Source organism: Paracoccus sp. PAMC 22219, assembly GCF_000787695.1.
In the GTDB taxonomy this organism is placed as follows: Bacteria; Pseudomonadota; Alphaproteobacteria; order Rhodobacterales; family Rhodobacteraceae; genus Paracoccus.
This window is the reverse complement of record NZ_BBPH01000142.1, coordinates 1-44,825: the sequence shown is the minus strand read 5'-3', so window position 1 is coordinate 44,825 and position 44,825 is coordinate 1. Positions and strand designations below refer to the sequence as shown.

The 44,825-nt window shown below is 68.0% G+C and carries 41 protein-coding genes; 28 read left to right on the top strand and 13 right to left on the bottom strand.

The features are described from left to right. Positions 1–546, bottom strand: a 546-nt coding sequence (locus tag TY51_RS20425; RefSeq protein ID WP_373960718.1) for a calcium-binding protein, incomplete at its 3' end; no start/stop codon positions are given. A gap of 191 nt (positions 547–737) precedes the next feature. Continuing rightward, positions 738–1,916: a glycosyltransferase gene (locus TY51_RS15355; protein ID WP_052650314.1), complete on the bottom strand. Its 1,179-nt coding sequence runs from the start codon at positions 1,914–1,916 to the stop codon at positions 738–740. Positions 1,917–2,094: 178 nt separating this feature from the next. Between TY51_RS15355 and TY51_RS15350 the strand changes: the two genes are divergently transcribed. Further along, complete coding sequence (locus TY51_RS15350; RefSeq protein ID WP_197054789.1) at positions 2,095–3,363, top strand: glycosyltransferase family 4 protein; 1,269 nt, start codon at positions 2,095–2,097, stop codon at positions 3,361–3,363. Between the two features lie 61 nt (positions 3,364–3,424). On the opposite strand, the gene TY51_RS15345 is transcribed toward TY51_RS15350, so the two are convergent. Next, a complete protein-coding gene (locus tag TY51_RS15345) occupies positions 3,425–4,105 on the bottom strand; it encodes a sugar transferase (protein ID WP_042250997.1) in 681 nt (226 codons plus the stop codon). A 393-nt stretch (positions 4,106–4,498) separates the two neighbouring features. Then, the gene (locus TY51_RS15340; protein WP_042250995.1) at positions 4,499–5,338 is read right to left on the bottom strand and encodes a glycosyltransferase family 2 protein; all 840 of its coding nucleotides are present in this window, start codon (positions 5,336–5,338) and stop codon (positions 4,499–4,501) included. 116 nt (positions 5,339–5,454) lie between these two features. Here TY51_RS15340 and TY51_RS15335 point away from each other — a divergent pair, with 116 nt between their 5' ends. From TY51_RS15335 to TY51_RS15310, 6 genes are all read left to right on the top strand, one after another. Continuing rightward, the gene (locus tag TY51_RS15335) at positions 5,455–6,114 is read left to right on the top strand and encodes a 4'-phosphopantetheinyl transferase (protein ID WP_052650312.1); all 660 of its coding nucleotides are present in this window, start codon (positions 5,455–5,457) and stop codon (positions 6,112–6,114) included. A 347-nt stretch (positions 6,115–6,461) separates the two neighbouring features. After that, on the top strand, positions 6,462–8,258 hold the full coding sequence (locus TY51_RS15330; RefSeq protein ID WP_156118061.1) for a heme peroxidase family protein: 1,797 nt from the start codon (positions 6,462–6,464) through the stop codon (positions 8,256–8,258). 128 nt (positions 8,259–8,386) lie between these two features. Then, entirely contained in the window at positions 8,387–9,496 is a 1,110-nt protein-coding gene (locus TY51_RS15325) for a sensor histidine kinase (protein ID WP_052650311.1), read from the top strand. Positions 9,497–9,545: 49 nt separating this feature from the next. After that, positions 9,546–11,132 carry an FAD-NAD(P)-binding protein gene (locus TY51_RS15320; RefSeq protein WP_052650308.1) on the top strand — a complete coding sequence of 529 codons (1,587 nt, stop codon included), beginning with the start codon at positions 9,546–9,548 and terminating at the stop codon, positions 11,130–11,132. A gap of 90 nt (positions 11,133–11,222) precedes the next feature. After that, positions 11,223–11,648: a CopG family transcriptional regulator gene (locus TY51_RS15315; RefSeq protein ID WP_042250990.1), complete on the top strand. Its 426-nt coding sequence runs from the start codon at positions 11,223–11,225 to the stop codon at positions 11,646–11,648. Continuing rightward, positions 11,645–12,700 carry a PHB depolymerase family esterase gene (locus TY51_RS15310; protein WP_081995118.1) on the top strand — a complete coding sequence of 352 codons (1,056 nt, stop codon included), beginning with the start codon at positions 11,645–11,647 and terminating at the stop codon, positions 12,698–12,700. The genes TY51_RS15315 and TY51_RS15310 overlap by 4 nt, the downstream gene beginning before the upstream one ends. Before the next feature lie 36 nt (positions 12,701–12,736). Here TY51_RS15310 and TY51_RS24095 read toward each other — a convergent pair whose 3' ends face one another. Both TY51_RS24095 and TY51_RS15300 read right to left on the bottom strand, forming a co-directional pair. Further along, complete coding sequence (locus tag TY51_RS24095) at positions 12,737–13,471, bottom strand: ferritin-like domain-containing protein (protein ID WP_255351426.1); 735 nt, start codon at positions 13,469–13,471, stop codon at positions 12,737–12,739. Between the two features lie 19 nt (positions 13,472–13,490). Then, on the bottom strand, positions 13,491–14,081 hold the full coding sequence (locus TY51_RS15300; protein ID WP_042250986.1) for a phosphatase PAP2 family protein: 591 nt from the start codon (positions 14,079–14,081) through the stop codon (positions 13,491–13,493). Between the two features lie 206 nt (positions 14,082–14,287). Between TY51_RS15300 and TY51_RS15295 the strand changes: the two genes are divergently transcribed. Beyond that, complete coding sequence (locus TY51_RS15295) at positions 14,288–16,696, top strand: AI-2E family transporter (protein WP_052650306.1); 2,409 nt, start codon at positions 14,288–14,290, stop codon at positions 16,694–16,696. On the opposite strand, the gene TY51_RS15290 is transcribed toward TY51_RS15295, so the two are convergent. The 5 genes from TY51_RS15290 to TY51_RS15275 form a co-directional block, all read right to left on the bottom strand. Next, positions 16,678–17,844, bottom strand: a complete 1,167-nt coding sequence (locus TY51_RS15290; RefSeq protein WP_231559086.1) for a glycosyltransferase — start codon at positions 17,842–17,844, stop codon at positions 16,678–16,680. The two genes, TY51_RS15295 and TY51_RS15290, sit on opposite strands and share 19 nt — an antisense overlap. Further along, positions 17,841–18,593 (bottom strand): glycosyl transferase, encoded by a 753-nt coding sequence (locus TY51_RS15285; protein WP_231559085.1) that lies wholly within the window; start codon positions 18,591–18,593, stop codon positions 17,841–17,843. Before TY51_RS15285 ends, TY51_RS15290 begins: the two co-directional genes overlap by 4 nt. A gap of 211 nt (positions 18,594–18,804) precedes the next feature. Continuing rightward, positions 18,805–19,029, bottom strand: coding sequence for a hypothetical protein (locus tag TY51_RS23600; RefSeq protein WP_231559084.1), 225 nt, complete (start codon positions 19,027–19,029; stop codon positions 18,805–18,807). After that, complete coding sequence (locus TY51_RS15280; RefSeq protein ID WP_231559083.1) at positions 18,957–19,964, bottom strand: glycosyltransferase; 1,008 nt, start codon at positions 19,962–19,964, stop codon at positions 18,957–18,959. The genes TY51_RS23600 and TY51_RS15280 overlap by 73 nt, the downstream gene beginning before the upstream one ends. After that, positions 19,957–21,975, bottom strand: a complete 2,019-nt coding sequence (locus TY51_RS15275; RefSeq protein ID WP_042250984.1) for an HAD-IIB family hydrolase — start codon at positions 21,973–21,975, stop codon at positions 19,957–19,959. Before TY51_RS15275 ends, TY51_RS15280 begins: the two co-directional genes overlap by 8 nt. 321 nt (positions 21,976–22,296) lie before the next feature. On the opposite strand from TY51_RS15275, the gene TY51_RS15270 reads away from it, so the two are divergent. The 19 genes from TY51_RS15270 (at position 22,297) to TY51_RS15185 (ending at position 41,513) form a co-directional block, all read left to right on the top strand. Then, on the top strand, positions 22,297–22,542 hold the full coding sequence (locus TY51_RS15270) for a DUF2282 domain-containing protein (protein ID WP_373960719.1): 246 nt from the start codon (positions 22,297–22,299) through the stop codon (positions 22,540–22,542). A 56-nt stretch (positions 22,543–22,598) separates the two neighbouring features. Continuing rightward, positions 22,599–23,444 carry a DUF692 domain-containing protein gene (locus TY51_RS15265; protein WP_042250981.1) on the top strand — a complete coding sequence of 282 codons (846 nt, stop codon included), beginning with the start codon at positions 22,599–22,601 and terminating at the stop codon, positions 23,442–23,444. Beyond that, complete coding sequence (locus TY51_RS15260; protein ID WP_042251005.1) at positions 23,434–24,180, top strand: DUF2063 domain-containing protein; 747 nt, start codon at positions 23,434–23,436, stop codon at positions 24,178–24,180. The genes TY51_RS15265 and TY51_RS15260 overlap by 11 nt, the downstream gene beginning before the upstream one ends. After that, the gene (locus TY51_RS15255) at positions 24,177–24,581 is read left to right on the top strand and encodes a DoxX family protein (protein ID WP_042250980.1); all 405 of its coding nucleotides are present in this window, start codon (positions 24,177–24,179) and stop codon (positions 24,579–24,581) included. Before TY51_RS15260 ends, TY51_RS15255 begins: the two co-directional genes overlap by 4 nt. A gap of 68 nt (positions 24,582–24,649) precedes the next feature. Then, positions 24,650–25,195 (top strand): sigma-70 family RNA polymerase sigma factor, encoded by a 546-nt coding sequence (locus TY51_RS15250; RefSeq protein ID WP_042250977.1) that lies wholly within the window; start codon positions 24,650–24,652, stop codon positions 25,193–25,195. Then, on the top strand, positions 25,192–25,620 hold the full coding sequence (locus TY51_RS15245; RefSeq protein ID WP_052650302.1) for an NrsF family protein: 429 nt from the start codon (positions 25,192–25,194) through the stop codon (positions 25,618–25,620). Before TY51_RS15250 ends, TY51_RS15245 begins: the two co-directional genes overlap by 4 nt. A gap of 17 nt (positions 25,621–25,637) precedes the next feature. Beyond that, positions 25,638–25,835: an NrsF family protein gene (locus tag TY51_RS24600; RefSeq protein ID WP_052650300.1), complete on the top strand. Its 198-nt coding sequence runs from the start codon at positions 25,638–25,640 to the stop codon at positions 25,833–25,835. 255 nt (positions 25,836–26,090) lie between these two features. Next, positions 26,091–27,917, top strand: a complete 1,827-nt coding sequence (locus TY51_RS15240; RefSeq protein ID WP_042250976.1) for an ATP-binding protein — start codon at positions 26,091–26,093, stop codon at positions 27,915–27,917. After that, complete coding sequence (locus tag TY51_RS15235; protein WP_042250973.1) at positions 27,914–29,269, top strand: sigma-54 dependent transcriptional regulator; 1,356 nt, start codon at positions 27,914–27,916, stop codon at positions 29,267–29,269. Before TY51_RS15240 ends, TY51_RS15235 begins: the two co-directional genes overlap by 4 nt. A gap of 182 nt (positions 29,270–29,451) precedes the next feature. After that, positions 29,452–30,426, top strand: a complete 975-nt coding sequence (locus tag TY51_RS15230) for a tripartite tricarboxylate transporter substrate-binding protein (RefSeq protein WP_042250972.1) — start codon at positions 29,452–29,454, stop codon at positions 30,424–30,426. Positions 30,427–30,503: 77 nt separating this feature from the next. Next, a complete protein-coding gene (locus TY51_RS15225) occupies positions 30,504–30,965 on the top strand; it encodes a tripartite tricarboxylate transporter TctB family protein (RefSeq protein ID WP_042250971.1) in 462 nt (153 codons plus the stop codon). 12 nt (positions 30,966–30,977) lie between these two features. Beyond that, complete coding sequence (locus tag TY51_RS15220; RefSeq protein WP_042250968.1) at positions 30,978–32,486, top strand: tripartite tricarboxylate transporter permease; 1,509 nt, start codon at positions 30,978–30,980, stop codon at positions 32,484–32,486. 23 nt (positions 32,487–32,509) lie between these two features. Continuing rightward, positions 32,510–33,472, top strand: a complete 963-nt coding sequence (locus TY51_RS15215) for a tripartite tricarboxylate transporter substrate binding protein (protein WP_081995113.1) — start codon at positions 32,510–32,512, stop codon at positions 33,470–33,472. Positions 33,473–33,772: 300 nt separating this feature from the next. Then, entirely contained in the window at positions 33,773–34,522 is a 750-nt protein-coding gene (locus TY51_RS15210) for a FadR/GntR family transcriptional regulator (protein ID WP_042251000.1), read from the top strand. A 22-nt stretch (positions 34,523–34,544) separates the two neighbouring features. Then, positions 34,545–36,053: an ABC transporter substrate-binding protein gene (locus tag TY51_RS15205; protein ID WP_042250965.1), complete on the top strand. Its 1,509-nt coding sequence runs from the start codon at positions 34,545–34,547 to the stop codon at positions 36,051–36,053. 54 nt (positions 36,054–36,107) lie between these two features. Then, a complete protein-coding gene (locus TY51_RS15200; protein ID WP_042250963.1) occupies positions 36,108–37,055 on the top strand; it encodes an ABC transporter permease in 948 nt (315 codons plus the stop codon). Further along, complete coding sequence (locus tag TY51_RS15195; RefSeq protein ID WP_231559082.1) at positions 37,052–37,852, top strand: ABC transporter permease; 801 nt, start codon at positions 37,052–37,054, stop codon at positions 37,850–37,852. Before TY51_RS15200 ends, TY51_RS15195 begins: the two co-directional genes overlap by 4 nt. 75 nt (positions 37,853–37,927) lie before the next feature. Continuing rightward, complete coding sequence (locus TY51_RS15190) at positions 37,928–39,709, top strand: gamma-glutamyltransferase family protein (RefSeq protein ID WP_042250960.1); 1,782 nt, start codon at positions 37,928–37,930, stop codon at positions 39,707–39,709. Between the two features lies 1 nt (position 39,710). Next, a complete protein-coding gene (locus TY51_RS15185; protein WP_197054788.1) occupies positions 39,711–41,513 on the top strand; it encodes an ABC transporter ATP-binding protein in 1,803 nt (600 codons plus the stop codon). Here TY51_RS15185 and TY51_RS15180 read toward each other — a convergent pair. Then, on the bottom strand, positions 41,510–42,076 hold the full coding sequence (locus TY51_RS15180) for a pyridoxamine 5'-phosphate oxidase family protein (protein WP_042250957.1): 567 nt from the start codon (positions 42,074–42,076) through the stop codon (positions 41,510–41,512). The genes TY51_RS15185 and TY51_RS15180 overlap by 4 nt on opposite strands. Then, on the bottom strand, positions 42,073–43,032 hold the full coding sequence (locus tag TY51_RS15175) for an acetamidase/formamidase family protein (RefSeq protein WP_042250955.1): 960 nt from the start codon (positions 43,030–43,032) through the stop codon (positions 42,073–42,075). The genes TY51_RS15180 and TY51_RS15175 overlap by 4 nt, the downstream gene beginning before the upstream one ends. A gap of 131 nt (positions 43,033–43,163) precedes the next feature. On the opposite strand from TY51_RS15175, the gene TY51_RS15170 reads away from it, so the two are divergent. Further along, positions 43,164–44,825 (top strand): methyl-accepting chemotaxis protein (locus tag TY51_RS15170; RefSeq protein ID WP_052650298.1); only part of this gene is annotated, 1,662 nt, incomplete at its 3' end.

The following is a 44,825-nucleotide window of genomic DNA, read 5'->3' as shown; positions in this document are numbered from 1 at the left end:
CCCGTTGATCAGGTCATTGCCGGTGCTGGAATGAATGAAGTCATTGCCCGCCCCGCCGTTGATCGTATCGTTGCCGGCACCTCCGTGCAGCACGTCGTCAAAGCGCGATCCCATGATCCGGTCATTGCCTGCACCGGTGAAGATCGAGACGCCATGTCCCGGCTTGCCGCCGCCCACCGCGTTCAACGTGGCATTCGCGGCAGACACGATGTCGTTGCCCGCGGTACCATAGATCCGTTCGATGCCGGTGAACTGCACGCGCTCGTTTCCGATTTGGGCCACCCCGTCCTCGGTCGAGCGGAACGTGATACGGGCACCCACGTTCCCTTCCAGGAACAGTCTGTCACCACCGGGATTGCCCGGCGTATAGGGATTGGCATCAAAGCGTTCACTGCCGGTTCCGCCGTGATAGACGTCGTTGCCCATGCCCGGACGCCAGTAGAAGGTGTCCATTCCGCCCAAGCCCCAGAAAACGTCCGACTGCCGGGTACCCCGCATGGCATCGTCGCCATTCGTTCCTCTGATAATCGGCATGCCTGATCCCATCCATGTTGCCCGGCTTTGGCAGCATTATGCTATCAAGGATGAAGCATTATTATCACCAACTGAAAAAGTTCCTCATCGACGGCGGGAAATTGCATTTGGTGCTTTAATTTAGGCGGAACCTCGCATTTGTGCGAGCATGATACTGAGTTTTTGTGGTTGGCAGCAATTTTTTGCTTGTGATTCGCGGCGCGCTAATTGCGGCTTTCGCCGATCCGATCAAGCAGCAGGCGCGCATTCCTTTGGTGGTCGAATGACGCCAGCGCGGTAAGGCGTGCCGCACGGCCGATCTGCTTAGCAAATTCAGGGTCGGAGTGCATTCGCAACAGCCGATCCGCGATCGCGTCGACATCGCCCTGCGGCACCAGAAACCCATCGATCTCGTCGCGAATCATGTCCCCGGTTCCGCCGATTTGCGAACAGATGACAGGCAGGCCACAGGCCATCGCCTCCATCACCGTGACCGGTGCTGCCTCGCCCTGTCCGATCGACGAAAGAGCAAGCGCGTCGACGTCCCGCAACAGGGCCAGCACGCGCAACTCGTCCAGCGAACCCAGAAGTTGGACCTGATCCTGCAGGCCCAGCCTGTCGATTTCGGCCAGGATCGCGTCCCGTTCGGGCCCGTCGCCCGCGATGCGATAGGCGATGGTGACGCCCTGTTGCCGCAACCGGGCCATCGCCTGCAGGAAGAACCGATGCCCCTTCATGTGGTTCAGCCGCGCCACTGTCGCCACGGTGAAATCCCGACCGGGCGGACGATCCGACGGGGTGAATTGGGCGCAGTCGACGCCCATCCAGACCACCGGGTTCGGGGTGTCCGGGCTGACTTCGGCGATCTGCTGTGCCAAGGGCCGGGTCACGGCCGCCACAAAGCTGGCGCGGGCCATCTTGGCGGCATGGTCGGTGCCATAGACCGGCAGGTCGCCGTGCAGGGTCAGGCTGTAGGTCAGCCCGCCCAGGATCGCCGCCAGCGCACCAAGATGCGCGGCATTGGCGCAGGAATGGATATGCAGGTGCCTCACGTCGTGGTCGCGCGCGTCCTGCACCAGGTCCGCCGCCGACGGGATCAGCGCCAGCAGCCGCAGCCTGCCCGCCACCGACGTCTGCGACAGCCCTGCCAGATAGGACAGGGCGCGCGCCGTGCGCACCGGATGCGCCAGCAGGCGCAGCGCGGGACCGATGCGGGGCGGAAACAGATAGGTCGTGCGCGCTGTTGCCTGTTCGGCAAAGGCGTGGGGACAGGACCCCGGGGGCGGACGCCGGGTCGAATACAGGCGGACGGGCGTGCCCGCATCCTCGATCGCGCCGATCTCTCGCCAGAAGAACGCATGGGTCTGCGATGGAAATTCGGGAACCACATAGCCCAGTGCCAAGATCGCGTCCTCCCTGTGCCCGCGCGATGCCGCTTGCGGCTATCCATAGCGCGGGGCTGTAAAAAATCGGTGCAATCTTTCGATCAGGCCGATGGTCTAGGCCGTCCGAGTCGGCTAGTGTTTCCCTGTTGTCGGCCATCGCCCCGGCGCGTTCAAGATCTAGCGAAAAGGCATATGGATGTCCCTGTCTCGACCACGGGTCCTGGTGATCGCCGAAGCGGCCAACCCGGAATGGGTCTCGGTTCCGCTGGTTGGCTGGTCGCTGGCCGCGGCGCTGCATCGCCAGACCGACGTGCATATCGTCACCCAGATCCGCAACCGTGATGCGTTCCTGCGCGCCGGCATGGTCGAGGGGCAGGACTTCACCGCCATCGACAGCGAGGCCGTCGCCGCCCCCATGTATCGCATGGCCGAGGTTCTTCGCATGGGCAAGGGCCGCGGCTGGACCACCGTGACGGCCATCGCGGCGCTGAGCTATCCCTATTTCGAGCGGCTGGTTTGGAAACAGTTCGGCGACGATATCCGCGCCAAACGGTTTGACATCGTTCACCGTGTGACGCCGCTGTCACCCACCACGGCGTCGACCCTGGCGCCAAAGGTCGCGAAGGCGGGTGTGCCTTTCGTGCTGGGGCCGCTGAACGGCGGCGTGCCGTGGCCCAAAGGGTTCGATGCCGAACGGCGGCGCGAACGCGAGTGGCTGTCCTATGTCCGCGGCGTCTACAAGCTGAACCCGCAACTGCGCCGGACCCATGCCGCCGCGGCGCTGATCATCGCCGGATCACGGCACACCGCCAGCGAGATCCCGGCGCGGTTCCAGGACAAGGTCGCCTGGCTGCCCGAAAACGCCATTGACCCCGCGCGCTTCAATCTGGTCGCGCCGCAGGACACGACGCTGCCGCTGCGCGCCTGCTTTGTCGGTCGGCTGGTCCCCTACAAGGGGTCGCATATCCTGCTGGATGCGATCGCGCCTTTTGCCCGGTCGGGGCAGATGGTGCTGGACATCGTCGGAGAGGGGCCGATGCTGCCCGAACTGATGGCACAGGCCGACAGCCTTGGCATCGCCGACAAGGTGACGTTCCACGGCCACCTTCCCCATCAGCAGGTCCAGCAGATCCTGGCGGCGGCGAACCTGCTGACCTTCCCCTCGATCCGCGAATTCGGCGGCGGAGTGGTGCTGGAGGCAATGGCACTGGGCGTCGTGCCGATGGTCGTCGACTATGCCGGACCCGGAGAGCTGGTGACTGCCGAGACGGGCTTTGCCATCCCCCTGGGGACCCGCCAGCAGATCGCGGCGCGGATGGAACAGGCGCTGACCGGGGTGCTGCGCGACCCGTCGCACCTGACCACGATGGCCGCGGCGGCGCGCCAGCTGGTGCAGGATCACTATACCTGGGACGCCAAGGCCGCCCGGATCATCGACATGTACCGGGACCTACTGACGCGCTGACACAAAGGCCCACCATCCGGTCAGGATGGCGGGGCCACTTCTTGTCACGGATCAGTGTTGTTCAGCAGCCGGTGCAGCGGGCGACGACCTGGAAGGTGCGGGCGATCGTGGACACGTCCAGCGCCAGGCTGATCTCACGAGAGTAGCGTTCGTCGAACACGGCGCGGGTCGCAAAGGTCGAACCGTTGCGGACCGACACCTGCCACAGACCGGTCAGGCCGGGACGGTGCGCCGCGTAATAGACGCCCGGGTACAGGACACGCTGTTCGGGCATCATCGGACGGGGACCGACCAGGCTCATGTGGCCCAGGATCACGTTGATCAGCTGCGGCAACTCATCCAGAGAGCTTTTGCGCAGGAACGCACCGATCTTGGTCACGCGTGGGTCGTTGCGCAGCTTCTGGTCGGCATCCCATTCCGCACGCGCGGCGGGGTTGGCGGCCAGATGCGCCTCCAGCAGCAGGTCTGCCTGGGGCTTCATCGTGCGGAACTTGTACAGACGGAACGACTGCCAGCCGCGGCCAAGGCGCTTCTGGGTATAGAACGGCGATCCGCCATCCAGCATGACCGCCAGCGCAACCACGATCATGACCGGGATCAGGAACGGCAGGGCAAGCAGGATCAGGGTCAGGTCAAGCAGACGCTTGCCGCCGTTATCATACACTTTGGGAAGTTCGATCCCGGCGACCGGGTTGGTGGCCTGCGAGGAGCCGAGCTCGTGGCCGTCGTTCGACTGTAGCATCTGCGTATCTCCGCACTCGTGACAAAAAAATCGATAAACTTTTAACTAACGGGCCCGGCGAACCTTCGCGTAGGCCATGGGCTGCTTCTATCCAACAGACCAATATAGATACAAGTTGTACAAAAAGATGGTCTGCACCGTCGGTTTCGCCTTTTGATTTATGCTTTCGCGCGCTCTTGCACGCTAGGGTTGTTAAATGTCGGAGGTCGTGGTCGCTACCCGCATCAAACAGCCAAATTTTCGGGAAGTTCCGCCAAGGCGATCGAAATCTGGACTGAAAAGTCAAATTCCGGATCAATTCAATTTGATGTATTAACCATGCTATAAGAAAGCATTTTTCAGGACCCTCGGACAGACCCTGGATTCCTGCAACCGGAAGATGACAAAGAGGTCCTAGCGGCCCCGGTCCCAGCCTTGCGACGGACGGCGCAGGCGCACAGCGACCGTCACCGCGGCATAGACCGCAAAACCCACCGGATCGGTCAGCCCGATTCGCAGCATCCGGCCCAGTGAGGGTCGGTCCCCCGACGCATTGTGCTGCAGGTCAGGAAACTCCTCTGCCAGCTGCGCGGTCCCGGCATCCTGACGCCGGCGCACGCGGATCAGGCGGCGGAATCCTTCGGTGATGGGCCAGGCATAGGAAACCTCAACCCGCGATCGTTCGGCGGGGGCAAAGTTCAGCCGCGCAAACCCGTCATCAGAGATGATGGACGGGAACTGGTCCCACCGCGCACGCCCCTGTTCGTTCATCGCAAACAGTCCCGCACCGGTCACCCCGGTCGCCACAAACGGCAACCGCTGCCAGAACCGGGCATAGGCCCTGGAGAGCAGGTTCCGGGCCGGCGGCACCGTCAATCTAGCGCCCGCATAGCGTGCCCCCGGGCCCGACAAAGCGTCGTGCAAGGCCAGGATCATCCCCGGTCCGACCACGACATCCGCGTCCAGATAGATCCGCATACCGCCGTTGGCCGCCGCATCGCCCAGGTTCAGCGCGGCGATCTTGTTGCCGATGGCTGTTTCCAGGACGACGACCTGCCAGCCCGCCGCCGTCAGACCGGGAACCGCATCGCGGGCCAGTTGTGCGGTGGCGTCGGTGCAGCCGTTCGCGATCACGACGATCTGATGCGACACGCCCGGCACAAGACGCTGGTCGCGCAATGCGCGCAGACAGGCTCCGATGCCGGCGGCCTCCTGGTGGGCGGGCAGAATGACGCTGATGCCGTCCGTGTCCATCGCTGCCGTCCGTTCCCTGATCGCTGCATGCATCTTATCGCCCGTGGGTTGCGTGCTGGCAATGCCAAGGCGACGCGCCCATTGCCCATGTGCGATCCGCCAGCTTAGATCGGGCGATGACCACAAGGGACGACATCAGTCTGACGCAGGCGATCCGGGCGATGCTGCCGCAGGGGGTCGGTCTGGCGCTGTGCGACATCGACGCCCCCCACCCGCCGCTGTGGCAGGGAGAGGAAGAGGCGATCCGGCGTGCGATCCCTGCCCGCATCCGCGAATTCACGGCGGGCCGGGCGGCGGCGCGGCTGGCGATGGCGGATGCGGGCCTGCCACCGGGCTTGGTCACGACCGCCCAAGGCCGGGCACCGGAATGGCCCGCCGGACTGTCAGGCAGCATCACCCATACCGACCGGGTCGCGGCGGCCATCGTGGCGCGGCGACAGGATTGGCCCGGCGTCGGGCTGGATCTGGAGGACGCACGGCCGATGGATCACGACACGGCAGACCTGATCCGCCACCCGATGGATCAGGTTGAACCATCCCTGCCCGCGGCGCTGGCGGCGACCTTGATCTTCAGCGCCAAGGAGGCCGCGTTCAAGGCCCAGTTCCCGCTGACCGGCCTGTGGATCGACTATCGCGAGGTCGCGCTGCGAGTTGTCGGTGACAGGTTCAGCGTGAACGTCCGCGGGGTCCCGCTGACGGGCCGGTGGCGTCTCGCGCAGGGATTGTTCGGGACCACCGTGCTGATCGGCCCCGATCAGGCTGTCGCCCTGCGCTGAGCGGGGTGGCTTTTCAGAGCATCACGGCCCCTTGTCCGGGCAGCAGCCGGCGCCAATGGCACATGGTGAAGGGCGCCCATGTTTCTGAAGTATATTCTTGTCTTTATTTAATCTTACACCAATCATGGTGCGAAATTATTACCGTCGTAAATCCTATACAAATTAAGCGAGCGGAAACGGTTTCTAAAAACAGACGTAAACTAATTACAAAAATAAAACATTAATCAATTGAAATTGAATTTGACCGTGATATAAAATCACCGCGCAATGCCTTATTCCAATGTCGGCATTGCGTGTTCCGATTTCGGCATCTTCTTCCACCCGCATCACGCTTCAGGAGGACTCGCATGCTATTTTCCCTTGGTCACGGTCAGCACGTCGTTCAGGAGAAGGAGGCCGCGCGCAGCGATGCAGCCCCGCTCAGCGCCGTCGCCCCCGACATGAAGATGGCGCCCGCCGCCACACCCCCGTCGCAGTTGCACCGTGCCCCCGCATGGGCCGGCGACGACATCCGCGACGGCGACGCCGAGATGGTGTCGGCGCACGCACCCACCGTCGAGGTGGGCAAGTTCCGATACTATTTCGAACAGGCAGAGCCGCTGCCCGAACGCCCCGACATGCCCGCCCTGCTGGACGCGCTTGCCGACAGCATGGTCGAGGCGAACCCGGTCGCCCCGGACCAGAATTCGTCAATTCCCCCGGTCTTTACCTATCTGGGGCAGTTCATAGACCACGATCTGACGGCCAATACCGACCGCGAAAGCGACATCTCGACCATCGAAGGGAACATCGCGCCGAAACCGCGCGCCGAGGTCGCGGCCAACCTGTTCAACCTGCGCGATGGCTCTCTGGGTCTGGACAGCCTGTACGGCGACGCGACGGGACAGGGGCCGTTCGCGACCCGGCTGGCGCAACTGATGCGCTTTCCGGGCAATCGCGCCAAGATGCGGCTGGCCCTGCCCGCCGCCGCCGGGGGGCGGGTGCCGCTGCCTGTTGCGGACAGCGCGACTGACCTGCTGCGCTTGGGGTTCCTGCTGCGCAACGGGCTGCTGACGCTGGCGGAACTGCAGGCGCTGGACGACGACCTGCGCCGGGTGTTCCTAGAAGCCGACGGCACGCCGCGCAACGCCCGCGCGATCATCGGCGATTCCCGCAACGACGAGAACCTGATCGTGGCGCAGCTGCAGGTGCTGTTCCTGCGCCTGCACAACAAGCTGGCCGATGCCACGCAATCGCGCAGCTTCCGCACCGCGCAGCGGCTGACGCGGTGGCATTATCAGTGGCTGGTGATCAACCAGTACCTGCCCACCGTCTGCGACCCTGCCGTGGTGGCGGAAATCGTCGATCTTGGCGCGCCGCTCTACACCGCGTTCCATGACCGCCACAACGGCGCGGGCCCCAAGATGCCCATGCCGATGGAGTTTTCGGTTGCGGCCTTCCGGTTCGGCCATTCGATGATCCGGTCCGGCTATGACCACAACCGGTTCTTCGGCACGCCGGTGGACGGCACGCCGGGCGTTCAACCCTTTGCCGCGATGAACGACCTGTTCGCCTTTACCGGCGACGGGCGGATGAGAGGCCTCGGGCTGGAACAGCTGCCGCAGAACTGGGTGATCGAATGGGACCGCTGGATCCGGATCGATCCGGCCCGACCCGGCCGGTCGGCGCGCAAGATCGACACTGAACTGGCACCACCGCTGTTCGATCTGGTGAACCAGCCGGACGGGGTGTTCCGCAACCTGGCCCGGCGCAACCTGCGGCGCGGCTATCGCCTCAGCCTGCCGACGGCCCAGTCCTGCATCGCGGCGGTGCAGGCGACGGGGTACAAGTGCTTTGACACGCTGACGGCCGAACAGATCGCCTCGGGCAGCGATGCGCGGCGGCAGGCGGTGGCGGCAGGCGGCTTCGACACGCACACGCCCTTGTGGTTCTACATCCTCAAGGAGGCCGAGGTGCTGGGTCAGGGTGAACATCTGGGCCCGCTTGGCAGCCACCTGGTCGCCAACACCCTGGTCGGGCTGATCGTGAACGACCTTGAAAGCTACTGGAACGCCTCGGGCGGCCGCTGGTCGCCCGAGGATTTCAACCCGACCTCTCCGATCCGCTCGATCGAGGATGTCGTCCGCTTCTGCGGCATGCTCTAGCCTCCGCGTCCTGCGGCGGACCCGGTCCGCCGCAGGACGCACGCCGGAATCGCGCCGGTCGTCAAAGATCAGTCGCTTCTGCCATGGCTCATCGGATTATACTTGCTAAGGTGCAGGGGGTCCGGCACATGGCCCGATCGCACCGGGACATGACGGGACATGACGTGACGAACGCCGCAGCGCCTGACCGCCGGACGCTGTCCGACAAGCTGATGCAGGGGCTGGGCGCGGCCCTGCTGGCGCAAAGATCGCTGCGCTATCAGGTGGTGTTCGCCCTGTCGGCCATCGTGCTGTCGACGGCGCTGCGCTTTGCGCTGGACGATGCGCTGCCGCCGGGCTTTCCGTTCCTGACCTTCTTTCCCGCGGTCATGCTGACGCTGGTCTTCTCGTCGTTGCGGTCGGGGCTGGTCGTCGGGGCGGTCTGCGGGATCGTCGCGTGGTATTTCTTCATCGAACCGGTGCGCAGCCTGGCCGTCACGCCGGGGGCCGTGGTCGCGCTGGTCCTCTATGTCCTGATCATCGCCACCGACGTGGTCTTCATCACCGCCGCCGGCCGGGCGCTGGAACAGCGGCTGTCGGCCGAACAGCGCGCCAATGCGCTGGCGACATCGCGCAGCCTGATGTTCTCGGAACTGCAGCACCGGATCTCGAACAATCTGTCGACGGTCGCGGCGCTGCTGCGCCTGCAGTCGCAGCAGGTCGCGGACGAAACCGCGCGCCAGGCGCTGGTCGCGTCGCAGACCCGCATCCGGTCCATCTCGCTGCTGCAGCGGCGTCTGCATTCGCCGGACCTGCAGACGCTGGATGCCGCCGAATACCTGCGCGAGGTGCTGCAGGACGTGGTGCAGGTGTCGGGCGCCGGCAATGTCGACCTGGACTTCAGCGCCGACAGCCTGCCCCTGCCGCATGACACCGCGGTGCCGTTGGGCCTGATTGCCAGCGAGCTGGTGATGAACGCCATCGAACACGGCGCCCATGACGGGTGCGACACGCGCATCGTCGTCGGGCTGACCGTCGGCGCGCGCGGTTCCGACGGCCGGATCCCTGCCGCCCTGCGCATCGCCGATCACGGGCCGGGCCTGCCCGAGGGGTTCGATCTGGCCGCATCCGACAGCCTGGGGCTGATCGTCGCACGACAGTTCGCGGTGGCGCTGAACGGCACGCTGTCACTGGTGCGCGGCAATGGCGGTGGTACGGTGGCACGGCTGGATTTCCTGATCGACCCGACCAGCATTTGATGCCGGAACACCCGTTCGCGGGCGGCGTTCCCCCTCCATGGACACACACATGACAGCCAGGACCATCGCGATCATCGGCACCGGGCCCACGGGCATCTATACGTTGCTGCACCTGCTGGACACGGGCCTGCCGCTGGCGGTCACGCTGTACGAAAAGGGCCCCCGCGCCGGGATCGGCATGCCCTATTCCCCCGAGGTGTCAAACCGGTCGATGCTGGCCAACATCGCCAGCATCGAGATTCCGCCCATCGCCACCACCTATCTGGACTGGCTGCAGGATCAGCCGGACGCGCGGCTGACCTCCTATGGGCTGGACCCGCAGGATCTGGACGACCGCCAGTTCACGCCGCGCCTGCTGCTGGGCGAGTATTTCCGCGACCAACTGCTATCGCTGGTCGATCGGGCGCGGGCGCAGGGCCACCGCATCGACATCCGCGAAGGAACCGAGGTTCTGGACATCCTGTCGGACGATCCGGGCCTGATCGTGACCACGGCGGACGGGCGCGACGGCCCCTTCGACCGGGTGATCGTCGCCACCGGGCACGCGTTCCCCGACGAGGACGAGGCCACCCGCAGCTATTTCCCCAGCCCCTGGTCCGGCCTGATCGAGGCCGACATCCCCGCCGTAAGGGTGGGCATCATGGGCACCTCGCTCAGTTCCATCGACGCGGCGATGGCGGTGGTGAACCAGCATGGCCGGTTCCGCCGCCGGGGCGAGGAGCTGAGCTTTGACCTGGACCCGGCATCCGCCGATCTGCGCATCGTGATGATGTCGCGGTCGGGCGTCCTGCCCGAGGCCGATTTCTATTGCCCCATCCCTTATGAGCCGCTGACCATCGCCACCGCCCCGGCGCTGGCGGCCTGCCTATCCACCCCCGCGCCGCTGGATGCCGCATTCGATCTGGTCCGGGCCGAGATCATGCAGGCCGACCCGGCCTTTGCGCTGAAGATCGGGCTGGGCGGGCTGGACGCCGACAGCTTTGCCGACGCCTATTTCGCGGCACGTGAGGCCGCCGACCCCTTTAAATGGGCCCGAGCCAATTTGGACGAGGTCGAGCATAACAAGGCGCACAAGATCACCGTCGCCTGGCGCTATGCCCTGCTGCGCATGCACGAACAGGTCGAGGAGATCGTGCCCGACCTGTCGGACGATGACCGCGACCGCTTTGACAAGGGGCTGAAGAAGGTGTTCGTCGACAACTATGCCGCGGTCCCATCGGAATCGATCCGCCGCGTGCTGGCGCTGCGCGATGCCGGCATCCTGTCGATCATGCCCCTGGGCGAGGATTACGACATGACCCGCGACGGCGCCGACACCGTCATTGTCCATGACGACCGGACCGAACGCTTTGGCGTCTTCATCGACGCGCGGGGCCAGAAACCCCTCAGCACCGAGGACCTACCCTTCCCGACGCTGCGCCGTGCGCTGCTGGACGCGGATCAGGAGATCCCCGAAGTCGCGCAGGATTACAGCCTGCTGGGTGCAGGCGCGTATGGCGGCCGGCTGTGCCTGGCGGCGATCCCCTACCTGATGCACGACCGTCCCTTTGTCCAAGGCATCACCGCCTGCGCCGACATCGCCGAGGCGATTGCGCGGGGCATGGCCACCGGACGCCGCCGCCGGCTGGTGTCGTAAACAGGGGGCATTCGCCCGCGAATGACAAAGATCAGGTCGCAATCCTTCCTGATGACATCCATATGGATGGTAACAGGAAGGATACGAACCATGGCGACCGCCTCTCCGGCCCGCACGGCCGATACCGAAAAGATCACCATCAACCTGGGCTTCGTCGATCTGGGACGGATTGACCTGCTGGTGCGCGAGGGCTTTTACGCCAGCCGCAGCGACCTGATCCGCACCGCGATCCGTGCGCAGCTGGACCGTCACGACGCCTCGGTGGCCCCGGCCATCGTGCGCGACGATTTCGTGATGGGGCTGCGCGATCTGTCCCGCACCGAACTGGAGGGGCTGCAAAGCGCCAACCAGATGCTGGACCTGCGGGTGATCGGGCTTGCCCGTTTTGCCCGCGACATTCCCCCGGACCTGATCACCGCCACGATCCGCTCGATCGAGGTTCTGGGCACCATCCAGGCGGAAGCCGGGGTCAAGGCGGCGCTGGACGCCTGCCGATTGAACAAAGGAACACGATGATGACCGAACAGACGCCGATGAACATGGCCCGTATCACCGAACTGATGCGGTCGGGCGACCTGGCCCAAGCCACGCAGTTGATCCAGTCGGAACTGGGCGGTGGCGCGATGCCGCGCATGCCGACGGGCGGCCTGTCGATGCCGCAGATGCCCAAGATGCCGCAGATGCCGACGGGCTTTCCCACCGGCACGACCGCACGCGGCGGCGCGCCCGTCGACCTTCCCGACGGTGCCAGTTGGACCACGCACCAGCATCAGGCCGCAGGGCAGTCGCGCGAATACCGCCTGTACCTGCCCGCATCGCTGGACGGGCGTCCGGCGGCGGGGCTGCTGCTGCTGCTGCACGGCTGCACGCAGGACCCGGACGATTTCGCCCGCGGCACCGGCATCATGGCGGCGGCGGAACGTCACCGGGTGATCGTCGTGGCCCCCGCGCAGACCGCACAGGCCAACATGAACCGCTGCTGGAACTGGTTCGAGGCCCGCCACACCGCCCGCGACGGGGGCGAGGCCGCGTTCCTGGTCGACCTGACCCGCAGCGTCGCCCATGACCATGCCGTGGCCCCCGACCAGCGCTTTGCCGCCGGGCTGTCGGCCGGTGGGGCGATGGCGGTGATCCTGGGCGCGGTCTTTGCCGATGATTTCGGGGCGGTCGCCTGCCATTCGGGCCTGCCGAACGGCGCGGCCACCGACATGGGGGGTGCGTTCCAGGCGATGTCGCAGGGCGGGTCGGATCGCGGTCAGGGCGTCGGCTGCCGGCTGTTCGTCGTGCATGGGACGACGGACAAGACCGTATCGCCGCGCAATGCCGACGCCGTGCTGGACCAGGCGCTGCGCCGGCAACCCGGCCTGACCCGGCGCGCGGCGGATGCAAAGCTGAACGATCGCGCCGTCCATATCGGGCGCTATCGCGACGATGCGGGCAGCCTGCGGATCGAAACGTGGCGCGTCGATGGCTTGGCGCATGCCTGGTCCGGTGGCGAGCCGACCGGCAGCTATACGGCACCGGGGCCGCAGGCCACCGATGCGATGATGGCGTTCTTTCTGGGATGACGAAAAGGGCCCCCGGTTTGCGGGGGCCCCTTAAAATCAGGCAGCGTGGTCGTCGTATTCGGCGGCCGCGTCATTGACCGAATCCTCGGCCAGCTCGGTCAGCTTGGTGTCGGCCGCGCTTTCCTGTGCCAGGATCGTGTCCAGATGGGTCTTGGCCTCGTCCATGCCCAAGGCCTCGGCAAAGGCGCTCATCGAGCCATAGCGGGTGATCTCGTAGTGCTCGACCGCCTGACAGCTGAAGATGATCGCGGCATCGGCGGCAATGCTGTCACCGAAATCCTCCAGTAGGCTTTCGCCCTCCTCAAGGATGCCGTCGATGGCGTCGCATTTCACGGCCTTGGCACGCTTGCCCAGCAGCTCGAAGATCGCCTCCAGCGTCTCGATCTGGCCCGCAGTCTCCTCGCGATGCGCGGTCAGGGCGGCGATCAGGTCGGGATGGTCCGCGGCCTTGATCATCTTGGGCAGCGTCTTGTAGATCTTCTTTTCGGCGTAATACATGTCCGCCAGCGCATGCTCGAACAGGTCGGCAAGACCCTTGTCGGATGCGGCGGGCTTTGCCGCCTTGGCCTTGGATTTGGCGGCGACGGTCTGAGACCGCTTGGTGCGGGCCTCGGCGGTGGGCTTGGCGGTCTTCTGACCTGCCGCGCGGGCGGATTTCTTGGTCGCGGATTTGGTCTTGGTGTCGTCAGTGGCGGTTGCATGATGTCTCTCCCCTAAGCCCGGCACGATCGCGGGGCTGTATCCTGGCCACTGAACGGCGGCCCGGATCACATGTTCCGTTGACATAAGTTCAGTCGCGGACAGCCCGGTCCCAAAGCCTGCGCACGACCAGCGCCGACAGCAGTCCAAGCACCGCGCCGGCGGCGACATCGGCGGGATAGTGCTTGCCGCGCGGCACCTGGATGCCCGAGACCAGCGCCGCCACGCCCAGTGCCGGCACGGCCATCTGCGGCAGGTCGCGCGCGACGACCGCCGCCACGGCCACCGCGCCTGCGGTATGTCCCGACGGGAACGACGTCTCGTGCCCGCCCTGGCTTTCGCCCGGCTCGCAGCGATAGGATTGCCGCTTGATCATCTCGACCGGGCGGGTCCGGCGGAAACGGTCCTTGATCAACCGCTTGACCGAATTGGCCAGCAGATGCGCAGCCATCATCCGCATGCCCGTGCGCGCGACATGATCCTGTCCGGCCAGCGCGCCGCCCAAAATCACGCTGCCGCAGACCAGCGACAGCGGCACCTGGTCGGACACCTCGCTCAGCGCGCCAAGGGCCTTGATGGCGGGGTGGTGGCGGTGGCGCGCGGCCTGGACGGCGGCCTCCTTGTCGGCCTGTTCCAGCGCGCCCGCATCACTGGGGCCGGGGGTGCGGATCGTGGTGTTCATGGGAAAAACTTTCGTCGGTTCGGTCACGGCCCATCGTCGGGCCGGTCGCAGCGCAACGGCGCCCGCGCGGCGCGGTTCCGGCAACATAAGATGCGTGCGCACCCGCAGATGCCCGGTCGGCGGGCATCCGCCCGCGATGACGGAACCGGGAACCCCGTGCCGTGTTGACCAGCGCCCCCGTGCAGGGGGCATGTCGGGGGACCATCATGACATCGAACACCTCGGGGCCGCATCAGGCCCCGCACGCCCTGCTGGCTCAGGACGCCAACGCGGCAATCACCGTGCCCGAGGGGCGGCTGGACATCGTGCGCATGGCCGCATGGCTGGTCGTGGGCACGGTCATCATCGGCCTGCTGTATTACGGACAAGAGGTCCTGATTCCGCTGGCCATCGCCTTCCTGATCAGCTTTGCGCTCAGCCCACTGGTGCGGGTGCTGGTCCGGCGCGGCATCCCGCAGGTCGCGGCGGTGTCGGTGGTCATGCTGACCGTCATCGCGATGCTGCTGGGGTTGGGGCTGCTGATCACCTCGCAGGTCAGTGTCCTCAGCGCCGAACTGCCCGCCTATCAGTCCACCATCAGCGCCAAGATCCAGGGGCTGGGCCAGCAGATGGAGGGGCCGGGCCTGTTCGACGGCGTGTTCCAGACCATCGCCACCGTCCAGGAACAACTGACCACCGCCCTGCAGGACGCACCCGGCGCCGTGGCCGACCCGCTGGCGGTCACGGTCGTGGGCGACGGCCCGTCTCCCTTTGCGACCGCCAGCGCGTGGCTGTCGCCGGCGCTGGCGCCGCTGGCGACCCTGGGCATCGTCGTCGTCTTTGTGTTCCTGGTCCTGCTGGACCGGGGCGATCTGCGCGACCGGCTGATCCGCCTGCTGGGCGGCAACCTGCACCGGTCCACCGACGCGCTGGAGGAGGCCGGCAAGCGCATCTCCAAATACCTGCTGATGCAGCTGGTCGTGAACGTCACCTATGGCATTCCCATGGCGCTTGGCCTGTGGGCCATCGGCGTGCCGGGATGGATCCTGTGGGGCACGCTGGCCGCGATCATGCGGTTCATCCCCTATGTCGGGCCGATGCTGTCGGCGATCTTTCCGCTGGCACTGGCCTTTGCCGTCGATCCCGGGTGGGAGATGGTGCTGATGGCCCTGGCGCTGATCGTGTTCCTGGAACTGGTCAGCAACAACATCGTCGAGCCGATGCTGTACGGCACCTCGACCGGGCTGTCGGCGCTGTCGCTGATCGCCGCGGCGACCTTCTGGACGGCGCTTTGGGGGCCGCTTGGCCTGATCCTGTCGACGCCGCTGACCGTCTGCCTGCTGGTCGTGGGCCGCAACCTGCCGCAGCTGGCGTTCTTCGACACGCTGCTGGGATCGACACCCGCGCTGGACCTGCCCACCCGCATCTATCAGCGCCTGATCGCCAACGACCCCGACGAGGCCTATGAGATCGCGTCGGATGCCATCCGCACGACCGGGATCGCGGCCTTCTACAACCAGCCGGGGATGGAGGTGCTGCGCCAAGCCAGCGACGATTACCACGCCAATGCCCGGGTCGAGCACCGCCTGCGCGTGGTCGACGGCATGGATCAGCTGCTGGACGACCTGCGCGAGGATCACCCCGCCACCCCCGCCGGAACCCCGCGCGTCGCTTGTATCGGCGGCAAGTGGCAGGTCGACGCCATCTCGGCCGAGATGCTGGTCCATGCCCTGGGGCTGGCCGATGTCGCCGCCGTGCAGCTCCCGACGGGCGTGGTCACCGCGCGCTATGTCGACGGGTTGGACCTTGAGGGGATCGATACCGTCTGCATCGGCTATTTCAGCCGCGATCCCGACACCGCCGTGCGCGGTTTCGTTCGCCGCCTGCGCCGCCGCTGGCCCGATCTGCGCATCGTGCTGGCCCTGTGGAACGCCCCCGAGGGGGAGGCCGGTGCCGACCGCGCCGAGGCGCTTGGCGTGGACCAGATCGTGCTGTCCATGGACGAGGCCGTCCAACGGCTGGCCCTGGTCCAGAGCGAACGGGCCGCGACCCAGTCCCCCCCGCCCCCCGCGGACGAGACCGCGCGCCTTGAGGCCCTGGCCCACACCGCCATCCTGGACGGCCACGCGCGAGAGGATCTGGACGATCTGGCCAAGCGTGCCGCGGACGTGTTCGACGTCAGCCTGGCGTTCATTTCCGCCATCGATGCCGATGCGGAATACATCGTCGGGCAAAGCATGGACCTGCCCGGCCGCCGGACCGACACGGAACCGCGCATGAACTGGATGCCGCGGGCCGAGGCGATGTGCAATCACGTCATCGCCGCCGACGACACGCTGGTCGTGCCCGACACGGACCGGGACGCGCGGTTTTCCGACAACCCGGCGGTGCGCCAGTGGCAGGGACGGTTCTATGTCGGCACGCCCCTGCGCACTGCGGACGGCCATGTTCTGGGCGCGCTGTGCCTGATGGACCGCGCGCCGCGCCAGATCGAGGATGCGGAACTGGACCTGCTGGACAAGATCGCCGCGGATGTGGTGGCCGTGATGACCGAACAGGAGGCCGTGCCCCCCGAACCCCGGCGCGAGGAACCGCCTGCGCCGCGCGGTGTGCTGGGTCAGCGCATCCCGGACTGATCGGCGGGTTCGGCCCGGCGCAGAGCCAGGGACGGCGGCAGTTCGATGGGCGGGAAATCGACCGGCGGCGCGGGATCGTGCCGCCGGTCCATCGCCTCAAGGTACAGCGACAGCAGCGTGTCGATCATCCGGTCCAGCCCGAAATGGTCGGCCACATGGCGGCGGGGAACGGCGCGGGGAATCTCCATCGCGTCAATCAGCGCGCGGTCCAGCCCGATCCCGTCGGGGCCCGAGAACCGACCTGCGGGGCCCAGAACCTCGTGGACCGCACCCATCGCGACGGCGGCGACGGGCGTGCCGCAGGCCATCGCCTCGATCGCGGTCAGGCCAAAGGGTTCGTCCCATTGCGGCGTGAACAGCAGCGCCGAGGCGCGCCCGTATTCCGCAGCCAGGTCCGGCCCCGCCAGATGCCCGCCAAAGCGGATGTCCCCCGACAGCTGCGGTCGGACCTGCGCATCGAAATAATCGCCATCCTCGATGCTGCCGAACAGGGTCAGGGCGACGCCTGCCTGACGCGCGGCGGCGATCGCCAGATGCGGCGCCTTGTTCGGCGTGATGCGTCCGGCCCAGACAGCCTGGCCGTTGCCTTGCGGCGAATATGGCCATTGCGCCAGATCGATACCGTTGGGCACCACCCGCGTGGACGCGGGCGGGCCGTCGGGGAAATGGGCCGCCAGATGCCGCCGCGAACAGGCTGTCGTCACGTGCCACGGCGCCACGCTGTCGCGCACCGCCCGGCGCAGCGCATCGAACGGCGGCACATGCAGCGAGGTCACCATCGGCACCCTTGCCGCCCGGGCGAACCGAGGCGGAAAGCGGTGCAGCGTGTTGTTGTGGATCACGTCGAAATCCATGCCTGCCAGCGTGGTCAGGCTGGCCGCGTGGTGGCTGTCCAGATGGGCGTTCAACGCCTTGGTCCCGTGACACTGATGCCACGGATAATCGCGGTCGTAATGCTGCGCCATCAGCGGCAGCAGCGGCACGCCCACCTCACTGTCACCTGCCGCGACCAGCGTCACGTGATGGCCACGCGCTTGCAAGGCATGGGCCAGGTGGTGGGCATGCACCTCCATCCCGCCCATGAACGGGGCGGCGATGGGGTGACGGCAATGCGCCATCACCGCGATCCGCAGCCGGCGCAGGCTCATTCGGCGGCGGGCAGCAGCATCGCACGCTGTTCCAGGGCCACCCGCTCGGTCGAGATGCGGTCGTCTTCGGCCAGTTGGTGCAGATGGTCGATGACGCGGCGCGAATTGGCATAGGGCATGTGCCCCTGCTGTTCGCACAGCGCGAATTCCACGGGGCCGGGCTCGCGCAGCACCTGGATCCCCTGGGGGGTGTTGCGGATCAGGCCCATCAGCTGGAACGCGTACAGCCAATGCTCCATCGTGCGATGGCCCCATTTGCGGGCGAACACCTCGGTGTTACGCAAGACGGAATGCAGGTGATGGACGGGGGGCATGCAATGCGGGTGATACTGATGATAGACGCGGCCCCCCGCGATCCACCAGATCGGCGCGCCGCCTTCGGACCAGGCACGGCCGAAATCGGTATCCTCGCCCCCATAGCCGGTGAACGCCTCGTCAAAGCGCGGGCCGTCCAGCCAATCCCGACGCCACATCGCAAAGTTCAGCGACCAGAAACAGCGATAGTCGGTGCAGGCCGACAGCCCTGCCGCCGGGGGCCCCTGGCGGTCGGAATGCTTGACGGCGATATCCGCGAAACGGTCGAAATCCAGACCCGCATCGGTGCTGCCCTGCGGCAGGTACAGAACCTCGCCCATGAACAGGCCGCGATGGCCGGCCATGCGGTCCACATAGGCGGTGATGAAATCAGGCGCCGGGATGCAGTCGACATCGACAAAGACCAGCAGCTCGCCCGTTGCGGCATCGGCCACCGCATTGCGCGCGGCCGACAGCGGCAGTTCGGGCGCGTCACGCGGATCTGGCGGATCGGAAAGTCGGTCGCGGGCAGGTCGGTATAGTCGTCGTCCTGCATCACGCCGATGATCAGTTCGGACGGCTTGTGATGCTGGGCCTGAAAGCCCGCGACGACATTGCGCAGATGGGCCGCGCGGCCCGCGGCGATGGTCAGGGCGGAAACGTGGATCATGCGGGGGCTCCTTCAGGGATGCGGGTCGGGGGGGCTGCGGACCACAGGTCGCGCGCCAGGGTTTCCAGCCATCGGGCCGTGTCATTCGCGGGATCGGGGGTGACCAGACGCGCCTGTGCGGCGGGGTCATGGCCGTCCATCGCGCGCGTCACCGCCGCGCGCCAGGCATGCGCGCTGGACGGCAGATGCGGCAGGTGCAGCGCGACGCCGGCGCGGGCCAAGGCTCGGCCTTCAGACGCTGTTCGTCGAAATAGCGCCATTCGGGCACCACGATCCACGGCCGCCCGGCGGCCAGCACCTGTGCGCAGGTGGTGTTGCCGGTGGACGAGATCACCAGATCCGCCGCCGCGACATGGGTCGCCGGGTCGTCCACCCAGCCCCGGTGGGTCAGGTTGCCGCCTTGGGTCGCGTGCCAGTCGGGTTGGGTCGCGCCGATGGTCATCCAGTGCCAGTCGGGAAAGGCGCGCGCGGCGACCCCCATCGGCGCCTGCGCGAACCCGGTGCCGCCCGCGCCCGACACCAGCAGCGCCACGGGTCGATCGGGGTCCAGCCCCAAGTCGCGCCGTGCGGCAGCCCGGTCGGGCGGGGTGACGGCGGGAATGCCCAAGCCGGGGGCAAAGTGGATGCGGTCCGCAAAGGGCTGCCAATCCGGCTGCGCCAGCGCAGGAGAGAACGGCGCCAACAGGCCCACCGCCCCCGCATAGGCCGCTTGGTGACCCGCGTCGCCGCGGTCGCCATGTTGCAGGATCTTGACATGTGGGACCGAACAGATGCGCGACAGTTGCGCGATCTCGGCGCTGACATCGCAGATCATCAGCGCGGGGTCGTCGCTGGCGAACCAGCCGGCGATCAGCCCCATGGCGTGCCGGATGCCCGGCCAGCCCAGGGGCGCGCAATGCAGCGTGTCGGGCGTGGGCACATGGTCCATGTCGCATTCTGCCCCGGTCCGCTCGAACAGCGACGGGATAGTGACGATGCGCGCCTGTGCCGTCAGCGGTGGAAAGATGCCGTCGCGGGCGCAGAAGATGGTGACGGGCCGGTCGGGCGGCAGGGCGTTGACGATCGCCGCGCAGCGTTCCGCGTGGCCCCGTCCCTGGTGGTGGACGAAATAGCCGAAGGGCCGCTTGGCCGGGCCGGTGGGGGGCAGGTCACGCATGCTGTGCCTGCCGTGCCAGCCCAAGCTGCGCCAGACCGTCGATGACGCCTGCCGCATGGTGATAGCGGCTTTGATAGATGCCCCGCCCGCGCAGATGCGACAGTTCCGCATAGGCGTTGGACGGCAGGATCGACGCCCCGCTGGCCGCCAGCATGTCGGCATCGTTGCCGCTGTCGCCGGCGGCGATGCAGTGCCGCAGGTCCAGGCCGCGGCGCAGGGCCTCGAACCGCAGGGCGGCGGCCTTTCCGGCCGCCTGCGGCAGCACGTCGATGAACTCTCCATGCGAGGCGATGACCCGCGCGGAAAGCCCTGCCCGTGCCAGATCGCGCTCGATCCCCGCCGCTTGTACGGCGGTGCCCAGCAGCGACAGCTTCCACCGGCGCTGTTCATAGCCGGCCTGCCAGACGGGCGCGCGGGCCTGCAGTACGGCGTGGACCGCGTCGCGGTCCCAGTCCGCATCCAGCAGCGCCGCATAGTCGGCGCAGGGGTGCAGGCGGTCGCCCGCGCCCCACCGCCAGATCTCGGACCCGACCGAGGTGATGAACAGGTCCGGCCGCGGCAAAGCCCAATCGGCCAGAACCCGCCGCGCCTGCGACACCGAACGGCCCGTCGCGACGGCGAACAGCAGCCCGTCGTCGCGCTGTGCGTGCCAGTCGACGAACCGCGCGGCGGCCACCGGGCACCCGGTCAGCGTGCCGTCGATGTCGCTGGCCAGGATGCGGCGCACGGCGCGGCGCGGCGCGGGGATGGCGCGGCGCAGGTTCTGACAGATCGCCAGCGACCGCGGCGCCCAGTCCCGCCAGTCGAACGCCGCCAGCGCGCGGGCCTGTGCCCGGACCGCGCCCTGCGGGTCGTCCATCATCCGCAGGCAGGCCGCGGCGACCTGCGCCGGATCGTCGGGATCGACCAGCGCGCCATGGCCCAGCTGCGCCACGATATCCACGGGACCGCCGTTGCGCGTGGCCACGACCGGCACGCCGGCCTGCGCAGCCTCGACCAGGGTCAGGCCAAAGGGTTCGTGCAGGGCCGGGTTCACGAAGACGCCGCCCTGTGCCGCCCGCGCATACAGCGCGCGCAGTTGACCCGCATCATGGCGCGGCGGCAGGGCGACCTTGCCCCACAGCCCGTGGCGGTCGATCCGGTCGAACAACCCGCGAAGCACCTGCGCCTGTTCGGCGGGACCGCCATCGATGCCATCCCGCAGCCCGGCCAGGATCACCAGATTGGCGCGGGCCTGCAGCGCAGGCGAGGCGGCATAGGCATCGACCAGCCCGGCCAGGTTCTTCTTGGCAACCGGGCGGGCCACGGCCAGCACGATGGGCAGGTCCGGCGCGCGCAGGAACGGCGCCAGCAGCGCGTCCGCCGCGGCGGTCCCGGCATCGGGCAGCAGCGTGACGCCGGGGGCGACGCAATGGCTGCGTCCCTCGGCCGCCTTGCCATAGGGGCGCACCTGGCGTTCAGCCTCGTCGCGCGACGACACGATGATGGCTGACGCACCCGCGACGGCCGACCGTTCAGCGGCGACCCGGTCGCGCAGGTCGGGGCGGCGTGCCGCCGACGGGTCCTTTTGCAGGGCCAGCGAATGGGGGGTATAGATCCAGGGAATGCCGAACCGGTCCTGCGCCGCCCGCGCCAGACGCGCCGCGTCGGCGAAATGCGCATGGATCACGTCGGGCAGGCGCACCATCCCCGCCAGCATCGCGCAAAAGGCCTGCGACAGGGCGGGCAGCTCGGCCTCCAACGCCTCTTTGGCCAGATAGCCGCGGTTGTCGGTCGACAGGCGCAGGATGCGGCAGCCGGGCGCGACCTGCTCCACGGCCTGTGCATGGACCGGGTCCATGCCGTCAAAGGCACGGGTGACGATGTCCACCGACGCGACCTGCGGCAGCGCCGCCTGCGCCATCGCGGCGCCCAGGACATAGGCGATATGGCCCCCGGTATCCTCGGTCACGCCATAGCGCACGGGTGCGGCCTTGAGGCAACCGCCCAAGGCAAGATGAAGAATGTGCATGATTGCGCCTTTCGGCAAACTGACTGCAGACCGTGCAATCCGGCCACTGCACAGCGAACACGGGCTGGGGGCCATGGGTTCACCGGAAAGCGACCGAGTAAAGAAAGATGAAGTGGACGCCCCCCGGCGATGCCCCGCCGACAGGCAGAAGGCCCGCCGCCGAAATAGTTGCGGGGCCACTGTAACACCGCGCCCGCCGCGGGCGATCTGATCTGCATGAAGGCGGCCTGACGCGCCTTCGACATCAGAACGGAGATGATCATGACCGCATTCACGACCCTTCTTGGCCTTGGCGCATCCCTGGCCTGCGCGCTTGGCGCGATGGCCGCCACCCCCGTCATGGCGCAGGAGATGGAGAAATGCTTTGGCGTCGCGCTGGCCGGGCAGAACGACTGCGCCGCGGGACCGGGCACGACCTGCGCCGGCACCTCGACCATCGACTATCAGGGGAACGCCTGGACGCTGGTGCCCGCCGGCACCTGCACCACGATGGAGCTGCCCGCGCAGGCCGACGGCACGGCACGCATGGGCATGCTGGAAGAACAGATGCGCGACCTGCCCGCCTGATCCGACACCGACCGCGCGGGGATCGTCCCGCGCGGCCATTTCCAAAGGGTGCTGCCATGTCCCACCTTCCCGCCACCCCCGGCGTCGGATTCAAGCCGCAGCATTTCGCGGCGATCCTACAGGATGCCCGCCCGGTCGGGTTCTTCGAGGTCCATGCCGAGAATTACCTGGGCGCGGGCGGCCTGCCCCATGCGCAGCTGACCGCGTTGCGCGCCGATTTCCCGCTGTCGCTGCATGGTGTGGGCCTGTCGATCGGCAGCCCGCACGGGCTGGACCGGGACCACCTGACGCGGGTGCGCGCGCTGTGCGACCGGTATCAGCCGGACAGCTTTTCCGAACATCTGGCCTGGTCCAGCCACGGGGCCGAATACCTGAACGACCTGCTGCCGCTGCCCTATACGCCCCAGACCCTGGCGCTGGTCATCGACCATGTCGATCAGGTGCAGACCGCGCTGGCCCGTCCGATCCTGCTGGAAAACCCCGCCACCTACCTGCTGTTTCAGCAGTCCGAGATCCCTGAAACCCAGTTTCTGCAGGCCATCGCCCACGCCACCGGCTGCGGGCTGCTGCTGGACGTGAACAACCTCTATGTGTCCGAGGTGAACCACCGGCGCGACCCTTGGGCGTGGCTGGACGCCTTTCCGCTGGACCTGGTGCAGGAGATCCACCTGGGCGGCCACGCGACCGAGGATCTTCCCTCTGGCCCGCTGCTGATCGACGATCACGGCAGCGCAGTCGCCGACCCGGTCTGGGCGCTGTACGCAGGCGCCATCGCGCGACAGGGACCGCTGCCTACCTTGGTCGAATGGGACAACGACCTGCCCGACTGGCCCGTCCTTACGGCCGAGGCCGCGCGCGCCGATGCGATCCTGCGCCATGCGGGGCTGGCCCATGCCGTCTGATCATGCCCGTTTCACCGCGGCGTTCGATGCCGCGCTGCGCGGCGGGCCGCTGCCCCCCGGCGTAACCGGCCCCGAGGCCGAGCGCCGCTTTGCCGTCTATCGCAACAACGTGGCGGTGGGCCTGTCCGCCGCGCTGGCGCAGCGCTTTCCGGTCATCCACCGGCTGGTCGGGGCCGATTATTTCGCGGCGCTGGCCGCCAGCTTTGGCGCGATCGACCGTCCCCGGTCGCCGGTAATGGCGGAATGGGGCGCGGGGTTCGCAGCCTATCTTGCCGGTTTCCCGCCGCTGGCCGGCTGGCCCTGGATGGCCGACGTGGCGCGGATCGAACATGCGCGCGGCGTGGCGTTCCATGCCGCCGACGCGGCCCCGATCCGTCCTGAACGGCTGGCCACGGCCGATCCCGCGACGCTGTGGCTGGGCCTGCACCCCTCGGTCATCGTGCTGTCGCTGCACCATGCGGGGGTCGCGGTCTGGGCGATGAACCAGCCCGGCGCGACTCCCGGCCCGGTCCCCGCGGGACCGCAGATCGCGCTGATCCTGCGCGACCCGTCCTGGTCCGTCCCGGTCACCGCGATCAGCCCCGCCGACGCCGCGATGATCGCGGCGCTGCCCAACGGGTCGTTGACGGCGGCCGCACAGGCCGCGCAGGCGGTTCAGCCTGACCACGATCCCCAACCGCTGCTGCTGCACCTGATGCGGTCGGGCAGCCTGACCGACACGGAGACCGCGCCATGACACCCATCCTGACCGATCTGGCGGGGCTGGCCCTGCGGCTGTTTCCGGCGGCGGTGTTCTGGCAATCGGGCCGCACCAAGGTCGAGGGCCTGTCCATCAAGGACAGCACCTGGTTTCTGTTCGAACACGAATACGTCCTGCCGCTGATCCCGTCGGACTGGGCCGCCGTGGCCGCGACCGTGGCGGAACATCTGCTGCCGGTGCTGCTGGTCCTGGGGCTGATGACACGGCTGTCGGCGCTGGCGCTGCTGGCGATGACGGCGACGATCCAGATCTTCGTCTATCCCTCGGCCTGGATGACGCACGGGCTGTGGGCCGCGGCCTTTCTGGCGCTGATCGCGCATGGGCCGGGACGGTGGTCGCTGGACCATGTCCTGCAGTCGCGCGGGGTGCAGCCGTGATCGCCATCGCGCCTTGCGGGGTCGCCCTGCCTGCGGTTAGCCTGAGGACTGGCACCCGGAGACGCGGCATGCAGCAGGACGGCACCGAATGGGCGGCACTTCTGGCGGCGGCGCAGGCCGGCGACAGCCGCGCCATGGCCCGCTTTCTGACGCAGGTGACGCCGCTGATCCGCGCCGTCGTGCGCGCCCGCGGGCGCAGCCTGCCGCGCGACCTGCACGAGGATGTCGTCCAGGAGGTGCTGCTGGCCATCCACCTGAAACGCGACAGCTGGCAGCCGGACACGCCGTTGCGGCCCTGGCTGTACGCGGTCACCCGCTACAAGGTGATCGACGCGTTCCGCAGGCGCGGCAGCCGGGTCCACCTGCCCATCCACGACTTTGCCGAGATCATGGCCGACGCCCGCAACGACGACCCCACCGCCGCGCGCGATCTGGGCGTTCTGCTGTCGCGCATCGATGCGCGGTCCGCCGGCATCGTCCGCGCCATGGGGATCGAGGGGGACAGCGCCGACGACGTCGCCGCCCGCCTTGGCATGACCGACAGCGCGGTCCGGGTTGCCCTGCACCGCGCCATGAAAAAGCTGTCCGCGATCGGACTGGGAACACGCGAATGACACATCCATCCTCGACCGAAGCGCTGATTGCGCGACTGGCGGCCGAACCCCTGCCCGCGGCCCGGTTCTCTGCGGCACGGATGATCGCCGCGATGGCGGGGACGGCGCTGCTGGGTCTTGCGCTGCAGATGGCACTGTCGGGCCCGCGCCCCGACCTGGCCGCATCATTGGCGGCGCCGGTGACGCTGGCCAAGCCGCTGCTGCCGCTGATGGTGCTGCTGCTGGCCTGGCCCCTGGCGGTGCGGCTGGCGCGGCCGGGTGCCCGCATCGGGCTGTGGCCCCTGGCGCTGCCCACCGCGCTGGCGCTGGCGCTGGCGCTTTGGGCGCTGGTCGCGACGCCGGGCGACAGGCTGGCGCATGACTGGCTGGGCCATTCGGCCGGCACCTGCGTGCCCGCGGTGCTGGCCCTGTCCGCGGCACCCTGATCGCGGGGCTGCGGCTGATGCGCCGCGGCGCCAGCACGCGCCCCGTTCTGGCGGGCGCCGTGATCGGGTTGGCGGCGGGGGCCGGGGCCGCAAGCGGCTATGCCCTGTCCTGCACCGAGGATTCGCCCCTGTTCTATGTCTTCTGGTACGGCGCGGCGATCGTGCTGGCATCCGTGGCCGGTGCGGTGGCGGGTCACAAGCTGCTGCGCTGGTGATCCCGGTTATCCACATTTTCCGGGGACAGTTTCGGGGGTAACCCCGGAAAATCGTTCAGAAGCAGGGGTTTGACTGCTGCGCGTTTGCCGGGCGCGGTGGCGGCATGATTGCGCCCGCCGCCGCCCCATCATGTCGACCGGTCCGCGGCATGTCGCGCCCTGCATCACCGGCCCACGGGCATATGTCCGCTGGTCAGCGACACCGATTGTGGTCACTATCGCCGCAGGGAGATTGCTGCGGGAGGGGACCGGGCGATGAGGGTGCGACGGCGGCGCATGGCGATGGCGCTGGCGGTCATGGCGCTGCTAGTGCTGGGCATCTGGCAGGCGGGCCGGCTGGCGCTGAACCATGCCTTGGACCAGGGCCAGGGCCGGGCCGAAACCGCGCTGCGCCTGACGGAAAATGCGCTGGCCGGATATCTGGCGCGCTATCAGTCGGTGCCGATGCTGCTGGCGGAACTGGACGCGGTGCGCGACCTGGCCACCCATCCCGACGATCCGGCGCGGCGGCGGTCGATCGACCGGCTGCTGGAACAGCGCAACGCGCTGCTGGGGTCGTCCGATATCTACATCATGCGCGCCGACGGGCTGACCATCGCCGCGTCGAACCATGCCCGCTCCGACAGCTTTGTCGGGCAGGTGTTTGATTACCGACCCTATTTCAGCGACGCCCTGGCCGGGCGGACGGCACGGTTCTATGGCGTGGGCACGACGTCGGGGGTGCGGGGGTATTATTTCTCGGCCCCGGTGCGCGATTCCGACGGGCAGATCGCGGCGGTGATCGCGGTCAAGATCGGCCTGGACCAAGTCGAGGCGTCCTGGCGCGGGGGCGAGCTGCGCATCTTCGTCACCGATCCCGACGGGGTGCTGTTCATGGCGTCGCAACCCGACTGGCTGTACCGGGCCATCGTGCCGATGTCGCGGGACTGGCGGGCGCGGGTCGACCCGACGCAACGCTATGACGACGTGACGATCCGGCCGCTGGTCCACCAGGACCGGCAGGCGGGCGATGTGCGCCTGTCGCAGATCACCGAAGGCGGCGCGCGGCGCGATTACGTCGCCGTGTCCCGCGCCATGCCCGAGGCGGGCTGGACCGTCCACGTGCTGCTGGACACGGCGCCCCTTCGCGCACAGGCGCAACTGGTCGTGGCGCTGCTGATCCTGGGCGGGTGCGTGGCGGGCTCTGCCGCGCTGATCCTGGGCCAGCGGCGGGCGCGCACGGCCGAACGGCTGGCGATGCAGATCCACGCCACGGCCGAACTGGAACGCCGCGTGGAGGAACGCACCGCCGATCTGGCGCGCATGAACCACCGTCTGGAACAGGAGATCACCGAACGCCGCGCGACCGAGGCCGAACTGCGCGCCGCACAGGACAGCCTGGTCCAGGTCGGCAAGCTGGCGGCCCTGGGCCAGATGTCCGCCGCCCTGTCGCACGAGATCAACCAGCCGCTGGCCGCCGCGCGCAACTATGCCGACAGCGCGGCGATCCTGATCGAGCGGGGCGACAGCCCCCGTGCACGCGACAACATCGCCCAGATCATGGCGCTGCTGGATCGCATCTCGGCCATCGGCAAGCATCTGCGCAACGCCGCGCGCAAGCCGGGCGACAGGCTTGGACCGGTGCCGTTGGCGCCGCTGCTGGTCGAGACGCAGATGATCATGGGCGTCAGGCTGGCCGCGGTGGGCGCGCAGCTGGATCTGGACGTGCCCGACGACCTGCCGCCGCTGCTGGCCGGACCCACGCGGTTGCAGCAGGTGCTGGTGAACCTGCTGGGCAACGCCGCCGACGCGGTCGAGGGCGCGCCCGACCGGCGCATCACCCTGACCGCGCGGTCCGATGACGGGGCGGTCACGATCACCGTGCGCGACCGCGGTCCCGGCGTGGCGCCCGCCTTGGCCGGGCGCATCTTCGATCCGTTCTTCACCACCAAGGGGCCGGGCGCGGGGCTGGGGCTGGGGCTGTCGATCAGCGCCAACATCGTGCGCGACCTGGGCGGGCGCATCTCGTGCCACGATGCCGAACCGGGCGCGCTGTTCAGCGTGCGCCTGCCCGTCGCGCGCCCCGACCGGGTCGCCGCATGAGCCGGGTGCTGCTTGTCGACGACGACCAGCAGATGCGGTCCTCGACCGCGCAGGCGCTGGAGCTGGCGGGCTTTGACGTCCACGCCGTGGCCTCCGGTCCCGAGGCGCTGGCCCTGGCCGGGCCGGGCTTTGACGGGGTGGTCGTCAGCGACATCCGCATGCCGGGCATGGACGGGATGACCCTGATGGGCCTTCTGCGCGACGTCGACCCCGACCTGCCGGTGATCCTGCTGACCGGCCATGCCGAGGTGCAGCTGGCGATCAGCGCGATCCGCGCCGGTGCCTATGATTTCATGGAAAAGCCCTTTGTCGTGCAGGATCTGGCGACGGTCATCCGCCGCGCCGCGGATCATCGCGCGCTGGTGCTGGACAACCGCCGGCTGCGCGCGGTGGCGGGCAAGCGCGACGATGTCGAGGCCCGCCTGCCCGGCCGCACCCCGGTCATGGTCGATCTGCGCCACCGCGTCCGCGCGATCGGGGCGTCGGACGCGGATGCGCTGATCATCGGCCCGACCGGATCGGGCAAGGAGGTCGTGGCCCGCGCGCTGCACGACATCTCGGCCCGTGCGGACCGACCCTTCATCGCGATCAACTGTGCCGCCCTGCCCGAGGCGCTGATCGAGAGCGACCTGTTCGGGCACGAGGCCGGCGCCTTTCCCGGCGCCCTGCGCCCGCGATACGGCAAGTTCGAACATGCCCGCGGCGGCACCATCCTGCTGGACGAGATCGGGTCGATGCCGCTGGACCTGCAGGCCAAGCTGCTGCGCGTGCTGCAGGAACGCGTCATCACCCGGCTTGGGTCGAACGACCCGGTGACGCTGGACGTGCGGTTCGTGGCGATCAGCAAGACCGACCTGGCGGGCATGGTCGCCCGCGGCCAGTTCCGCGAGGACCTGTTCTGGCGCCTGAACGTCGCCGTCCTGCACGTCCCGCCCTTGGCCGCGCGGCGCGAGGATGTTCCGCTGCTGTTCCTGCAGCTGGTCCGCGAATCCGCCGCCCGCCACAAGCTGCCCGAATGCGCGGTCCCGCCCGGCTATCTGTCCGGGCTGGCGACCCGCGACTGGCCCGGGAACGTGCGCGAGTTGCGCAACTTGGCCGAAAGGTACGTGCTGGGGCTGGAGGGGGACGCGGCGGTCGACGGTCCGGCGGCGCGGCTGGCCGACCGGATGGGCGCGTTCGAACGCAGCGTGATCGCCGGGGCCATCGCCGCGCATGGCGGCCGCCTGCGCCCGGTCTATGAGACGTTGGGCATCAGCAGAAAGACCCTCTATGACAAGATGCAGCGCCACGGGCTGGACCGTCGCCTGCTGATCGAACCGGCCGAGGACGACCCCGGCCAGGGCCTTGGGTAGAAACCCACCCATCCGCCAGGCGCTTTGTCACCGTTCCTACCCATTTCCCTCCTGCGCCTGCGCGATTGTCGCGGTCGCACCCGATTTGCGTTTGTGCGATCGTGCCGCCGCCCCGCACTGTCCCCCCATCGGGCCGCCTGTTGAGGAGCAGTCGGCCCCGTCAGCCAGAATCGGGAGGTATCATGGCTTTCAAGACAGTTTCGGGTGCGCTGCTGGCAGCAAGCATGCTGACCGTACCGGCATTCGCGCAGGATTATCCCGAACGGCAGATCACCATGATCGTGCCGTTCTCGGCCGGGGGGCCGACGGACACGGTGGCGCGGCTGGTGGCCGAACGCATGTCGGCGGACCTGGGCCAGCAGATCGTGATCGAGAACATGGGCGGCGCCGGCGGCACCCTGGGTGCGGGCCGCGTGGCCAGTGCCGAGGCCGACGGTTACACCGTGCTGCTGCACCATATCGGCATGGCCACCGCGGCGACCCTGTACCGCAGTCTGGCCTATGACACGCTGGAGGCGTTCGATTACGTGGGCCTGGTGACCGAGGTGCCGATGGTCGTCGTCGCCCGCCAGGACTTTGAGCCCGCGGATTTCCCGGCTTTCGTCGACTACGTCAAGGCCAATGCCGACGATCTGACCCTGGCCAATGCCGGGATCGGTTCGGCCAGCCACCTGTGCGGCATGCTGCTGATGCAGTCGCTGGAGGCCTCGCTGATCACCGTCCCCTATCAGGGAACCGGCCCCGCGATGACCGACCTGCTGGGCGGCCAGGTCGACATCATGTGCGACCAGACGACCAACACCACGCAGCAGATCCAGGGCGGCACCGTCAAGGCCTATGCCGTGACGACCCCCGAACGGCTGGACCTGTTCGCGGACCTGCCCACCGGCACGGAATCGGGCCTGGCCGATTTCAACGTCTCGATCTGGCACGGCATCTATACCCCCAAGGGGACGCCTGCCGAGGTGAACGAGCGTCTGGCGACCGCGCTGCAATCGGCGCTGGCCGATCCGGGCGTCGCGGAATCGATGGCGAACCTGGGCACCGCCCCCTCGACCGCCGAGGATGCGACCCCCGCCGCCCTGAAGGCCAAGCTGGAGGCAGAGATCGCGCGCTGGCAGCCGGTCATCGAATCCGCGGGCGTCTACGCCGACTGATCCGACGGCAGGTCCGCGACCCCCGCTGCCCGCACCGGGCGGCGGGGTGATCGCGGCAACCGACAAGGGGGGACCGCATGTCCACGAACACCAACGACAAGACCGATCAGGCGACGGGGCTGCTGCTGATGGCCGCGGCGGGCTTTTTCGGCTATCAGACCACCGGGCTGGAGATCGGCACGATGTTCCGCATGGGACCGGGATATTTCCCGATGATCCTGTCGGGGCTGCTGTTCCTGCTGGGCGTGCTGATCTTTCTGAAATCGTTCGGCCGCACGTCCGAACCCTTTGGCACAATCGCCTGGCGCGGCATGGCGCTGATCCTGCCCGCGCCGATCATCTTTGGCCTGACGGTGCGGGGCCTGGGCTTCGTGCCCGCGCTGTTCATCGCCACGCTGATCGCGGCGCAGGCGTCGGTCAAGATGCGGCCCCTGCCCTCGCTGATCCTGGCCGTGGTGGTGACGATCCTCTCGACGCTGATCTTCAGCTATGGGCTGGGCCTGCCGTTCCGCCTGTTCGGCCCCTGGGTCCAGTTTTAAGGAACACCGATCATGGATCTTCTGTCCAACCTGGCGATGGGGTTCGGCGTCGCGTCGACCCCGGCCAACCTGGCCTTCTGCCTGATCGGGGTGCTGCTGGGCACGCTGATCGGCGTGCTGCCGGGCATCGGCGCCACCGCGACCATCGCGATGCTGCTGCCGATCACCTTCCAGCTGGAACCGGTCAGTTCGCTGATCATGCTGGCGGGCATCTATTACGGGGCGCAGTACGGCGGCTCGACCACCGCGATCCTGATCAACATGCCGGGCGAAAGCAGCAGCGCGGTGACGGCGATCGACGGCTATCAGATGGCGCGCAAGGGCCGCGCAGGCATCGCGCTGGCCACCGCCGCCATCGGGTCGTTCTTTGCCGGCACGGTCGCCACCCTGCTGGTCGCGATCTTTGCCCCACCGCTGACGACGATCGCGCTGAAATTCGGCGCGGCGGAGTATTTCAGCCTGATGGTGCTGGGCCTGATCATGGCCGTGGCGCTGGCGCACGGGTCGGTCCTCAAGGCGCTGGCGATGATGGTGCTGGGGCTGCTGCTGGGCATGGTCGGCACCGACATCTATACCGGCACGCCGCGGTTTACCCTGGGCATCACCGCCTATGCGGACGGGCTGAACTTCGTGGCGCTGGCCGTGGGCCTGTTCGGCATCGCCGAGATCCTGCGCAACCTGGAGACCGAACATACGCGCGAGGTGATGGTCAAAAGTATCCAGCGCCTGATGCCCAACCGCCAGGAATTCCGGGAAATGGCCGCCCCGATCATGCGCGGCACGGTCGTGGGGTCGGTCCTGGGCATCCTGCCCGGCGGCGGCGCGATCCTGGCCAGCTTTGCCAGCTATACGATGGAAAAGAAGCTGTCGCGCACCCCCGAGGAATTCGGCCATGGCGCCATCGCCGGCGTCGCGGGTCCCGAAAGCGCGAACAATGCGGGCGCGCAGACCAGCTTCATCCCGCTGCTGACGCTTGGCATTCCGGCGAACCCGGTCATGGCGCTGATGATCGGCGCGATGATCATCCAGGGCATCGTCCCCGGACCGAACGTCGTCGTCGATCAGCCGATGCTGTTCTGGGGCATTATCGCCAGCATGTGGATCGGCAACCTGATGCTGATCGTGCTGAACCTGCCGCTGGTCGGGCTGTGGGTCAAGCTGCTCAGCGTGCCTTATTACGTGCTGTTCCCAATCATCATGGCGATGTGCGCGATCGGGGTCTATTCGGTCGACAACAACACCTTCGACCTTTACGCGGTCGCGTTCTTCGGGCTGCTGGGATACGTGCTGTCCAAGCTGCGCTGCGAACCCGCGCCTCTGCTGCTGGGCTTTGTCCTGGGCCCGCTGCTGGAGGAGAACCTGCGCCGGGCCATGATCCTGTCGCGGGGCGATGCGACCACCTTCCTGACGCGCCCAATCAGCGCGGGTCTGCTGCTGGCGGCGCTGGCGGTCCTCGTGCTGGTGTTCCTGCCCCAGATCCGTTCCCGCCGCGACGAGGTCTTCACCGAAAGCGACGGCTGACCACATTCCAAGGGAGAGAGACGATGACACCATTCCTGAACCGCCTGCTGCTGGGCACCGCGATGGTCGCGGGCCTGGCGGGCGCCGCCGCCGCCCAGTTTCCAGAACGGGCCGTGACGCTGGTCATCCCCTTCGCCGCCGGGGGGTCGACCGACGTCGTGGGCCGGATCGTGGCCGACAAGATGAGCACGCATCTGGGCGAACAGGTGATCGTGCAGAACGTCGGCGGCGCCGGCGGCAGCCTGGGCGCCACCCAGGTGGCCCAGGCCGAGGCCGACGGATACACCATCCTGATGGGCACCGTCGCGACCCATGCCCTGAACCCGCTGATCCTGACGCAGAAACCCTATGACCCGGTGGCCGATTTCGCGCCCGTCTCGCTGCTGGTGCTGGTGCCGAACGTCTTGGCCGTGAACCCCGAACTGGGCGTCGACACGGTGCAGGAACTGATCGACCTGGCCGGGACCGAACCCCTGGCCTATGCGTCGTCGGGCAATGGCACGCCGCTGCACCTGTCGGGGGAGCTGTTCAAGTCGATGGCCGGGATCGACCTGACCCACATCCCCTATCAGGGATCCGGTCCGGCGCTGACCGACGTGCTGGGCAACCAGGTGCCGATCATCTTCGACAACCTTCCGTCGGCGTCGGGCCACATCACGTCCGGCTCGCTCAAGGCGCTTGGGGTGACCACCGCCGAACGCGCGCCCAGCTTTCCCGATGTGCCGACCATCGCCGAGACGCTGCCGGGATACGAGACCTACAGCTGGAACGCCCTGTTCGCCCCCGCAGGCACCCCGCCCGAGGTGATCGCGGCGCTGAACGAAGCCGCGCTGGCCGCCATGGCGGACCCCGAGGTGATCGCCCGGATGGAGGAATTTTCCGCCACCATCGTCGCGTCCTCTGCCGAGGAGCTGGGCACCCATGTCACGGCCGAGATGGCCAAGTGGGAGCCGGTCGTCACCGACGCCCAGGTCCGCATGGACTGACCGTACCGCGCGGGCGATTCCCGCCCGCCGCACCATCCCGCACCGCGCGCCGAAGGGGTCCTCTCCTTCGCGCGTCGCATTTTCACGAACCGCTGAAACTTCGGGCAATCGGGGTCGTGGATGGGGCAGAGGCAAACCATTCTCTTGTAATGGTTCGCAATTCCGACAGGCCCTGCGCGCCGCAGCGACCGCAAGTTGACCTGAATAGGTCCGATAACGGGTGTTCACGCATCATCGCGCTTGCGTGACGTCAGATTTGTGACAGCATGAACCAATAACAGATTGGTTCGCCCGATGGACATGCCCGATCCCCACCAAGCCGATCACGCCCCTGCCAAGGGTCAGGGAAACATGACCTCTGCCTATGCGCTGGAACAGCTGCGCGCGTGGGTGGACGATGCGGGCCATCCGAACGGCACCCGCCTGCCGACCGAACGGCAGCTGTCCGAACAGATGGGCATCGGCCGCCGCGCCATTCGCCGCGCGCTGGAGGTGCTGGAGGCCGAGGGCCGCATCACCCGCCGCCAGGGGGCGGGCACGTTCGTCGGCGGCCAGATCGACACGACCGCCGCCACCGACTTCTTCGAGATCATGGAGGTGCGACTGCGCCTGGAACCGCAACTGGCCGCGCTGGCGGCCCTGCGCGCCAAGCCCGTCCAGATCGCCCGCATGCACGAACTGTCCGACCGCATCGCGCAATGCGTCGACGCCGACGAGGGAGAGCTGTGGGACGGCACCCTGCACCGCCAGATCGCCGAGGCCGCCGGCAATGCGCTGTTCCTGTCGCTGTTCGACGTGGTCAACCGCATCCGCCAGGACCCCGCCTGGCAGGCGGTGCGCGAACGCGCGCGGGGCGGTCTGGCCGGGCACGCGCTGCCCGTGGCCCAGCACCGCGCCATCGTCGATGCCATCGCCGCCCGCGACCCGCAGGCGGCCGCCGAACAGATGCGCCTGCATCTGCTGATGCTTCAGGAAAAGCTGATCCGCCTTGGATCGGCCGACCTGCCCGCACCCGACACAGGAAGGCCGGACCAACCGGCCCATGCTTGACCCCCATCAGGAAGGACATCCCATGACCCGACATCTGCTGACCGCCACCGCCCTTGCTGCGCTGCTGACCGCCCTGCCCGCGGCCGCGCAGGAATTGCGCATTGGCCTGGGCGACGACGCCGACATCCTGGACCCGGCGCAGTCGCGCACCTTCGTGGGCCGCATCGTCTATGCCGGCCTGTGCGACAAGCTGGTCGACCTGGATGCCGATGCGCAGATCATCCCGATGCTGGCGACGGACTGGTCCTATTCCGACGACGGCCTGCAGCTGATCATGAACCTGCGCGACGACGTGGTGTTCCATGACGGCACCGCATTCGACGCCGACGCGGTGGTGGCCAACATCACCCGGTCGATGACCCTGCCGGAATCGCGCCGCAAGTCGGAGCTGTCCTCGGTCGCGTCGGTCGAGGCGACGGGCCCGTTGCAGGTGACCTTCACGCTGACCGCGCCGGACGCGTCGCTGATCGCGCAGCTGTCGGACCGCGCCGGGATGATGATCTCTCCGACCGCGGCCGAGGCGACGGGCGCCGATTTCGGCCAGAACCCGGTCTGTTCGGGGCCGTTCAAGTTCGTCGAACGCATCCAGCAGGACCGCATCGTGCTGGAGAAGTTCGAGGATTACTATGACGCGGACCGCATCCAGATCCAGCGCGTGACCTATCGCCCGATTCCCGACACCACCGTGCGCCTGGCCAACCTGCAGTCCGGAGAGCTGGACATGGTCGAACGGATCGCCGCCACCGATGTCGGCACCGTGTCCCAGTCCGACGGGCTGAGCCTGCAGGAGGTCGTGGGCCTGGGCTACATGGGCATCTATGCCAATATCGGCAACGGCGACCGTGCCCTGACCCCGATGGGAGAGGACGCACGCGTCCGCCAGGCGTTTTCGCTGGCCATCGACCGCGAAGCGCTGAACCAGGTCGTGTTCGACGGCACGTCGCGGGCGGGCAACCAGCCCTTCCCGCCGACGTCGCAGTGGTACAACCAGGACCTGCCCGTCCCCGCCCGCGATGTCGAGGCCGCCAAGGCCCTGCTGGCCGAGGCCGGACAGGACCGCGTGGCGGTGGAAATCCAGCATGCCAACAACCCGGTCGTCACCCAGATGATGCAGGTCGTCCAGGCGATGGTGGCCGAGGCGGGCTTTGACGTGACCCTGCGCGCGACCGAATTCGCGACGCTGCTGTCGGAACAGACGGCGGGCAACTTTCAGCTGTCGCGGTCGGACTGGTCGGGGCGTCCCGACCCGGACGGCAACCTGCACCAGTTCGTCACCTGCGAGGGTGGCATCAACGACCCGAAGTACTGCAACCCCGAGGTCGACCGCCTGCTGAACGAGGCACGCGCGGTCACCGACCCCGCCGCCCGCAAGGAACTGTACGACCAGGCCGGCGTGATCCTGAACCAGGACCTGCCGGTGATCTATCTGGGCCACCAGACCTACATCTTTGCGCTGGACGACAAGGTCCAGGGCTTCAAGGCGCTGCCCGACGGGATGATCCGCCTGCAGGACGTGACCCTGGCCGACTGACCATGACCGGGGGCGCGCCCGCCGCGCCCCCGCACCGATGGTGAAAGGACCCCCATGCTGATCTATATCGCCAAGCGCATCCTGATCGCGCTGCCCACCCTGCTCATCGTGTCGATGCTGGTCTTCGGGCTGCAGATGCTGCTGCCCGGAGACCCCGTCCTGGCCATGGCCGGAGAGGAGCGCGACCCCGAAACGCTGGCCCGCATCCGCGAACAGCTGCACCTGGACGACCCGGTGCCCATCCAGTACCTGCGCTGGCTGGGGGGCGTGGTGACGGGCGATTTCGGCACCTCGCTGCGGACCGGCGAACCGGTGGCGCAGCTGATCCTGCAAAAGCTGCCCGTGACGATCCAGCTGGCGATCATGTCGATGATCTTTGCCATGCTGATCGGCATTCCCGCAGGCATCATCGCGGCGGTGAAAAAGGGCACCGCGGTGGACTGGCTGGCCAACTTCGTGGCGCTGTCGGGGCTGTCCATCCCGAACTTCTGGCTGGGGATCATGCTGATCCTGCTGGTGTCGGTGAACCTGAGCTGGCTGCCGGCATCGGGGTATGAATCGATCTTCGTCGATCCGGTCCGGTCGCTGCAGACGATGATCATGCCCGCCTTCGTGCTGGGCACGGGGCTGGCCGCGACCCTGATGCGGCACACGCGGTCGTCGATGCTGGGCGTGCTGTCGGCGGACTATATCCGCACGGCGCGGGCCAAGGGCCTGACCGGCCGCCAGGTGGTGCTGAAGCACAGCTTTCGCAACGCGCTGCTGCCGGTCATCACGCTGACCGCGCTGCTGTTCGGCGAACTGCTGGCGGGCGCGGTGCTGACCGAACAGATCTTCACCATCCCCGGCTTCGGCAAGCTGATCGTCGATGCGGTGTTCAACCGCGACTATGCCGTGGTGCAGGGGGTCGTGCTGTGCACCGCCGTCGGCTTCCTGCTGATGAACCTGGTCGCGGACGTGCTGTCCGTGATGCTGAACCCCCGGATGAGGGCCGCCCTATGACCGCCATCGACATGCCCGCCCCCCGTGCCAAAAGCCGCTTCTGGCGCAAGTTCCGGCGCAACCGCGCGGCGCTTGTGGGGGGCGTCATCGTGGCGTTCTTCGTCCTGCTGGCCGCGGCCGCGCCGATCCTGCCCATCGCCGACCCGCTGGCCACCAGCTGGACCGCGATCCGGCTGGCGCCCTCCGCCGAATACTGGCTGGGCTCGGACGAGATCGGGCGCGACATCCTGTCCCGGATGATCTGGGGAGCGCAGGCGTCGCTGATGGCAGGCGTCATCTCGGTCGCGATCGCCGTCGTCACCGGTGTGCCCATCGGGCTGATCGCCGGCTATTTCGGCGGCTGGACCGACACGATCATCTCTCGCTTCACCGATGCGCTGCTGGCGATGCCGTTCCTGATCATGGCGATCGCGCTTGCCGCGTTCCTGGGGCCCAGCCTGACCAACGCGATGATCGCCATCGGCCTGTCGGCCATGCCGATCTTCATCCGCCTGACCCGCGCGCAGGTCATGTCCGTCAAGACCGAGGATTACGTCGAGGGCGCCCGCGCCATCGGCTTGGGCCACATGGCGATCATGGGCCGCTATATCCTGCCCAACATCACCCCCCCGATCATCGTGCAGGCGACGCTGACCATCGCCACCGCGATCATCGCCGAGGCGTCGCTGTCCTTCCTGGGTCTTGGCCAGCAGGCCCCCGCGCCCAGCTGGGGGTCGATGCTGAACGTGGCCAAGAACTTTCTGACGCAGGCGCCTGGATGGCCTGGTGGCCGGGGGCGGCGATCTTTCTGGTCGTGATCGGCTTCAACCTGATCGGCGACGGGCTGCGCGATGCGCTGGACCCGCGCGAACACTGATTTTCAAGGAGTCGTCATGACCCAATTCACCACCCGCCCCGAGATCACCGGCACCTTCGGCGTCGTCACCTCGACCCACTGGATCGCGACCGCCGTGGGCATGGCGATCCTGGAAAAGGGCGGCAACGCCTTCGATGCCGCCGTGGCGACCGGGTTCGTGCTGCAGATCGTGGAGCCGCATCTGAACGGCCCGGCGGGCGACCTGCCCGCGATCATTCATTCCGCCAAGACCGGCAAGACCCAGGTGATCTGCGCCCAAGGGGCCGCCCCCGCCGGTGCCACGATCGACCATTACCGGGCCGAGGGGATCGACCTGATCCCCGGCAACGGGCTGCTGGCGACGGTCATTCCCGGCGCCTTCGATGGCTGGATGCTGATGCTGCAGGAGCACGGCACGATGACCGTCGCCGAGGTTCTGGCCCCCGCCATCCATTATGCCCGCCACGGCCACCCGATGCTGCCCCGCGTGGCCGACAGCATCGCCGGTCTGGCCGATTTCTTTGCCGCCGAGTGGCCCACGTCGCATGCGACCTGGCTTCCGGGCGGGGATGCGCCCAAGGCGGGCGTGCTGTTCACCAACCCGGTGCTGGCCGACACCTATGCCCGCATCGTCGCGGCCGCCGATGCCGCGCCGACGCGCGAGGCGGGCGTGCAGGCCGCCCGCGACGCCTTCTATCGCGGCTTCGTCGCCGAGGCGATCGACCGGTTCTGCCGGACGACAGAGGTGATGGACGGCAGCGGCGCGAAACATCGCGGCGTGCTGACCGCCGACGACATGGCGGGCTATGCCGCCACGACCGAAGAGCCCACCTGGGCCAGTTATCACGACTGGACCATCGCCAAGACCGGGCCCTGGGGCCAAGGGCCGGTGCTGCTGCAGGGGCTGAAGATCCTGGAGGGCATCGACATCGCCGCGATGGACCCGAACGGCCCCGACTTCGTCCATACCGTCATCGAGACGATGAAGCTGTCCTATGCCGACCGCGAGGTCTATTACGGCGACCCGTTGATGCACGACGTGCCGATGGAGGCGCTGCTGTCGGACGCCTATGCCACGGAGCGCCGCGCGCTGATCGGGGATACCGCGTCGCTGGACCTGCGTCCCGGCACCGTGCCGGGGTATGAGGATCAGCGCGCCCGCACCCTGTCGCTGCTGGACGGTTTGGGCAAGGGCGCGGTCTACGAGCCGACGATGGCGCATCTGTCGGAAAAGCGCGGTGATACCGTGCATATCGACGTGATCGACCAATGGGGCAACATGGTGTCCACCACGCCCTCGGGGGGGTGGCTGCAGTCGTCACCGATCATCCCCGATCTGGGCTTCTGCCTGAACAGCCGGGCGCAGATGTTCTGGCTGGAGCCGGGCCTGCCCACGTCCCTGGCGCCGGGGCGCCGTCCGCGCACGACCCTGACGCCGTCGCTGGCACTGCGGGACGGGGTGCCGCATCTGTCCTTCGGCACGCCCGGCGGCGACCAGCAGGACCAGTGGCAGCTGGTGTTCTTTCTGCGCCACGTTCATTTCGAGCCGAACCTGCAGGCGGCCATCGACGCGCCGCTGTTCCATTCGACGCATTTCCCTGCCTCGTTCCACCCGCGCACGGCGGCACCGGGCGGCATGCTGATCGAGGATCGCGTGGGCCAGGCCACCATCGACGAATTGCGCCGTCGCGGCCATGACGTGACCGTCACCGGGCCGTGGGACATCGGCCGCCTGACCGCGGCCAGTCGCGACGCGCAGGGCATCCTGCGCGCGGCGGCCACGCCGCGCCTGATGCAAGCCTATGCGGCGGGGCGGTGACATGACCGATCCCGTCCTGTCGCTGCGCGGTCTGTCCGTCGCATTCCCCACCGAAGACGGCCTGAAAGAGGTCGTCCGCAACATCACCTTCGACGTGGCCCCGGGCGAGACCGTGGCCATCGTCGGCGAAAGCGGATCGGGCAAAAGCGTCACCTCGCTGGCGATCATGGGCCTGCTGGACAAGCGCGCCCGCGTCACCGGTCAGGTGCTGCTGGGCGGCTGCGACCTGACCCGCCTGCCCGAAAAGGACATGCGCACGGTCCGCGGCAACGACATCGCGATGATCTTCCAAGAGCCGATGTCGTCGCTGAACCCGGTCTTTCCGGTGGGCGACCAGATCGCCGAACTGCTGATCCGCCACGGCCAGGTCCCCCGCGATCAGGTCGCGGCCGAGGTGCTGCGCCTGATGGACCGCGTCCGCATCCCGAATGCGGCCGCGCGAATCAAGGATTATCCGCACCAGTTCTCCGGCGGCATGCGCCAGCGGGTGATGATCGCGATGGCGCTGGCCGCGCGCCCTCGCCTGCTGATCGCGGACGAACCGACGACGGCGCTGGACGTGACCATCCAGGGCCAGATCCTGGACCTGATCAAGGAGATCCAGGAGGAGCAGGGCATGGCCGTCCTGTTCATCACCCATGACATGGGCGTGGTCGCCGAAATCGCCGACCGCACCGTGGTGATGTTCCGCGGCGATCACGTCGAGACCGGGACCACCGCGAACCTGTTCCAGGATGCGGGCCACCCCTATACCCGCGCGCTGCTGGCCGCGGTGCCGCGGCTTGGGCAGATGGCGGGCCAGGAATGGCCGCTGCGGTTCCCCAAGGTCGACATGGACAGCGGCGCGATCACCGCGCAACCGGCGGTGGTCGACACCGTCGACCGCAGTGCGACCCCGGTCCTGTCGGTCCGGAACCTGGTGACGCGGTTCGCCGCAGGCTCCGACCTGCTGGGCCGCCCCACCGGCAAGGTCCATGCGGTCGAGGATCTGACCTTTGATCTGTGGCAGGGGGAAACCTTGTCGCTGGTCGGTGAATCCGGTTGCGGAAAATCGACCACCGGGCGGTCGATCCTCCGGCTGGTCCAGCCGGAATCGGGCCAGGTCCAGCTGGACGGGTTTGACGTGCTGACCGCCGGGCCGGGCGATCTGCGCCGCATGCGCCGGTCGGGCCAGATGATCTTTCAGGACCCGTTCTCCAGCCTGAACCCGCGCATGACGGTGGGGCAGACGGTGGCCGAACCGATCCTGGCGCACAAGCTGGCCGGCCGGGCCGAGGCACGCGACCGCGCCGCCGAACTGCTGCGCCAGGTGGGTCTGGACGGGTCGATGCTGGACCGGTACCCGCATGAATTCAGCGGCGGACAGCGTCAGCGCGTGGCGATCGCGCGGGTGCTGGGCCTGAACCCCAAGGTGATCGTGGCCGATGAAAGCGTGTCCGCGCTGGACGTGTCGATCAAGGCGCAGGTCTGCAACCTGCTGATGGACCTGCAGGAGCGGTTTAAGATCGCCTATCTGTTCATCAGCCACGACATGGCGGTGGTCGAACGCGTCAGCCACCGCGTCGCGGTGATGTATCTGGGAGAGATCGTCGAGATCGGCCCGCGAGAGGCGATCTTTGCCGACCCCCAGCATCCCTACACGAAAAAGCTGATCGCGGCCGTGCCGGTTCCTGACCCTGCACGACGCGGCCTGCGCCGCGCCATGCAGGTGGACGAGCTGAAAAGCCCCGTCCGCCCGATGGGGTTCGAACCGCCGAAACGCGACTGGCGCCAGGTGTCGGAACGGCATTTCGTGATGGTCTAGGGCGCCAGCCACTGACCCTGCCAACCCGTCTCGCGCGTGTATCGCGCGCGACGGTGCTGGGGGCCCAGATGCACCGCGTCGATGGCCAGAACCGTCAGGCGCAGCACCGCAAAGCAGGCGGCGTCCGGGCGTTTCGCATAGGCTAGCGCATCGTCGATGGGTGTGCCGGGCGGCGGCTGCGAGCCGTAGCTTTGCCGCGACGGGTCGGGCACGCGCGCCCAGACCTGCGCGACCGCGGGGCCGGTCAGGATGTCCGCCCGCGCCTCGATCCGGGTCTGCAGATGCGCGCCGCCGTCCCAGACATGCAGCGCCGCCATCGGGTTGGCGCGCAGGTCGCCGACCTTGCCCGACATCAGATCGGTGTGCACCTCCAGCACCCCCGCGGTGTCGTCGGCGCCGCGCAGCACCACCGTGCGCGCCTGCGGCATGCCGCCAGGCGTGACCGTGGCCAGCACCGGGTGGCGGGCGGGCGCATGCCGGTCGACCACACCGCGTTGCAACCGCAGCCACACCTGATCGTACAGGCTGTCCAGCCCCGCGGCCCAGGGATGCGGGTCGCTCATTCGAAGACCGAGCGCGGGAAATAGAACGACACGACCCAGTTCGGCATGTCCACGATTTCCGATATCCGCAGATCGCCGCAGGTGGACATCAGCATGTAGGCCTCGACCGCGGGCATGCCATGGCGGGCGCACAGCAGGTCGACCATCTGTTCGACCGCTTGGCGCGCGCCGGTCATCAGGTCGGGGCCGATGCCGGTCGTGACCTCGTACCCCTTGGCGTCCAGGTGCGGCGTCACCGGACCGGGCGTGGTGAACCGCGGCATGACTAGGTTCGCGCCCTTGACCAGGTCCAGCGTCAGGGTGACGTCCATCGGGCTTTCGATGGCGGTGCCGCAGACCTCTCCGTCGCCCTGCGCGGCATGGGTGTCGCCCACGGAAAACAGCGCGCCCGCCACCTCGACCGGCAGATACAGTTCTGCCCCGCGCGACAGGTCGCGGATGTCCAGGTTGCCCCCCGTGCGGCGCGGCGGGACGATGGAATGGGTGCCCGGTTCCGCCAGGGCCACGCCGATGGTCCCGGCAAAGGGCTTCAGCCCGACGCGGCCATGGCTGCCCCACAGCGCCGGCGCCAGCGTCGCCGCATCATAGCGCCACAGCGTCAGGGCCGGATCGGGGAACTGGTCCGCCAGCAGGCCGAACCCCGGAATGTTCGCGGTCCAGCCCCACCCCTGCCCGTCGTGGGCCTGCGGGGCGAAATCGACCAGCGTGATCTTCAGCGCGTCGCCCGGTTCGGCCCCGTCGACATGGATCGGGCCGTTGACCGGATTGATGCGCCCGAAATCCAGCGTGGCGATGTCATCGGCGGTGCTGGACAGGCTCAGCTGTCCGCCCGACGCCTCCATGCAGGCAAAGCGGATCGTCGATCCGGGCGCCACGGTCTGGACCGGGGCAAACGCGTTGTCCCATCCTATGTGATGCTGCGCCGCGTGGATGGTATAGTTGCACTGTCTGCACATCGTCCTGTCCCCTGATCCGTCCGCCGCCAGTGTCGGTGCAATCCGCGCGGGGTTCAATCGCCTGCCGCCGTCAACGGTCCGTTCATGTGTCGCAGCTATGTCTTGTCGGATCACACCGGGAAGGCCGCTGCATGACCTTTGGAATTTCACGAAAACTGACCCTGCTGACCGGGGTCGCGGTTGCGCTCAGCATCCTTGCGATGTCGCTGCAACTTTCATCGCTGCACCACCTTCTGTGGAAGGACCGCAAGGAGCTGATCGCGACCCAGGTCGAAAGCACGGTCAGCATGCTGACCCATTTCGCGGCCCAGGCCCAGTCCGGCGCGATGACGCTGGACGACGCGCAGGACCGCGCCAAGGAGGCCGCCCGCGCCATCCGCTATGGCGACGACGACTATGTCTTCATCTATGACCCCCAGGGGCTGCGCGTCATGCATCCCGACACCGAACGCGAGGGCACGAATGCCTGGGACGCGACCGACGCCCACGGCAAGCTGCACATCCGCGAGATGATCGTGACCGCGCGCGAGGGCGGCGGCTTTACCGAGTATTTCGTCGCGCGCCTGTCGGGGGGCGATCCGCTGCCCAAGCTGTCCTATTCCACGCTGTTCGCGCCTTGGGGCTGGACGGTGGGGGCAGGCCTCTACGTGGACGACATCACTGCCGATTTCATGGCCGAGATGCGGCGCAGCGGGGCCTGGTCGGGGTTGCTGCTGCTGGCGCTGATCGCCTGCGCGATCCCGCTGTCGCGCAGCATCAGCAAGCCGATCAAGGCACTGACCGCGATGATGGGTCGCCTGGCGCAGGGTCAGACCGAAGACACCGTCCCCGGCGCCGCCCGCCGGGACGAGATCGGCGCCATGGCCCGCGCGGTCGAGACGTTCCGCGCCGCCACCATCGACCGCGACCGCCTGGCGCGCGACGCCGATGCCGTGAACGCCCGGCAGGCGCAGATGGTCGAACAGACGAACCTGCGCGCGACCCAGCTGCAGCATTTCGTGGGCGCGATCAGCGACGGGTTCGACAGGCTCAGCCGCGGCGACCTGACGGTGCGCATCACCGACCCGGTTGCGCCCGAGTTCGAGTCGGTCAAGGATCAGTTCAACACCTCGCTTGGCCAGCTGGACGAGGCGTTGGGACTGGTGGTCGAGGGGGTCACCGTCATCCGCGGCGGCTTGGCCGAGATCAGTGCCGCCGCCCACGACCTGGCGCATCGCACCGAACAGCAGGCCGCCAACCTGGAGGAGACCGTGGCCGCCCTGACCGAGGTGTCGCGCGGCGTCGATCAGGCGGCCGAGGGCGTGTCCACCGCCCAGACCAGCGCCGAGACCGCGCAGCGCAACGCCCAGGGCGGCGGAGAGATCGTGCAGAAAGCCGTCGGTGCCGTGGGTCAGATCGAGGAGTCGACCCGCCAGATCGGCACGATCATCACCGTCATCGACGAGATCGCCTTCCAGACCAACCTGCTGGCGCTGAACGCGGGCATCGAGGCCGCCCGCGCCGGAGAGGCCGGGCGCGGCTTTGCCGTCGTCGCCCACGAGGTCCGCGCCCTGGCCCACAAGACCGCCGAGGCCGCGCATCAGATCAAGGACCTGATCGGCGCCTCGACGGTGCATGTCCGCGAGGGGGCGGGGCTGGTGCGAAGTTCGGGCGCGTCCCTGGTCACCATCGTCGAGGAGGTGTCTGCGGTGCGCACGATCATCACCATGATCGCGTCCAGCACGCGCGAACAGTCGCAAAGCCTGCGCGCGCGTGTCGGCGGGGGCCGACCAGATGGACAAGGTCACCCAGCA

Excerpts from the sequence above, each read along its gene's own strand:
- TY51_RS15245 (WP_052650302.1), top strand. The coding sequence starts at position 25,192 with ATGACACATCCATCCTCGACCGAAGCGCTGATTGCGCGACTGGCGGCC.
- TY51_RS15325 (WP_052650311.1), top strand. The coding sequence starts at position 8,387 with ATGGCCCGATCGCACCGGGACATGACGGGACATGACGTGACGAACGCC.
- TY51_RS15225 (WP_042250971.1), top strand. The coding sequence starts at position 30,504 with ATGTCCACGAACACCAACGACAAGACCGATCAGGCGACGGGGCTGCTG.
- TY51_RS15220 (WP_042250968.1), top strand. The coding sequence starts at position 30,978 with ATGGATCTTCTGTCCAACCTGGCGATGGGGTTCGGCGTCGCGTCGACC.
- TY51_RS15310 (WP_081995118.1), top strand. The coding sequence starts at position 11,645 with ATGATGACCGAACAGACGCCGATGAACATGGCCCGTATCACCGAACTG.
- TY51_RS15350 (WP_197054789.1), top strand. The coding sequence starts at position 2,095 with ATGTCCCTGTCTCGACCACGGGTCCTGGTGATCGCCGAAGCGGCCAAC.
- TY51_RS15255 (WP_042250980.1), top strand. The coding sequence starts at position 24,177 with ATGACACCCATCCTGACCGATCTGGCGGGGCTGGCCCTGCGGCTGTTT.
- TY51_RS15230 (WP_042250972.1), top strand. The coding sequence starts at position 29,452 with ATGGCTTTCAAGACAGTTTCGGGTGCGCTGCTGGCAGCAAGCATGCTG.
- TY51_RS15300 (WP_042250986.1), bottom strand. The coding sequence starts at position 14,081 with ATGAACACCACGATCCGCACCCCCGGCCCCAGTGATGCGGGCGCGCTG.
- TY51_RS15270 (WP_373960719.1), top strand. The coding sequence starts at position 22,297 with ATGGCCGCCACCCCCGTCATGGCGCAGGAGATGGAGAAATGCTTTGGC.
- TY51_RS15175 (WP_042250955.1), bottom strand. The coding sequence starts at position 43,032 with ATGTGCAGACAGTGCAACTATACCATCCACGCGGCGCAGCATCACATA.
- TY51_RS15250 (WP_042250977.1), top strand. The coding sequence starts at position 24,650 with ATGCAGCAGGACGGCACCGAATGGGCGGCACTTCTGGCGGCGGCGCAG.
- TY51_RS15275 (WP_042250984.1), bottom strand. The coding sequence starts at position 21,975 with ATGCACATTCTTCATCTTGCCTTGGGCGGTTGCCTCAAGGCCGCACCC.
- TY51_RS15260 (WP_042251005.1), top strand. The coding sequence starts at position 23,434 with ATGCCGTCTGATCATGCCCGTTTCACCGCGGCGTTCGATGCCGCGCTG.
- TY51_RS15345 (WP_042250997.1), bottom strand. The coding sequence starts at position 4,105 with ATGCTACAGTCGAACGACGGCCACGAGCTCGGCTCCTCGCAGGCCACC.
- TY51_RS15320 (WP_052650308.1), top strand. The coding sequence starts at position 9,546 with ATGACAGCCAGGACCATCGCGATCATCGGCACCGGGCCCACGGGCATC.
- TY51_RS15330 (WP_156118061.1), top strand. The coding sequence starts at position 6,462 with ATGCTATTTTCCCTTGGTCACGGTCAGCACGTCGTTCAGGAGAAGGAG.
- TY51_RS15215 (WP_081995113.1), top strand. The coding sequence starts at position 32,510 with ATGACACCATTCCTGAACCGCCTGCTGCTGGGCACCGCGATGGTCGCG.
- TY51_RS15235 (WP_042250973.1), top strand. The coding sequence starts at position 27,914 with ATGAGCCGGGTGCTGCTTGTCGACGACGACCAGCAGATGCGGTCCTCG.
- TY51_RS15185 (WP_197054788.1), top strand. The coding sequence starts at position 39,711 with ATGACCGATCCCGTCCTGTCGCTGCGCGGTCTGTCCGTCGCATTCCCC.
- TY51_RS15190 (WP_042250960.1), top strand. The coding sequence starts at position 37,928 with ATGACCCAATTCACCACCCGCCCCGAGATCACCGGCACCTTCGGCGTC.
- TY51_RS15335 (WP_052650312.1), top strand. The coding sequence starts at position 5,455 with ATGACCACAAGGGACGACATCAGTCTGACGCAGGCGATCCGGGCGATG.
- TY51_RS15280 (WP_231559083.1), bottom strand. The coding sequence starts at position 19,964 with ATGCGTGACCTGCCCCCCACCGGCCCGGCCAAGCGGCCCTTCGGCTAT.
- TY51_RS15340 (WP_042250995.1), bottom strand. The coding sequence starts at position 5,338 with ATGGACACGGACGGCATCAGCGTCATTCTGCCCGCCCACCAGGAGGCC.
- TY51_RS15240 (WP_042250976.1), top strand. The coding sequence starts at position 26,091 with ATGAGGGTGCGACGGCGGCGCATGGCGATGGCGCTGGCGGTCATGGCG.
- TY51_RS15265 (WP_042250981.1), top strand. The coding sequence starts at position 22,599 with ATGTCCCACCTTCCCGCCACCCCCGGCGTCGGATTCAAGCCGCAGCAT.
- TY51_RS15200 (WP_042250963.1), top strand. The coding sequence starts at position 36,108 with ATGCTGATCTATATCGCCAAGCGCATCCTGATCGCGCTGCCCACCCTG.
- TY51_RS15295 (WP_052650306.1), top strand. The coding sequence starts at position 14,288 with ATGACATCGAACACCTCGGGGCCGCATCAGGCCCCGCACGCCCTGCTG.
- TY51_RS15195 (WP_231559082.1), top strand. The coding sequence starts at position 37,052 with ATGACCGCCATCGACATGCCCGCCCCCCGTGCCAAAAGCCGCTTCTGG.
- TY51_RS15205 (WP_042250965.1), top strand. The coding sequence starts at position 34,545 with ATGACCCGACATCTGCTGACCGCCACCGCCCTTGCTGCGCTGCTGACC.
- TY51_RS15210 (WP_042251000.1), top strand. The coding sequence starts at position 33,773 with ATGCCCGATCCCCACCAAGCCGATCACGCCCCTGCCAAGGGTCAGGGA.
- TY51_RS15290 (WP_231559086.1), bottom strand. The coding sequence starts at position 17,844 with ATGAGCCTGCGCCGGCTGCGGATCGCGGTGATGGCGCATTGCCGTCAC.
- TY51_RS15315 (WP_042250990.1), top strand. The coding sequence starts at position 11,223 with ATGGCGACCGCCTCTCCGGCCCGCACGGCCGATACCGAAAAGATCACC.
- TY51_RS15180 (WP_042250957.1), bottom strand. The coding sequence starts at position 42,076 with ATGAGCGACCCGCATCCCTGGGCCGCGGGGCTGGACAGCCTGTACGAT.
- TY51_RS24600 (WP_052650300.1), top strand. The coding sequence starts at position 25,638 with ATGCGCCGCGGCGCCAGCACGCGCCCCGTTCTGGCGGGCGCCGTGATC.